The following is a 57671-nucleotide window of genomic DNA, read 5'->3' on the forward strand; positions in this document are numbered from 1 at the left end:
GTCCCTGGTCCGTCGGTCACGTCATGTTCGCCGGGCACCGTATGCAACTCGGTGATATTCAGGCCCGACATCAATTGGGCCGCGAGGTCGAACTCTTCAGGTTTGGAAAGATGCGTAATGTCGCCGGTGTGAATCGTCAGCGCCGGTTTGACCGGCATCGCGTTGACGAAGTCAATCGTCTGCCTGAGCGTGCCCGCGACATCCGGATTGGCTTCCTTGTTGAAGCCAATATGACTGTCGCTGATCTGCAGGAATAGGGGAACACCCGAAGCAGCTGACGAATCGTTCGCCGTTGCGGCGAGGGCTAATTCCACCGGCGTGAGAATACCGCCGGCCAGGACAAACACGGTGCCTACGCCACCGAAGGCGAGACATTTCAACGCGCCGCGGCGCGACGGATCGGACGGAAGATCTGACGACATAGTGCCCTCACGATTAGATTCAGAAGGTAGGCCGCCAGACTATCCGACGGGTCTCCCGACTGGATTCAATGCATAGACTGCCAGGTCGTCCGTTTTATTCCAGCCCGCCGCACATTTCGAATGTGGTCGTGGGGTCGGCGCAACCGGTTCGCGCCCTGATTGGCTGAAGGGGCCGCGCACCAGGATCGCATTGGCACGCGCGTCACGGCGACGTAATCAGAATCGGTGGCAAATACCGACCCGCCACCCGATGCTGGCGAGCCGACGGCGAACTGACTTTGCGGCCGGTCAAATGTGTTTTATTGAAGACGCGGGAATATTCAGCGACGAAACGGCGTCTACATTGCATATCGCACATCACGCTCAGGAATCTGCAGAGAAGAAGTTTGTCGCGGTCACCATTGCTCTGGTCATTCTCGCGTCACCGGGCGCGGCTGCTCAAGACATGACCCGCGCGGAGGTCAATTGATGAACTGATCGAGGCATAGCCGAACGGCCCGAACAACGTCACCGAAACCTCCTACCCAGACGTCAAACCGATCTTCACGGAGCAGGGAATCTGATATGAAAAACGTTTTCAGGAGAGCGAGCGTGCCGCGAACACTGATGGCATTGAGAGGACTCCTGCTAGCGGTAGCGTGTATCGCCGCGGGCAGCGTCGCGGCGCAAGGTCTCAGTCCATATGACGATATCAACGCGCCCGAGAACAGCACCCGGTTGATGCCGCAGGCTGCACGCGGGAGCGAGTATCCCACCCACGGTGATCGGCAGGCAGGAGAGCTGAATCTGAATCCGACGGATCCGCGTGCGCAACTCGCCAATGGTTTGCCGAACAATGCGCAGTCTGGTGGATACGGATCGCCACTGGCCGGCGTGAGGACCTATGTCGTGCCGCCATCGAAAAATTGAGGGTTAACACGACCCGGCCTGGTGCAGGATGCACTGCAGATAGCTAGCTGCATTGAATCGGGAGTCTGATCGTCACCGAATCCAGACATGTCACGTGGCTGATTCGAATCCGCGCTGGCGGGGCCATCAACGGCACGCTCACTGGATCCAGTGTTGGTCGTATCGCCTGCGCTCTTGTTACGCTGGTCGGGCACAGGGATGAAAGCGATGAAGAAGCATTCCGTTCATGCGATTGTCGCGCGGGCATTGTGGATTTCGGTGCTCGCGATGGTCGCTGCATGCACGCCGCTCCGGGTGGTCACGCATACCGTCAGCCAGTCTGAAACGCGAGTGCCGCCAGGTCAGTACGAACTTGATCCGCACCACTGGAGCATTACATTCGACGTCGATCACTTCAGGTATTCGCGCTTCACGATGCGCTTCGATCGCGCGACCGCAAAGCTCGACTGGGACGAAGGCGGGCTCGACAGGAGTTCAGTCGCGGCGACCATCGATGCCGCCAGCGCGGATACCAATGTGCCGCTCCTCGACAAGCTCGTCAAAGGCGCTGATATGTTCGATGTGGCGCGCTACCCGCAGATCCGGTTCGTCAGCACGCGTTTCGAACGCACAGGAGACGCACGCGGCACGTTGACCGGCGATCTGACGATCCGCGGCACCACTCAACCGGTCACGCTTGACGTGACGTTCAACGGCTTCGCACCCGATCCACTGACGAAAAAGGACACGCTCGGCTTCTCGGCGGAAGGCCATTTCAGCCGCGCGAGGTTTGGACTATCGACATGGTTCCCGGCCGTAGGCGACGACGTAAACGTGCGGATTCAGGCGGAATTCATCCGGCAACCCGCGGCGTCCGAGCGCGCTGCCGGCGTACCCGACGTGTCGTTCAAGAGAGGCACAAATGGTCTGGTCCGGGGTCAGCTTGCCGCTTTCGCCTGAGGGCACAACCGCGAACACGCAGAGCCATTCATCGCCCACGGTCTCAGGGCACCACTTTCGAGTTGCTCAATCGATATGTTTCGCCTTAAGGACACGAGCGGTAGAGACATGACATCGTGCGACGCAGCGACGCAACGGACGGGTAGGTAATCGGGGGCGTGGCTGGACCCGGCATTGAGGAGGTTTTCTATGGCGACAAAGAACAGAAAACGGCGGGTCGCGCAGAAGACGATCGCACTCGCGCTGCAAGGCGGCGGGATGCACGGAGCGTTCACCTGGGGCGTGCTCGACCGCCTGCTGGAAGACGGCCGGCTTTTGATTGAAGGCGTCAGCGCCACCAGTGCAGGTGCGATGAATGCCGCCGTGCTGGCCCACGGTCTACTAACGGGTGATTCCGAGGACGCGCGCCAGGCGCTGCACGACTTCTGGCGCGCCGTTGCACAATCGGCGGAAAGCTACGATCCCTTCGGCAAGATACCGTGGTTAAGAGGAACCCACACGTTCGGACTGGACCACTCGCCCATGTACCTACTGGCGGACATCGTTCTTCGCATCCTGTCACCGTACCAGTTCAATCCCCACAACATGAATCCGCTTCGCAGGATACTGGACCAACATGTCGATTTCGCCGCGCTGCGCAGACATTGCCCGATCCATCTATATCTATGCGCAACTAATGTTGAGACCGGCAAAATGCGAATCTTTTCTGGCCATGAACTGTGTATGGAGGCTGTGCTTGCTTCGGCCTGTCTCCCAACCCTGTTTCAGGCGGTAGAGATCAACGGCGAATATTACTGGGACGGAGGCTATGTCGGTAACCCGGCAATTTTCCCGCTGATCTATAACTGCGAAACACACGATGTAGTGATTGTCCACATCAATCCGATTGTGCGCCCCGGCGTACCAACCAGACCGGCCGATATCCTCAACCGCATGAACGAAGTGAGCTTCAATTCGTCACTGATGCGTGAGATGCGCGCAATCGCTTTCGTAACCGAGCTGATCCAGCAAGGCAAGGTTGAACCCGGCGGGATGAAGGAAATGTTCATCCACTCGATTCGGTCCGACCAGACAATGGCCGCACTCGGTGTGTCGAGCAAGTACAACGCCGACTGGAACTTTCTCTGCTCTTTGCGTGATAAGGGACGGACCGAGGCCAGGGTATGGCTCGAGGAGAACTATCACCACATCGGCCAGCGATCGAGCGTCGACATCAGCAGCGAATTCCTTTAGGGCCACGTTGAACAAGCCGCGCAATTTGAGCGCCTCCTCGGCATGTAGGCGTTCATCGGGCGCAGGTGCGCCAATGTCATCACCCGTCTGCATTCGCGACCGTCGGCGCTTCCATCGCGGGCGAAGTGCACAACGGACTTGAACGTCGAAGATTGCAGAAAGAATCGCTGAACTCCTAATGCAAGCACAACACCGACCGAGATCGCCGCTATTTGACCGTGAAGGTGTATTCGGCTTCCGTGCGATGCCCGTCGGCGGCGACCGCAACCCACGTGACTGTATACACACCAGGCGTGAGCGGGTTCAGCATCACCGACATGTGTTTCGGGTTCGATGAATCGACTATCGCCTTGCCAAGCGTCACGGACCTGCGCTGTGCATCCGTCACCGTGATCGCACTAAATTCCGCTTCGAGTCCGTCGTCGAAATCGATCGACACCTCCTTTGGCGAAACAGACATGCTAGCCCCAGGGGGCGGCACCTGACGCTTTGGATAGGCATGGGCGTTCGCCAGTTGTGCGATCGCGAGACTCAACGCGGCGACGACGCTGCGTGCAGTCGAGCCATTCAGGAAGGAGGTTTTCATAGACGTATCCTCAATCTTGATCAAGGTATGGATCGGGTCTGTGCCACGTCGTTACCGCCCATTAGCGCATTCCATTCCGCTAGACGGCACGCGCACCGCACATCGTTGCGCATTGCGGGGAACCCGAACGTCCAGGAGCCCGCGCCGATGATGTTAGTCGATGACGTCTCCCGAACACCTCGTGGGGATACCGACCACTCCATCAATGAGCTGGAAAACGGACAGTGACGCGCAAGCAACTGTCAGTTTCTGTCAGAAGGCTGTGCTTGAGCGGAAAGCGTCAGGTGCGCATGCAGCGCCCGCATCAGCTCGCTACGACGTCCCGGATAGCGCGCGCCTTCTTTCGCTTCGAGAATTCGGTCGGTCCGGAACGTGCGAAATGCTTCACGCAGTTCGCACCATGCGGCAAGCACGCGCGCGCTGTCCATGAAACCGATTTGCACCGGCCAGACCACTCGCCGCGAGGAACGCCCGGCCGCATCGGCATAGACGATTTCGAGCCGGCACTGTGCACGAATCGCCGCGCGCAAGCGGTCGAGTTCGACTACGTTATCAGGAAAGAACGGCGCCGGCGGTCCCGGCATTGCAAGCGGCGCGTCGAGCGTGGCGCCCGCGAGCGGCGGCAGCACCGCAATGATCTTCGCCAATGCTGCAGCGGAAGCGGATTTGAGCACGTCGTCGCCCCGCTGGTCGACGTAGCGCAGCCCAAGCAGGATCGCTTCCACTTCCTCGCGCGCGAACATCAGGGGCGGCAGGAAATGGCCCGGCTTGAGCACATAACCCACGCCCGCGCTGCCTTCGACGGGAGCGCCCTGCGCCGTCAGTTCAGCGATGTCGCGATAAATCGTTCGCTCGGACACCGCAAGTTCGACCGCAAGTTGCGCGGCCGTCACGGGGCGTCGCCTGGTGCGCAGTATCTCCATCAACCCCAGGAGCCGTCCCGAACGCGACATGCCTCGCACCCTTTCAGAAATGACTAAGCTACTGACGGATTGCTATCAGCTCCTGGCCATTGTAAACCGTCGCCGGCAGGAGATCCGGGCGCGGCAGGACTGCTTCTGACAGGAACTGACAGACCTGCGTCCGATCATTGGTTTCAGGACACCTTTGGAGAACGCGATGGAAGACATCACCCACGCACTACCCGACGTAATCACCGCTCACATTGCGGCACACAACCGACCGGACCCCAACGCATTCATCGAAACCTTCTCGAACGATCAAGCAACGGGATACTGTAACGCGTTTGTTTTCTCTCCCTTTCTGCCTATCCAGGTCGTCCACATAGACAATCTGTGCGCTGTCAGCAGTTGCCATTCATAGCCGGTTCAGGCGGACAAAAACTATTACCAGGTCAGCCTTACGGCACGACAACCAAGCCTTCAGAATGCGGTACATGTAGCGCACCATACCAGTCAATAACTCCCGGACCAAGGCGGTGCAGGCGAAAGCGGCTTGTGGTTCTTGATCAGCGCCTGCGGCACTCGACACGGAGGAGGTCATAGCAGGATCCAGGTATGAAGAATTCATCTTCCAGAAAAATTGAATCGTCCAACGCAGACAGGGCGCAGGGGGAAATATTGGAGGACTTTTTTTTCATTTTTTCGCTGCTATCGTGAATTTGGTGCGGGGCCGGTCGGACCGCAAAATAACCGGCTTTCATCGTACGAAAGCTGCGGGACGAAGGCAGGTGACGCCCATCTGAACCCGCTTGATCCAGACGATTTCGAACAACGGCTACTCAGCGTTCGAAAAATCGGGTGCGGGTGCAGGGACTCGGCATCGCGCTCGCCGTGTTGATGGAATCAGCATGCGGCTTGCCTGTCGGTTGATGCCGATTTCCATATCGATGCTGGCTCTCACATTGCACCGGACCAGCAGTGGGAAGAACACAGGGCTTGAGACATCAACCATCGGGCGCTAAGTGTCGCCTCAACAAGTGGGCCGTGGTGTCAAACCATCGGTGTACTAACGTCCTGAGCAGGAGTGCGATAACCATGTCGTGCAAGAGGTGTCCACGTGACCATGGCGCCCTCCCGTCCCAGACTCGTTGAGCTAGCCGCAGTGCTGACTTCGCTGTATCAACTGGCTTAGGCGCTCAGGCGCAAGCATCGGCAACGACTGCGGCCACAACGCTCTACCGCGCCAGACTACTCGTGCCCTCTTACATCCTGGCGTCTCATCTTACGTTGTGGCGTTCTCTTTGTTCGCCCCCCTTTGGCCAAAGGGGGCGGAGCCCCAACTAGACGGCCAGTTCAAGGTGCGTGGCGCAAGGCCGGCTGGCGGAGGCATGCTCGTGCGCTTAACTTCGCAGTCCATAATAAATAGACTCACATCTCGTTACAAGACTCCGTCTTGACCATGGGATCCACTTCACTCTATGCTTAATCGCAAGCAATTGGCCCGCCCGGCTGTCGGCAGCGAAGGTTACCTGCGAGGTTCGTCGACGGATAACAGGGTGGCATGCCGCTGACACCGTTAGTGCTTGCGGCGGTTCCTGTCTTTCTGAGAATGACGGAGGGCGTCAGATGTTGCAATCCTTCTTCTTCGATTCTGCCGCGAGCCAGTCGCACAGCCCCGCGTTATGGGTCGATCAGCGTCTTTACAGCTACGGCGAAATCGAAACCAGGGCGCGTCGCGTGTCTGCGGGACTGGCAGCGGTTGCACGGACCAGCGACGCGCGCCGATGTTTGCTGTTTGCGCATCGCAGCGTCGCCGCCTATGTTGGCGTGCTGGGAATTCTCGACGCCGGTATGGCCTATGTGCCGCTCAGCCCAAAGATGCCGGCTACGCGGATCGCCGCCATCATCGAGCAGTCCGGTGCGCCGTTGATGCTGATCGATCGGCGTTGTGCCGCGTCGCTCGATGAAGTGCTGTCCTTGCTCGACGAACGCCCGCAGATCTTCGTGCTCGACGAAGACGCGGATGATCCATATCTGCCCTCCGTTGCCGCCACTCTGTCGTCGTTGCCAGCCGCGCCGTATGTGCAACACCGGGGCACCGTGCACGACGTCGCTTACGTACTCTTTACCTCTGGCTCGACGGGCGCGCCGAAGGGCGTGCCGATCACGCATGCGAACGCCGATGCGTATGTGACGGGCCAATTGCAACTTGACGATAAAGCGCGCGATGCGCGCTATGTGCAGTTCTGCGAGCTGAGCTTCGATCCGTCCGTGCACGACATGTTTGTCTGCTGGGCGAACGGCGGCTGCCTGTACGTGCCTCACACCGTCGATCCTGTCTATAACGCGGACTTCATCAAGCGTCACGAGATTACACACTGGAACAGCGTGCCGTCCGTGGCCGGCTTCATGCAGCAAATGCGCAAGCTGACGCCGGGTGCCTTCCCAAGTGTTCGAATGTCGCTGTTCGGCGGCGAGCCGTTGCCTCGCTCGCTGGCGCTGGCGTGGATGCGCGCTGCGCCGAACAGCCGGGTCCTGCACATGTACGGGCCGACCGAAGCGACCATCGCCTGCACGTGCTTCGAGGTCACCGCCGGATTCCTCGACGATCCGCAGCACACGGTCATGCCGCTCGGCTGGGCGCTTCCTGGGGTGGAACTGATGATCGTGGATGCCGGGCTCGAACCGGTCGCCGCGCAGCAGACGGGCGAGTTGCTGATCGGTGGCCCGCAGCTTGCCGGCGGCTATCTGTCGCCTGACGAAGCCGGCAATAGCAGGTTCGTGGCGAAGACTTATCCGGGCCGGCGTGGGCAACGCTGGTATCGAAGCTGCGACGCCGCGCGCGCAACGACGCAACACGGAATCGTGTTTCAGGGACGTCTCGATACGCAGGTCAAGATTCGCGGCAACCGGGTCGAGCTGGAAGAAGTCGAACATGTCGTGCAAGCGTGCAGCCATGCTGCGCTGTGCGCGGTGATCCCGTGGCCGCTCGATGAAGTCGGGCGAGCCACCGGCCTCGTCGCCTTCGTGGCAAACGCCCGGGTTGAGATCGCGCTGGTTCTGCGGGCGTGCCGGCAACGCTTGCCGGTCTACGCGGTGCCGCAACGGATCGTTGCCATCGATGCGTTCCCGCTTAACGTGAACGGGAAAATCGACAGAATGGCTCTCGCCGGACAGTGCGCACGCGGCGAGGTTGCCGCCTGAGGTTTGTGCCAGATCCCAGCAAGGAATAGCCAGCCATCGCCGCGCATGAGTGCATTGATGTCATGCCTGAAAAAAACAGGCGTTATAGGGGAGCCAATGAAAGCCGATTTGCGCCGCATTCTTGCAGAAACCGCATGCCTCGACGTGCCGGTCGAAACCTTGAGCGATTTCGACAACCTTTACGCCGCTGGCTTGTCCTCGCTCGGCACGATTCGTGTGATGCTGGCCGTTGAAGACGCGCTGGGCATAGAGATACCGGGAGAGTTGATTACGTTTGACCTGTTTCGATGTATCGATTCGTTCGTGAGCGCGCTCGCACCGTTCGTACAGGACGAGTGGGTGACGCGGGGGTAGCCATGACAGGGAATCCTGCAATGAGGCCGGTCACCTTTGGTGGCTGTTACGGGTCGCTGCACCTGCCGGCACGCGGCGGGGCCACGACGGGCATGGTGCTGTGCAGCCCGTTCGGCTACGACGCGCTATGCGTGCACCGCGGCTGGCGCGACTTTGCAGAAGCACTGACGGTGGCGGGCGGTATTCCCGTTCTGCGCTTCGACTATCCGGGAGCCGGCGATTCGGACGGCAACGAGGAAGACCCGCAGCGCTTTCGCGCATGGATCGACAGCATCAAGGCTGCGGCGGAGTATCTGCGGGCTGCGACCGGCATAACACGCGTGATCCTGTGCGGCTTGCGTCTGGGGGCGACGTTGGCAGTCCTCGCGGCCGAAGAACTGGGCGACGTCGATAGCCTGGTTTTGATGGCGCCCGTCATCGCTGGCAAGCGTTATATTCGGGAGCTGGGCTTGCAGCATCAGAGCTGGCTCAAGACCCCAAACGGCCGCGAAGGAGCTCAAGCGGATGACGACGGTCGAGCCGTGGGCGCGTTCGGATTCCAGCTGTATGCCGACACGCTCGAGCAACTCGCTGCCGTCGACCTCGTACAGCGCGGGCGGCCCGCCGCGCCCCGTGTGCTGCTGCATGATAGCTGCGACAGCGTACCCATGAGCCAGTTGGTCGAGTGTTATCGTGGTCATGGTGTGAGCGCGGACGTGCAGATTTTTCCCGAGTACGACAAGTTCCTGGTCGACCCACGGTTCAGCGTGCCGCCTCGGCGAGCCTTCGACAGTGTGCTCGAGTGGCTCGGCTTTCAGTCCGGCACGCCGGCGACGCCGGCGGTGGAGATACTTGCACCGGCCGCCGATGCACGGATCGATTTTGCGGCAGGTCATGAGACACCTGTCGTGTTCGGAGGCGGGCGCTATGTCGGCGTATTCTGCCAGCCGCGCTGCGCGCAGGAGCACGCCCCCGCTGTGCTGCTCGTCAATACGGGCGGCGTTCATCGCGTCGGCGACGGACGGCTTGCCGTCCTGATGGCCCGACGGCTTGCGGGGCAAGGCATCGCCTCGTTACGCATGGACCTGGGCGGCCTCGGCGATAGTCTTCATCACGAAGATTCGCCGACGCTCGAAGCCGTGTACGCCCGTCATTCGGTCACCGACGCGACAGCGGGAGTGGAATGGCTGACGGCGGCCGGATACCCGGAGGTTGTCACGTTCGGCGTCTGCACGGGCGCATACGTCAGCATTCATACGGCGTTAGCGCATCCTCGCGTGGTGGGCTGCATGTCGGTCAACCTGCCGTTTTTCTTTTGGGGGGGCCCGCAAACGAAGCCGGGCGCTCACCATATCGAATCGAGTCGGGTGTACTGGCGTTCGATCCGCAACCCCGAAAAGTGGCTCCGGCTGCTGACCGGCCGGGCAAATGGGCGTGCGATCGCCGTGGAGCTGGGACGCCGCTGGTACGTGCGCCTGACTTCGCTCGCCAGCAGTCCGTTCGAAGGCAGGTTGGGCGTGAACACCTCGACGGGTGCTATCCGCCAACTCATCATGGACCTCGAGCGCAAGGGCGTGCAAACGTCGCTGGTGTACGGCTCGCTCGATGCGGGGCTGGATGAACTGGCGATCCGTTTTGGACCGAACGGTAGCGAACTTGGAAAGCTGACGAACGTTACGGCAAAGATACTGGAGAAAGTGGATCACTCGTTGTTCTCGCACACAGCGCGTGACGTCGTGATGGCTCATTTCGAGGAATTTTTGCACGAGAGGACGCTCGATGCCGAGCGCGCCGGCGTCTTGCGCGCCCCAGCTCTACACATGAGTTCGCTACACCGGATGTGGCTCCAAACCGGCCCGCGCAAAGCTGTCCGATGACGGCGCAGTTCCGCCCCTGCATCGAAGACGCGCAGCAACACGGACTACCGGACCGGACGCAAGAGGACGAAAGGGACTGAAATCTGCATTTTCATGCAACAAACAGCCCTTGGCTGCATGACTGAGGCGACAAGTATCTTGACACGCGCCGCCTGCACATCGTGCATTTTTTCTTCTCAATAAATCGACGGTTTAGATCATGGTGACCGATATTGAAGCGTGCGGATCTTTCCTCTCGATGTTTGATTCTGAAATTAAAAAGATAGAGCGGTCGGCATGCTTATCGACAGACATCGAATCCGTCCCAGACGAATTTACCAGAAAGGTATTTGAATCGGGTCTCGACTGGCTTGCGGGTTTTATCATGAGGCCTCATGCTGAACTGGGCCGTCGTGGGGCGGTTTGCCCTTTTACCAAGCCAGTTCATGACGAAGGATCATTGGTCTTTTGTACATGGGATGTAAAAGAACTGCCATTCGAAGTTTTCCTCTCGATATTAGAAAGGCTGCCCACGCTTTACCATCGGTTGTTTGCCTGCGCGCCTGGAAAATCGCGACTTTTTTCGGTATGCATATTCTTGAATGGTCTGAAAGAAGATCAATATTCGAAATATATAGACGAGGCGCATTCGATGTCGAAGCCCGTTTTTATGGAGGCAGGATTGATGATCGGTGAATTTCATCCTTTAAGCGTGACGAAAGGGGTTCATTCAAAATCATTCCGGCCGATGCGTAGTAGCCGGCCAGCTTTTGTTGTGCGAGCTATAACGCCTCATGATGTAATATTTATCGATAGAGACGATAGCCCAGCCGAAGTACGTCTTCGGGAACTATTGGACTATAAGTTATGGGTTGGAGAAGCTCTGCCCAAAGACGACATCCTGAGAATTGAGAAACGGATCGCGGAACTGAGATTGGCGATAGCAAGGCGAAGTTGATCACGGTAGCCGTACCAATATCAGGTCAGCCCAGCTGGAGGTCGTCATTCGACGTTGCCGGACAACCCGTTGAAAGCAGCCCATGCTCGCAAAGTGGAGGATGTCCACGCGGGAATAGTTGGGTCTGCGGTCGCGATCATGGGACTTGTCTCTTTTCCAGAAATTGCTCGACAAAGCTCAGGATTGCCTTGGACTGGTAACCCTTTGCCAGGCGGCAAAGGTGATCGCCGAAAGGGCGATAGCGCTCGTTAAGCCCGGTTACGTGTGCGGCGTGTTGCACGATGGCACGCATGTCGCCGAGTCGCGCCAGGTGATGTAGTGCTTCGATCTCCTCCGGCGGCGGCGCGATCAAGGTTTCGGAAGGAGCGGCGGCGGGTATGGCTGTTCGGCCCTGTTCGGTGGCTTGCGCCTCCCGAAGTTCGTCACTCCACTCGACATTCAGGACGGCCGCGACCTGTGACAACAGCCTGCTGAAGTCGATCGGTTTTGGCAGAAAGGCAGTTGCACCGGCCGCGAGGCTTTGCGCCGCATCGGTCCCCGCGGCGCCAGCGGAGACTGCGACGATAGGCAGATCGCGGAACTCCGGCATCTGGCGCAGGCGGCGCGTGGCTTCGAGCCCGTCCATCCCGGGCATGACGACATCCATCAGGACGAGCGCCGGTCGCAGGGATTTCGCTTTCTCCAAAGCTTCCAGTCCATCACTGGCCTGGGCAGTGTCGAATCCGAGCGGGCCAAGCATATCGACCGCCACGGCACGGTTTTCCGCCACGTCATCCACGACCAGGACGGTCTTGCGCGGACCCTTGTATCCGCTGATCGTCCGTTCGGGCGGAACAACAGGTACCTGAGGTACCACCACCTGGACATCGAGCTCGAACGAGAAGGCGCTGCCAGCTCCGCGGTGGCTCTCCACATGGATCTCGCCGCCCATCAGGCGCACAAGGTGCCGGCTGATGGCGAGGCCCAGCCCCGTGCCGCCAAGCCGGTGCGGGGCGTCGCTCACTTGCTCGAAAGGCCGGAAGATCGCCTCAAGCTGCGCCTCGTCTATGCCGATGCCGGTGTCCTGCACTTCGAAACGCAGCCGGCCGGGCTGCTGGAAACTGACGTGCAGGCTCACGCTCCCCTTCTCGGTAAACCTGATTGCATTGGAGAGCAGGTTGAGCAGCACCTGGCGCAGCCGTATTTCATCGATCCTTACGCCCGCCGGCAGATCGGGCGCCATCTCGCAAGCGAAGTCCAGGCCCTTTTCCGTTGCCTTCACCCGAATCGTCTCGGCGATGAAATAGATGAACCGGTCGAGCTGAATGTCCGAGAGGTTGAACTCCATCTTTCCAGCCTCGATTTTGGCCATATCCAGGATGTCGTTGATGAGTGTAAGCAGGTGTTCGCCGCTGCGCTGGATCACCGCGAGTCCGTCGATCTGTCGTTGATCGAGGCTTTTGTCGCGTCTGAGGATCTGCGCATAGCCCAGAATCCCATTCAACGGCGTGCGCAGCTCATGGCTCATGTGCGCAAGAAAGTCGCTCTTGGCCTGGTTGGCCGCCTCGGCGTGTTCCTTGGCGACAGCCAGTTCAGCCGTTCGCTCCAGGATCATGTCTTCGAGGTGCTCGCGATGGCGCCGCAGTTCCTCTTCGGCACGCTTGTGCTCCGTGATGTCGCGTGAGATCCCGAGCAGGAACTGCGGCTCGCCGCGCACGTCGACGATCGGGATCTTCATCGTGTGCACAAGGCGCGGTCCATGACGCGTCTGAACCGGCTCCTCCGGCACATCGACCATCTGTCGCGACTCCAGCACCGCACGGTCCTTCAGCGCAAAGAACTCGGCCTCCTGCGCCGGAAACAGCTCGTGGACAGACTTGCCGATGAGTTCCTCGCGCCGATAGCCGAGCAGTTGTTCGCCCGCCTTGTTAAAGCGCACGAAGCGCAGCGTCGCCGCATCCTTGACGAAAATCGTGTCCGGGATGTTCTCGATGATGCTGTCCAGGAAGAGTTCGCTTGCTCGCGCAGCCTCTTCGGCATGCTGGCGTTCGACGATCTCGGCCGCCTGGCCTGCAAGCGCCGTGCTGAGTTCGGCCGTGCGCTGGGTGACGCGCGCCTCGAGTTCGGCGTTAAGCTCCTTCACCGCATCCTCGGCCTGCCTGCGCTGACGCCGGTCTTCGAGGAACTGTTCCACGGCGCGCGCCATGTCGGCAATCTCGTCGCCGCCGTGCACGGGGACGCCGGCCTGCGCGCTGTCGACGTCACCGTGCCGAAGGGTGTGGCTGACCTGGCGCAGCCGTGCGACGACGTGGCGACCGAGGAATACGCGGGCGATCAGCCAGGCGAGCAGCAGGCTCACTGCGACTTCGCCAATGACCCAGCTACGGGTGCGGTCCGACTCTTCGGCAACATTGCGCACCGCTTCAAGGTAGTCGCGCGTGTAATAGTCCGATTGCTGACGTGCCGCGATGGCCAGGGCGTCAGCCTGGCGGCGCAGATCATCGTCGAGGCTCGCCAATGACACGCCGGGCCGCGGCGCAGAGTCCGACGCGGCTCCGGTGCCCAGCGCAGTTTCGCGCACCTGCGCCGCGATGTTGGCCGTATTGCGGAAGCGCTGGCTCGATCGATGCATCTCCAGCGCGTCGACACCGACGCCATCGCTCACAGTCCCGGAAGCCAGGCGGTCCACCAGGCGGTCGAAGGATGCCAGCTGCTCGATGACCTGCCGGTGCGTCTCGCGCACGGCGCCAACCGTATCGTCACTGGATAACTGCAAGGCAAGGCGTTCGATCTTCACCGTGTGCTGCGCCAGGTCCTGTGCATCCTGCAGGCGCGCCAGTCGCTCTTCGGCCAACTGGCCGATCGCGTGGGCCGAACCGGCCAACGAATAGATGGTCGTGGCCCCGACCGCGACCACCAGGGCGACCAGGCACGAAACCACGAGCGCGAACTGCGCGGTGAGCGACTGTGGAAGCGGAAGTTTCACGGGCGTTGCCAGATGCGGCGATAGATATCGCGATAGCCGTTGGCGGGATCGTAGAGCAGGTGATTGCCACCGTCCACGGCGATGTTATCCGCCGTCACGAGATGAACCGGAAATATATAACCCGTGACGCGTTCCCCGGCGAAGAGCCTGTTCATCTCGTCGACCAGCTGCCAGCCGTGCAGATTCAGGGGCTCGGCCACTGTGCCCGTCTGGAACGTGCCCGTCCGGATGCGTAGGAAGGCAGACTCGCTGCCGTCGCCGGCCGACAACATGACCATGGCGGTGTTCGGCATTCCGGCCTGGGTTAGTACCGGGGCGGCGTAGTCAAAGTAGATGTCGTTGATCGCCAGCGCATGCGTCCATCGTCTGCCATAACGCGCGAGCAAGGCGCGTGTCGTGCCCGGCATCAGTTCCTGGCTGCGCGAAATTGCTACGTCGCGCACTTCGAGCAAGGTGCAGCCGCTGCACGCGCGAACGACGGCAGCCATTGCATCCGCTTTGTCTTGCGCGATCCGGTAACTGCTGTCGGTGAAGATGACCACTCCCGCATGCCCGCCGGACTGCGCGATGGCCGCCAGCGCGGTAACGCGCGCGACCTCGAGCGGATCCGTCGACACGTTCATCGCCACGGGCGTGCCAGGCACCGGTCCCGCGTGTGCCGCGACATGCCAGCCGACGATCGGAATGTTCCGCGCGGCAAACTGCTGCAGTGCGGGCAGCAGGGCGCGTGCGTCGCCGCCGACGATGATCAGACCGTCCGGACGACTTGCCAGCGCATTCGCAAGCATCTTCAACCGCAGGTCCGGCATGCCACCGGAGTCGAATATCTTCACGTTCCAGCCTATGACGCTGACCGCCTCCAGCACACCGTCGACCACGCCGAGGATGCCGCCGTTGCGCAGATCCTCGGCGACGACGGCGATGCGTTTTCCAGATGCGGCGCGCGGCCCGTTTCGTGGTCCGTTCCAGGGTGGGGCGGGTTGCGCTGCGGCGTCGATGACACGCTTCGCTTCGGTCAGATAGTCCTGGGCGACCACTGAGGCCCCAGGCGCGGGATCGGTCAACGCGCCCTGCGCCGTGGCAATCGATGGCATACACGCGCATGCCCATGCCAGAAGCAAGCCCCTCATGCTGTTCCCCTGGGGCCTCCCCCACCGGGATCGATTGACCGCCATCGAAGACGTCCAGATATGCCGCGTACAGGGAAATCCTGCGAAAAGGATACTACATCGTCGCGATCAAGCCGGTTCAGATGGGTGTCGCCTGTATTCGTCTATCTGCTTTCCTGCGATGAAAGCCGGTTACTTTGCAGTCCGGCCGGCCCGCGGTAAATGCACGATAGCGACGAAAAAATGAACAAAGAGTCCTCCAATATTTCCCCCGCGTCCAGGCTGTGCTGGACGATCGCGCATCATCCCGACCCCGGAGGGCGAACACGGCGGTGAAGATCACTTCGCGATGCCCGAACTTCTCTGTCAGGTTCACTTGCGTGGACCGCTCCGGATTTTTGCTGATTTATTGAACATTATTTTTTTCTTTTTTTCGCCTACGTTGCTGCATGCGCAGACCACACGGGCTGCCGCCCTCTCCTCAGGATCGAGGCGAAGTCGTTGAGGTGAAGTCATGACGACACCCTTGAAGGTCTCCATCTGCCTGCCGACATGCAGTCCGTCACCAGCCTGGCGCTCGACAGTCAACTGGAGCCCGCACGCACGCTCGCGTTGCGACGTCTGGTGCCGATCGCCGTGTCCGTCTACTCGAAGAATCACGCGCCGCTGAAGGGATTGCGGGTCGCGCTCCAGCCTCTGTCCACCTGCAAATATGGCTTCAGCGCGCGGCTCTACTGTCACCTGCTGCTGATTTCCAGATCGATGTTTGGCCTCGTATGAGCCGGAGGTACTGAATTTCGACTGGAACAACGCCAGACCGGACCCGCCGGCGACGCAGCGCGAGCGTGAACGTTTCTGCAGGCAAGGCTCATCTGTACGCCGTTGGAGTGTTGCCTTTCGCGAATGACTGCCATCACTTGACGTTCAGGAGGTGTCTCAATGACCCGTGCGCTCTCCCGCTCCGGACTTGCCGGACTCGCCGCCGCCGTGACGCTCGCCGTTTCAGCTGCCCCAGGCGTCCACGCTCAAACGTCGCCAGCGAGCGCACCCGCAACCCTGCTGCCTCATCTTCATCCGGCTCCATCGTCGGGGCCGCGGGTACCGCCCGCGAGTGCATTCGACGGATCGCCCGTTAGCCAGCAGAATATGGGTAGCGGCGTCAGCCCGGGCAGCGCTTCTGACGGCTCCGGGCCGCCAGACGATCCTCCGTTGCTGGCGCCGGCGAATGTGACTGCCGCGACGCGAGCGGTGACACCCGGCGCAACCACTGCCGCGTCCTTCACCGCGACCGACTGGCCCACGTTCGGCATGAACGCCCAGCGGACCGGCAACAATCCTGTGGAGACAGTGCTTTCAACCTCCAACGTGGCGGGTCTGCGCACGCACTGGACGACCGATCTTGGTGGCCCCATCCTGACCCAGCCGACGCTGGCGGCAGGCGTGAATATCAACGGCGTGCTGACCGATGTCGTCTACGCGGCGACGCTCCAGGGGGACATGTTTGCGCTGAACGCATCTACCGGGGCACTCATCTGGCAACAACACGTCGCGCCCGTGCATACCACCTGCAGCGACTTCGCCGCATCGGGCGGCAACATCGGTTTCATCGGGACGCCCACCATCGACCGCACCAGGAACCAGTTGTACATCGTCAGCGGGGACGGCTTTCTGCACGCGTACAATCTGGCCACCGGCGCGGACCTGCCCGCGCTGCACGTGATGATCCCCGATCCAGCGAATGTGGCTCCGAAGACCTACGTCTACGGCAGCCCGACCCTCAGCGTCAGTACACGATACGGCACCTCTCTGTACCTCACGACGGCCAGCACCTGTGATACCACGCCGTACCACGGACAGGTCGTACGCGTATCAATCCCCGACGGAGCGATCCTGCAGCGCTGGTACCCGACCGGTGTAACCGGGCCAAATGGCGGTGGTATCTGGGGACCGGGAGGCGTATCGGTCGTGCGGGGCGGGTCAGCGGTCTACGCGCTGACCGGCAACGCATTCGCCACTCCAGAAAACGCTGCGTTCGCAGAACACGTCGTCAAGCTCACCAGCAGCCTGGCCGTGACCGCGTCAAACTCGCCGATGGCTCCCACGGTACAGGATGCGGACTTCGGTGCGACGGCACCGCTGTTCCAGCCTCGTGGCTGTCCGACCATGCTGGCAGCCTTCCAGAAAACCGGCAACCTGTTCATCTATAACGAGGCCACCATCCCGTCGGGGCCCCTGCAAACGCTGGATATCAGTCAGAGCAGGTCTACGGGAACCAACATCGGTCTGCCAGCGTATGATCCGGCGCTCAAACAGCTATACATCGCGGCTCCGTCCGATTCGCCCACCGGCTTCAACAAACACGGGCTCCTCGCTCTCGGCATCAGCAGCACCTGTTCCGTCGGTCTGGCCTGGCAGCAGCCGGTCGGCAAAAATTCGGCCATTGACAATCCGGCGATTTCCCCGGTCATCGCAAACGGCGTGGTGTATTACGGCGATGGCATCGCCAGCCAGGTGTTTGCCATTGACGCAAGAAGCGGCCAGATCCTGTGGAGCACGGATAGCCTTCCGGTTGGTGAGCGGCCCACTGGGGGCATCCTGACGTCGCCGACGGTCGTGAACGGACAGCTTTTCGTGGCGGGTATGGACCACAAGCTTCATGCCTTTGGCCTGTAGCCCGTCGCATGGGCCGGGGTCGTATGTGGAAGATCGGGTGTCATGTCGTCATGAAGAGGCGATACGGCGCCCCAGCCGGGCTTCAGTGAAGCTGGGCGACAGCGTTCAGCACGGAATACTTACGATTTCTGGCCGATTTATTGAGCATTATCTTTTTTGTTTTTTTCGTCTAGCTTATGCCATGCAGCGTGGCGCTCGCAGAGCGAACGAGTTGCCGCGCCCCTCCCCAAGCATCAAGGTGAAGCCATGACGACACCCTTCAAGGTCTCCATTTGCCTGCCGACATGCAATCGCCCGGAGTTGATCGTCAAGTGCATCGATTCGTGCCTCGCGCAGACGCACGCGAACATCGAGATTGTGATTGGCGACGATTCGAACGACAACCGGACACAGCGGCTGATGGCAGCGCAATACCAGCATGACCCGCGCATCCGCTACGCAAGAAACGAACCGCCGCTCGGCCAGGCGCGCAATGTCGCCAGCCTGTTCGCACGCGCGAGCGGCGACAAGATCCTGCTGATCCACGATGACGATTACCTGGTCGACGACGGCGTCGAGCGGCTGGTTTCGCTATGGGACCGACATCCGGATCTCGAGGTCGCATTCGCCGATCAATACGAGGTCGATCAGGCGGGCCACGTCGACCGTGCGGTCAGCGACCGGCTCAACGCCGATTTCCATCGAACGAAGAACACGGAAGGACGGCAGAAGCTGCCCGGCCAAACAGGCCTGATCCAGATGTTCCCGAACAACGGCTGGCTCGCGAATGCGGATCTCGTCAAACGGATCAGCTACAAGGAACTGTACGGCACGTGCTGCGACTTTGTGTTCGGCGTCGAGCTGTGTCTTGCGGCGCGGCAGGTTTACTACCTGAAGGAATACGTGTCGTACTGCCGCAAGACTGACGTATCGATCTCTGCGAGCACTCGCGGCTCAACGAGTGCCGCATCGGTGTCCGCCTATGCATTCGTCACCAGCCTGACACTCGACCCCCAGCTGGAGCCAGCCCGCACACTCGCGTTGCGACGGATCGTGCCAATTGTCGTCTCGGTCTATTCAAAGAATCGCGCGCCGCTGAAGGGCCTGGAGATCGCGCTCGGGCACCTGTTCGCGTACAACTACGGTTTCAGCGTGCGGCTCTACTATCACCTGTTGCTGATTTCCAGATCGATGTTCGGTCTCGTGTCGCGCTGAACTACTGCGGCCGGAAAAGCGCCGGACCAGATCCGCCAGCGAAAAAACGCCAACGGGTGTTCCGCGTATCGGAAGTTGCTGATAAGGGCACCTATCCGGCGCGTGGTGCGTTGGCGATGAATCGCATGTGACGTGCGCCATCGCTCGAACGCACATCGCCGCAGGGCCCTGACCGGCTGGCCCATGGCGGCCACCCCGGTGGGCCAGCCCCAATCCTGTTGCGCACGCGACGCCGTGCGGCGAATCCGCCCTGAGCGGCCTTGACTGGAGGAACACCTTGCGGCGTCTCTGGTTTGCCACACTTCTCTGCATATCGCTTCTCTGCGCATGCGCCAGCCTGCTGGTCCCAGCCGCACCCGCGTCGGGCGCGGAAACGGCGCTCAATGCGAAGACGTCGTGGATCGGCAACACGTTCGGTTTCGGTGACGGGACATGGACGCAGATCAACATCACCGCGCTTGCGCTCACGCCTGACGGCAAGGTGTACACGGACTCGCCATGGGACGAATGCGGTGCGGAAGCCAGTGTCTATCAGAACGGCAGGAGCCTTGGCTATGCGGACAGCACCCATGGATGGGGCAATGGCGGAGGCAATGCGGTTGCGGTCAACCGGAAGCTGGTGAAATAAGGCATCCTCGTCATATCGGCATTTGTTCCGCCCGGCATCCTTAGCGCGACAGAACCCGTCTTTGCGTCGAATGGAGGTGGCATCCATGGATATTTCAAGCGATAGACCCGTTGTGAGCATCATTATGGCGAACTTTAACGGGGCTCATTGGCTTCGCGAGGCAATTCGCTCTATTCAGATGCAAACTTTAAAAAACTGGGAGCTGATCATCGCCGACGACGCATCAACTGATGAAAGTCTGAATATTATTGGTGACGCTGTCGCCAGCGATCACCGTATTAAAGTGTTGCCTGCTGATAGAAATCAAGGCCCATCTGCCGCTCGAAATCGCGCGCTACAGCACGCTAGCGGATACTGGCTCACTATTATTGATAGCGACGACACGATTGAGCCATCGCGCCTCAACCTCCTTGTGGAGGCTGCGAATAGTTACTCGCTTGCCATTGTGGCGGATGACCTGATATCAATAGATGAAAGTCTGCCGGGTGTTCGCAGCACGTTGCTCGGATTAAATGCCATGAAATATATCGATACGGTCGAATTTGTTAAAAATGGCATAAAGCTCGGGTATCTAAAACCAATGATCCGTGCCGATTGCGTTGCTGAAATTCGCTATGATGAACGTCTCAGAGCTGGCGAGGATTTTGACTTTTTATTGCGGGCAATCTTTAGTGTGGGTCATATGGCGATATTCCCCGCGATGGGTTACAACTATCGCATTCATCGAGGCTCCGTTTCCAGATCAACTGAATCAGCCCGCCAAAAAATCGCAGATATGATTGAAGCGGATGTCCGGTTTTGCGAATCCCATAAGATTGGAAAAGCTTTACTTAACGCATGTAACCGGCGGCGGGAACTTCTAAAGACACGGATCCATTGGCTAGACCTGAAGGGCGAACTGCGGCAGCGACGATTCATTTCGGTGTTTTATAATTTAATTGCTCACCCGAGGGTTGTTTTCCCTGCAACATATTCGTTGTGGTGGCGTCTTGTTGGCATGCGCATCAAGCAGGCTGCCGGGCGATAAGACTCGCTTCTGTGGGCGGATACCCGATTGCAAGGGCTTTATAATTAGCGGGCTAATGGGTGTCGCATTAAGCCACTCCGGGTGATCAGGGAGTCCAACGATAAACAATGATGCTCGAGTCGTTGTAGTTGTCCTTCGTGATCATGTACTCACCGGTCGATCGAAGGTACGCCCGTACGCCGTACATCGAATCGACGTCATTGCCGACGTCCACCTTATTCGGATTGCTATTGATCAACGTCGTGTCCAGCCGGCCGGTGACGAGATTGAAGGCGTCGATGTCGGGTACAGTATGTACGTAGCCGACGAAGAGATAGTTGCCGACGGCCGCGATCGACTTGGGGTTGGCGCGGGTGAGGTTGATCACCGGGTCGGGTCTGGTGGTGTTGCCTGCGCTCCAGCCGTGATACACCTCGATCCTCGTTTGCATGGCCGTCCAGTCCCAGCTCCCGGCGATGCCCTGTGCGAGGATCATGGTGTCGCTCTCCGCCAGATAGATGATGCGTGTCAATGGTCGGATACTCTGCGGAATGGAGGTCGCAATTGCGGCTCCCCATGTCGGCTTGCCGCTGGCATCGAAGCCGGTCAGCGGGTAGTGGTAGATGTGGTTCGTCCGGTCCAGACCGGCCCACACGTCGCCCCTGCTGTCGATGCAGAATCCGCCTGTGATCTTCCGGTTCGTATTGAACGCCGTACCCGGAATCGAGCCGTCCGGGATGGCGATGTAGCCATGCGCCGCGTTGAAGTGGAAGAAGTAGAAAATATCCGGGTTCTGGCCGGAAGCCACCAGGATCCGGTTTCCACCGACGGCGACAAGTTGACCGAAGTGTTCGTCGCGCTGAATATCGTTGATGTTGATTCGTGGATCGGATGGGTAATCGATTGGATCAACGGTGTTCGCGACGAAGGTTCCTCCAGCGGTGCCAGTGTATATGTTGGTGCCGCCATAGAAGTAGGAACCGTCCGTAGCCGGGTCCGGAGCCGCGACCCCCTCGAAGTTGAGGGCCTGAAGCTTCCACTGCAGGTTGCCGGAGCTGTCGTACGCATGAATGTCAGTTTCGCCGTTGCGACCGAGGTCCCAGGCTCCGCCCCATGGGTTGTTCAGCACATACAGGTTGCCGGCGGAGTCTCTGCCGATGCCCACGACGCGGGTGAAGCGCTTGTCACCGACCTGGCCTTTGATTCCAGCCGTGGCGTCGAGATATCCGCCCTGAATGCCAAACGTGCCGACCAGAAATGGAATGCCCGAAATGTTGTAGATCTTGATGTTCATGTCGGGCCCCTCGTCCCCGACCATGAGCCGCCCGGTCGCCGCGTCGAAATACAGCGCGGACGGCCGGGAGTCAACGGACATCTGGATGGTGTTCAGGGGCGCACCGGCTGGACTGAATGCGACGACCGTGCCCGCGCTCTTCTGAGCCACCCAGATATTTCCTGCGGGGTCCAGGGCGAGCGCGCCGGGGCCCGATACGTTGATATCCCTTTGCCAGACACCGTCGGTGGTGAAGACCCGGACCCGATTTCCTGGAAAGTCGCTCGCATAAAGGAGTGAACCCGCCGTCGCGAGTCCGGTGATGACATCAGCCCGCCGCTCGGTCGTTGTCGCACTGACGGGGATGAGAAGATCGCGGGTTTGAGTGGTTCGGTCGTATCGGCCCACACTGCCACTGCCGAAAACCCTGCTAAATCCCAAAGCGGCGAAGATTGAAGTTGCATTACCCGTGATGGCGCCGCCCTGAAAGTCGTTGTGAAACATGGAACCTACGTTTTGGCCATTCCGGTATATCGCGACTCCGCCCGCGTTCTCGTCCCACGCGGAAGCCGTATAGATGGTTCCCTCGGGCGCTACCCACATGGAACGGGCGGCGTTACCCACATGGGCGGCGTTGGTCCCAAAGGTGTTCGCCACCCAGTCTGTGGTGTACTGCCCCTGACATTCTGGCGCAATCGTAGCGATCAGCACCGTGGCAACGAATGCGCCATAGATTCGTTTCTTGACCATGACGGATGCTCTCCTGGTTGTAGCGCCTCGGTAACATTGCCCGGCTGCTTGCCAGGCGAGGCTCGCGGAACGCGTGTGCCGATGCCCAGCGCGATCAGACGATGCTTGTGAAAGCCGGCGAGGCGAATCGGAGGGCGCTACGAGGTACGGCTGGTTCGGCACGGGGTCATACGCAGGCGGGCCGACTGTCGGCAGGCAGACGGAGACCTTGAAGGGACTCGTCATGATTTCGCCTCGATCCTGGGGAAAGGGCACGGCAGCCGGTTCGCTCAGCGAGCGCCACGCTGCATGCACGAAGGCAGGCGAAAAAGAGTAAAAAAATGATGCCCAATAAAATCGGCAAAAAACGCAGGCAGCCCTGGTAAGCGAGTCTGCCAGTGCCGTTTTCACGAAGCTGCCGTCGTGGGATCGATATGGGCACATCATGCGGGACTGCCTGCTTCGACCGCGTTTGTCACCCGGAGGCGTCTCCGGCCTTGCGAAGCGGATCGAGAAAATTGCAGCCCGTCCACGTCAACCCCTCGATGGATACGTTCACCTGAGACCGGGTGTCCACATGAGCGACAATGAATCCGGCCTCGCGCAGCGAGCATGACATGCAGTACGACCATGCTATAGATCATAGGCGTCGACAATCTTGAATTCCAGTTTTGGTGGAGCCTGGATCGAGGTGTTGGCCTCGACGTGCTCGAGGAATTTCCGGATCAGGGGAAGGTCACGTTGGCATTCGCGTTGCCTTTCCTTCGCAAGGGCACGCATAAGCACATATGACGGGTCGTGGGGCGACAAGTAGTGCGTGCCCGCACGCAAGACGGGCCCACTCGTCATTGCTCAACTCATCGAAGGACATGAGTTTCTCCACGCGGCCAGGCCGGGCCGGTCATCGGCATATCATGCGCCGGTCATGCGCGTTTGCCGTCCCATTCGCGTGGCGAGGATGGAACAAGGATTTCAGGTCATTAATCTGTCATCTTGACAGACCCTCTTTGCATCGGCGATACACTGTCGATATGTTGTCCTCCCAAAATGAGTGCAATACCCAGACGTTCAAGAGGTGTCTCCATGACCAGCGTGCCCTCCCGTCTCAAATTCGTTGGACCAGTCGCCGCGATGATGTTCGCCGTTTCAGCCGCCTCAATCGCTGAGGCGCAAAGCTCGGCAACGACTGCGCCCGCGGCCCTCCTTCCTCATAGTCACGCGGCCGCTTCCTCGGGACCGCAGGTGCTGCCCGCGAGTGCGTTCGATGGATCGCCCGTAAGCCAGCAGAATCTGGCAAGCGGCGTGGCTCCGGCCAGCGTCACCGACGGGATGGGGCCGCCGGAGGATGCCCCGTTGCTGGCTCCTGCGAACGTGAGCGCCGCGACACGCGCCCTGACGCCGGGCGCGGCACTCGCCTCCTCCTTCACCGCGACCGACTGGCCCACGTTCGGCATGAACGCCCAGCGGACCGGCAACAATCCCGTCGAGACCGTGCTGACGACATCCAATGTGGCGGGTCTGCGCACGCACTGGACGACCGATCTTGGTGGCCCCATCCTGACCCAGCCGACGCTGGCGGCAGGCGTGAATATCAACGGCGTGCTGACCGATGTCGTCTATGCGGCGACGCTCCAGGGGGACATGTTTGCGCTGAACGCATCTACCGGGGCACTCATCTGGCAACAACACGTCGCGCCCGTGCATACCACCTGCCACGACTTCGCCGCATCGGGCGGCAACATCGGTTTCATCGGGACGCCCACCATCGACCGGACCAGGAACCAGCTGTACATCGTCAGCGGGGACGGCTTTCTGCACGCGTACGACCTGGCCACCGGCGCGGACCTGCCTGCATTGCACGTGGCAATCCCTGACGCGGTGAATATTTCGAGGACGTTCGTCTACGGCAGTCCGACACTCAGCGGGACTTCGTTATACGCGGCGACGGCCAGCGCCTGTGACACCACGCCGTACCACGGACAGGTCGTGCGCGTCTCGATCCCCGACGGCGCGATCCTGCAACGCTGGTATCCGACCGGTGTCAGCGGACCGAACGGCGGCGGCATCTGGGGGCCGGGAGGCGTATCGGTGGTACGGGGTGGAACGGCTGTCTACGCGCTGACGGGCAACGCATTCTCCACTCCAGAAAACGTCGCGTTTGCAGAACACGTCGTCAAGCTCACCAGCAGCCTGGCCGTGACCGCGTCAAACTCGATCCCGGCGCCTGGTACGAACGATGCGGACTTCGGTGCGACGGCAACGCTGTTCCAGCCTCGTGGCTGCCCAAGCATGCTGGCAGCCTTCCAGAAGACCGGCAACCTGTTCATCTATAACCAGGCCACCATCCCGTCAGGGCCCCTGCAAACGTTGAATATCAGTCACGGTCCTAGTTCCATAGGACTGCCGGCGTATGACCCGGTGCTGAAACAGCTGTACATTGCCGTGCCGCGCGACTCGCCCACCGGCTTCGACAACCATGGCCTGGTCGCACTGGCTATCGGCAGCACCTGTTCCGTGAGCCTGGCCTGGCAGCAGCCGGTCGGCAAGAATGAGGGCGCCAGCAACCCGGCCATTTCTCCTGTCGTCGCAAACGGCGTGGTGTATTACGCCGATGGCGTCGCCAGCCAGGTGTTTGCCATGGACGCAAGAAGCGGCCAGATCCTGTGGAGCACGGATAGCCTTCCGGTTGGTGAGCGACCCACTGGTGGCGTCCTCACCTCGCCGACGGTCGTGAACGGGCAGCTTTTCGTGGCGGGCTTTGACCACAAGCTTCACGCCTTTGGCCTGTAGCCCGCATCCGCGGGGCGGCCGGGATTCGTCAATATCCGAAGCGGCCCTGTCAGCCTGGCGGCAGTGAGACGAAACGGTGACAAAGAGGTGCATCGTTCAGCAAGCAGTCGACGAATTTTGGGCCAGCTCGGTGAATTCGCACCACACAACGAATTGGGCTGTGAGTTGTTTGCAATAAAGCGAAGCGCGTAGCAAATGCCGCTTGAGCGCGAAGTGCTGTCGGATCGGTTCTGTCGTGGTAAGGAACTGAACTCTGGACGATTCGACGCGAAGTTGATAGGAATGCTTACATCGCAAGGTCGTAGAACTGCTCGGCGACTGAGCGCTCCGGTCCGGTGCTCGCCTGCATCTGCCCTTTCGCTATCATGTGCATGAATTTGTGTCGCGCGCGACGAAGAACAAGTCCCTCGCGACGATGCGAATCCTGTTCAGGCTGGCCGCCGATAAATGGGAATGGATCGCACACCTCGCGCCCGACCATCTGGCAGAACACGCCAACATGGCCACAATTTGGGCACAACCGGACGCAGGAAACGTGCAAACCCTTGCGGCATAGGGCTCTCGGAAAGCCTTATTTCGCCAGGGACATGCGAAACATGGCTGGGGTGGACCCCATATAATACTTGCTTGCTTAAGCTAAAGTCAGAATTGACTCTACTGCGAATCCATGACTGCACCGCTCGCTTCCGCGCCAGGTACGCCTGTTCCGGCCTCCGCCGCCCACCCTGCACCCGCGCCGTTTCCGCGTCCGGCGCCCGCTGAGTTCGACGCCGTGCTCACGCGCGGCGCGTTCATGCCGCTCACGCAGTTCGGTGTCATCGACGCCACCGGCGACGATGCCGCCACCTTCCTGCACAGCCAGCTCACCAACGACACCCAGCATCTCGATGCCGCGAATGCCCGACTGGCGGGCTACTGCTCGGCCAAGGGCCGGTTGCTCGCGTCGTTCCTGACATGGCGCACGGGCGAGACGATCCGCCTGCTGGTGTCGAAGGAGATCCAGCCCGCCGTGCAGAAGCGCCTGTCGATGTTCGTGCTGCGCGCGAAGGCGAAGCTCGTCGACGCGAGCGCCGATCTTGCCGTGGTCGGCCTTGCCGGCGATGTCCGGCCAGCGTTGTCGCATGTATTCGATGCGATTCCCGACGGCGTTCACGTCAAGGTGGACGGCCCGGCGGGCTCGCTCATCCATGTCCCCGATGCCGCCGGACGGCTGCGCTATCTGTGGATCGGGCCGAAGGCCGACGTCGAAGCGCGCCTGCCGTTGCTCGAAGGCAAGCTCGCGCGCGTCTCGCCGGCCGTGTGGGACTGGCTGGATATCCGCGCGGGCGAGCCGCGCATCACGCAGCCGGTCGTCGAGCAGTTCGTGCCGCAGATGATCAACTTCGACGTGCTCGGCGGCGTCAACTTCCGCAAGGGCTGCTATCCAGGCCAGGAAGTGGTGGCGCGCAGCCAGTATCGCGGCACGATCAAGCGGCGCACTTCGCTCGCGAACGTCGCGGGCGAGCTCGCGAATGTCGCCGCCGGCGCCGAGCTCTTCCATTCGGACGACCCGGGCCAGCCGTGCGGAATGGTCGTCAATGCGGCTTCGGCGCCTGAAGGCGGCGTCGATATGCTGGTCGAGATCAAGCTCGCGGCGCTCGAAGCCGGTTCGGTGCATCTGGGCGCCGCCGATGGCCCTGCGCTTACCTTCCTGCCGTTGCCCTACTCACTGCCAACCGAGGTCTGACGCGTTGGCCCAACCTCATCTTACGGCGACGCGTTCATGTGCCTGATCGTCTTCGACTGGCGACCGGACGCGTCGGGCGGCCCGCTCCTCACGGTTGCCGCCAATCGCGACGAGTTCTTTCGCCGCACCGCCCTACCGATGAACTGGTGGGCCGATGCGCCTGGCTTGCTGGCGGGGCGCGACCTCGTCGGTGGCGGGACGTGGCTCGGGATCACACGCGACGGCCGCTTTGCCGCGCTCACCAACTATCGCGCGCCGCACGAGATGCGGCCCGATGCGCCGACGCGCGGCACGCTCGTGAGTGCCTGGCTGTCCGGGGAGCGGACCGCGCCGCTCGACTATCTGCAGCAGGTCGCGCGAACCGGCGATATCTATAACGGCTTCAACCTGCTGGTCGGCGACCTGCCGCGGTGCGAACTCGGCTGGTACTGCAACCGCTCGGAGGCCGCGCCGGTCTTGCTCGAGGCTGGCACGCACGGCATTTCGAACGCGGTGCTCGATACGCGCTGGCCAAAGCTGGTCAGAAAGCGCGCCGAACTCGCCGCGTTGCTCGCGGAAAATTCAACGCCGCCGCTCTCACGCCTGATCGACATGATGCGCGACCCCCGTCTCGCTCGCGACGACGAACTGCCTTCCACCGGCATTCCGCTCGAACGCGAACGGGTGTTGTCGGCAGCATTCATCGAAACGCCCGAGTACGGCACGCGCGGAACCACCGCGCTGCAGGTGGCGGCCGAAAGCGAAACGCTGAAAGTGAACGTCTCCGAGCGCAGCGACGATAACGGTTCGCACCGGATCGCGCGGCCGGGACACTACGAGCGCGCTTACGCGTTCGACATCGCGTGCGACAACGAGCACTGACGCCTGCCTGACATCCCGCGTTGTTTCGCTCAGTCGATACCGAACGCTGCGCGCAGCGCCGCGGCCGCGTCGGCATGCGCCTCAGCCACCTCGGGCACGAAACCGCCCATCTTGAAGAACTCGTGGATCATGCCCGCATAGCGTTGCAGTGTGACGACATTCCCCGCCGCGCGCAGTTTGTCGGCATAGGCGGCACCCTCATCGCTGAGCGGATCGTACTCGGCCGTTGCGATCCACGCGGGTGCGAGGCCAGCAAAGGCCGGCGCGCCGCGTGTCCCATCCAGCGGGGCGAAGCGCCAGTCGTTGCGATCGTCCGCGTCGCGGACGTATTGCCCGAAGAACCACTGGATCGTGTCGCCCGACAGCAGGAAGCCATCGGACAGCCGCGCATGGGAATCGGTCTGCTGATGAGCGGTCGCGCCGGGATAGATCAACAGTTGCAACGCGAGCGGAATGCCGGCGTCGCGCGCAAGCACGGCGCACACCGTGGCGAGCGTGCCGCCCGCGCTGTCGCCGCCGATCGCAATGCGCGCCTGATCCACGCCGTAGAGCGCGGCATTTGCGGATAGCCACGCGAGTGCGTCGAACGCGTCGTTCACTGCGGTCGGAAATTTGTGCTCTGGCGCGAGCCGGTAGTCAACCGACAGCACCGCGCACTGCGCGTCGCGCGCGAACATGCGGCACAGCGCATCGTGCGTATCCACGCTGCCGACCGTGAATCCGCCACCATGGAAATACACGAGTGCCGGTGCAGGCTCAGCCCAGCCCGGCTCGACAGGGTAATAAAGGCGCGCGCGGATCGTCGCGCCGTCGCGCGTCGGCAATGCGAGGTCTTCGACCGAAAACATCGGCGCGCTCGCGATCTCGAGAATCGGTGCGCTTTTCTCGTACGACGCGCGCGCCTGTTGCGGTGTGAGTTCGTGATAGGCGGGACGCTTCGCTTTCGCGATCATCTCGAGCACCTGCTCGATCTTCGGATTCAACGGCATCGGACATGAGCGCGGCGCGCTCGCGCCGCCTGAAAGGGATGAGCGCCGTATGATGCCATGAAGCCCCTCTTTGCCGCCCTCTTTGCCACCCTCTTCGCTGACACCCTCATCCGGCGTTCTTGACTTCCGGCTTGAGCGACAGCGGATCAGTCGGATTGCGCTGCTGTTCGATATCTTCGTGCCGCAGCCGTACCGTCTCCAGAATGCCGGGATGCGTGATGATGTAGAACCGGCCCGACTCAATGGCCTCGAACGTCATTCTGGCGACATCCGCCGCGCTCAGCTTGCCCGACTGCACCGCACGATGCAGCTGCTTGCCGGCAGTCAGTTGCGAGCGCGTGGGGGCGGCTTCGTTGCGCAGCGCGTCGGGACGCACGCGCTCTGCATTGGCGATGCCGGTCGGCACGAAAGCCGGACACAGCAACGAGCAGCCCACCGGAGCGCCGGCGTTTTTCAGGTCGTGATAGAGCGTCTCCGTGAGCGAAACCACAGCGTGCTTCGACGCGTTGTAAATCCCCATCGAAGGGGGCGACAGCAGCCCCGCGACCGACGCGGTATTGACGATATGCGCAGGCTCGTTCTGGCGCAGCATGATCGGCGTAAAGACGCGCACGCCGTGCGCGACGCCCATCACGTTGACATTGAAGACCCAGGCCCAGTCGTTCGCGCTGCTTTCCCACAGGAAGCCGCCCGCGCCGACGCCTGCGTTATTGAACAGCAGATGGACCTTGCCGAAAGCGTCGAGGGCTGCGAGCGCCAGCGCTTCGACCTGTGACGCGTCGGAGACGTCAGTGGGCACGCCGATCGCGTCGGCGCCCGTAGCGCTCAGCGCATCGACGGTTTGTGCCAGCGCTTTCGCATCGACATCCGCAAGCACCAGCTTCATGCCGAGCGCCGCGCCCTTCTCCGCAAACGCGCGGCCGAAACCGCTCGCCGCGCCGGTGATGACGGCCACGCGGCCATTGAATTCGAGCATCGTGCCTCCTTGTATTTTTCGCGGGCGCCGGTTGCATTCGCGGCGCCCGCGGGGCGGGTGTGTGCCGGGTGAGCTTCGCGAGCCTTTCTACCGCAGCGTCGTGCCCGCGTGCCCGATGTGCGGGACTTCAGACCAGCTTGACGAGCTGCTTGCCGAAGTTCTTGCCCTTCAGCATGCCGAGGAACGCCTCAGGCGCGTTTTCGAGCCCCTGCGCGATGGTCTCGCGATACTGCAGCTTCTTCTGTGCGACGAGCGTGCCAAGTTGCTTCAGCGCTTCGGGCCACACCTCCATATGCTCGCTGATGATGAAGCCCTGCACCAGAAGCCGCTGCGTCAGCATCAGACCAGGATGCCTGAGCGGCACCGGCGCGCTGTCGTACCCCGAGATCATTCCGCACAGCGCGATCCGCCCGAACGCGTTCATTAGCGAAAGCGTTGCATCGAGCACTTCGCCGCCTACGTTCTCGAAGTAGCCGTCCACGCCGTCCGGCGTAGCGGCCTTCAGATCCTGGTACAGGTTGCCCGCCTTGTAATCGACGCACGCATCAAAGCCGAGCGTCTCGACCACATAGCGGCACTTTTCCTCGCCGCCTGCGATGCCGACCGCACGGCAGCCCGCGAGCTTCGCCAGTTGCCCGACGACACTGCCCACCGCACCGCTCGCCGCGCTGACCACGACGGTCTCTCCCGCCTTCGGCGTGATGATCCGGTTCAGGCCATACCATGCCGTCACACCCGTCATGCCGACCGGTCCAAGATACGCGGATAGCGGCACGTGCGTCGTATCGAGCTTCTGGATACCGCTGCCATCGGACGTGCCGTATTCCTGCCAGCCGAACAGACCGACGACCTTGTCGCCAACGGCAAACTTCGGATTCTTCGACTCCACCACTTCACCGACCGTGCCGCCGATCATCACCTCGTTGAGCGGCTGCGGCTGCGCATACGATTTGCTCTCGTTCATGCGCCCACGCATGTACGGATCGAGCGACAGATAGTGATTCCGCACGCGCACCTGGCCATCTGCCAGCGGCGGCAGCGGCGTTTCGACGAGCTTGAAGTTGTCGGTCGACGCGGCGCCCTGCGGACGGGACACGAGCAGGATCTGGCGATTGATTTGAGTCATGGGAGTTACCTCTGCGGTTTGCGCGCCGGGTCGATCGAGATCGATCCGGCGCGGGGAACGTGGAACGCACACGGCGGGAACACTGGCCTGTGAGCGGGCTCAACCGTCGCTTGGACCGGGTGTCGCGGACGGATCGCTACGCAGCCGCTGCTGCTTCACGTCGCGGCCCACCGCGAGACGCCGCATATATTTGAACGTGCCGAGCGCTTTCGCCACGAAGTGGCCTTCGGTGTCGCGGATTTCGCCTTCGCAATAGGCCATCGTGGTCGAGCGATGCAACACGCGGCCCGTCGCGCGCAGTTCGCCGCGCCCGGGCTGCATGAAGTTGACCTTCATCTCGACAGTGACGACACCCACGCCATCGCCCGCGACGCTGCGCGCAGCCATCGCGAGGGCGACGTCCGCGAGAGTCATCGTCACGCCGCCGTGCGCGACGTCCCAGGTGTTCAGCAGTTGCGGCTGCAGCGGCAACACGACTTCGCTGACGCCATCGGCGGCCGACACGAGTTTCGCGCCGATGTGATCGATGAACGGGCTTTCCACCATCCGCGTCGCGCGTTCGTTCGCGTGAGCGGCTGCGGGTTTCTGTGCGTCAGTCATCGTCGCGCGTCAAACTTCGTAATCGACGCACTGGCGGGCTTCACGCACCGCACCAGCGAATGTCTTGAGCGCTTCGTGCGTCGGGTGGACCTGATAGGCGTCGAGGGCGGCCTTGTCGGCGAAATCGGAGACGAGCACGACGTCGTACGTCGATTCGAGGCCGGGCCTGGCGAGGCCCACTTCCAGATGCAGGATGCCCGGCACGATGTTGCGGCAGCCTTCGAGTTTTTCTTTTAGTTTCAGGGCGTTTTGTTCGCGGCTTGCGCCTTCGGCTGAGTCCTTCAATTTCCACATGACAATGTGTCGAATCATAATGTTCGTAGCGCTTCGCGCCAGTCCGTCAAATAGGTTGAAATGCTGGCCCAGCCTGCCTTTCCGACTTCCATAACGTTCGTAGCCGTTCGCCGGAAAACGCCTCCACCCCGGAAAAAAGCGGGTATGAAAGAGGGTATCGTCCGGAACATCTCCGGGCCGATACCCACTTTTTACCATGGCACTTACCGGGATCAGGATCAGGCAGGCCAGAGCAACATCCTAGCCTATCAAACTTACCGCCTCCAAGGATCTTTATATTGAGGTAAAGCCGAACGGCTCGAAGCTGTGGCGATACCGCTACCGTATCGCAGGGACGCCGAGGATCGCACCGCGAACTTCCATCCACAACCCTACGTAGCGATCAGCTGCTGGCGATTTCGTGCCTGGACAGCAATTCGATCGCCCGGCACAGCGCCGAGTGGTCGAGCTGGCTCATGCCGTTCGCGGCGCACGCGTTCATCAGCTCCTGCGCAGATGCGGTATGAGGCAAGGAAACGCCAAGCGCCTTCGCGCCCTGCAACGCAAGGTTGAGGTCCTTCTGGTGCAGCTCGATGCGAAAGCCCGGATTAAACGTGCGCTTGACCATCCGCTCGCCATGCACTTCGAGAATTCGCGACGCCGCGAAGCCACCCATCAGAGCCTGCCGCACCCTGGTCGGATCAGCGCCCGCCTTTGAGGCGAACAGCAATGCCTCCGCGACGGCCTGAATGTTCAATGCAACGATAATCTGATTGGCCACTTTGGTGGTCTGGCCATCGCCGTTGCCGCCCACCAGCGTGATGTTTTTACCCATCAGTTCAAAGAGAGGCTTGACCTTGTCGAACGCCGCCTGCGGGCCGCCGACCATGATCGTCAGGGACGCGGCCTTCGCCCCCACCTCGCCACCCGATACGGGTGCATCGAGGTACTGGCTCCCAAGCGCATTGATTCGCCTGGCGAATTCCTTCGTCGCAATCGGTGAAATCGAGCTCATGTCGACCACGATCCTGTTCGCGCCGAGCCCTTTCGCCACCCCGTCTTCGCCGAACAGCACGGCGTCAACGTGCGGCGTGTCGGGCACCATCACGATCACGATCTCGCTCTCGCGCGCGACTGCCTCACCGGAGCGGCAGACCTTGCCGCCAGCCGACACGAGTGCGTCGGGCACCGGATTGCGGTCGTGCAGGAACAGCTGGTGACCGCCTCTTTGCAGATTGGCAGCCATCGGAGCGCCCATGATGCCAAGGCCGATGAATCCTACTTTTGCCATAACTTCCTCTTCCGAATAATCAGGTTTCTCAACAGACTGGCACGCGCCAGTTCACGAAAGCACCTCGGGGTTGACGCAGTTCTGTGGCCGTTCTCCCTTGAGCACGCCGAGCACGTTCCCGGCTGCAATGTTGCCCATCGCAATTCGCGTTTCGATGGTCGCCGAGGCAATGTGCGGGACGATGACGACATTCTCGAGTTCCAGGAGCCCTTTCTCGAGCTGCGGTTCTTCCTCGAATACATCGAGCCCCGCGCCCCAGATCACCTTTTCACGCAACGCAGTGACGAGCGCGCGCTCGTCGACGAGCGGCCCGCGCGCGGCATTGATCAGGACTGCGGTACGTTTCATCAGCGCGAATTCCCGTGCGCCGAGATAGTGCCGGGTCTCCGGCAGCAGGGGCAGATGCAGCGACAGGAAATCCGCTTCGCGCAGCAGGGTTTCCTTGTCGACGAAGATTGCCCCCAGCTCATCCTCGAGCGCGCGATTCGGTTGCGCGTCGGTGTAGATGACTTTCATGTCGAACGCCTTCGCCTTGCGGGCGAATTTCGCGCCGATCCGCCCGAGACCGGCCACGCCAAGCGTCTTGTGTTCGACATCCTGGCCGATGAAGGCCATCGGCGCCCAGCCCTCCCAGCGGCCCGCGCGCACATAGCGCTCCGCTTCGGAGATGCGGCGCGCGGTGGCGAGCAGCAACGCCCATGCGTGTGTCGCCGTTGCGTCGTCAAGCACACCTGGCGTATTGGTCAGCACGACCTTGCGCGCGGTGGCAGCCGCCACATCGAAGTTGTTGAAGCCGACCGCGTAGTTCGCAAAGATCCGGCATTGCGGCCCGGCAGCGTCGAGCACGGCGGCGTCGACCGTGTCGGTGAGCAGCGTGATAACCGCATCGCGGCCACGCACGGCCTTGAGCAGTTCCTCACGCGTGAGTGCGCGGTCGTGCGGGTTGACTTCGACGTTGTGGGCAGCTCGCAGCGCATCGATCGTCTGCTGGGGGATCATTCGGGTGACGTAGATATTGGAGGGAGCCATCAATCTTTCTCTAACTGGGATGTGGAAAAAAATGGTTTAGACAGCAAGGCGCAGCAGTTCGGCGGCCACCTGTTCGGCTAGCGCCTGGTCGTCTGCCGGGGCGAGCCCGCTCACACCCACAGCGCCGAGCGGGCGGCCGTGCACATCGGCAAGCAGCGCGCCGCCGGGCAGCGCGGTGAGCAGCGGGTCGCAGAAGAAACCGATCGGCACGTTCTCGGACCGTAGCCGTTCAAGGAAAGCGACGGTGCTCACTCCCATCCGGCTGCAGGTGTACGCCTTCTGCTGCGCAATCTGGATGCTGCGCACCGGCGCGCCATCCATGCGCGAGAAGGCGATCAGAAACCCGAAGGCGTCGCACACCGACACGCACACCGGCTTGCCGTACGCGTCGCGGGCAAGCGCGCCTGCTGCGGCGACCAGCTTCCCGGCAAGCTCTAGAGACAGACTCTGCATCCCCTCCTCCCTTTTCCTTTCTGGACTCAGCCCTGGTTGACGGCGTCCGGCGATGTGTCGAGTTCGACTTTCCCATCCTCGCTGACGTGCGTAGCGCCCGGTACGACGCTCGAGCGCTTCTGCGCACGCTTGTAAGCCCACGCGGTCAGCATCGGCGTGAGCACCGCCGTCACGATCACCGCAGCTGCGACCTGGATCGTCGCTGCCGGCGCGATCGCCGCATAGCTGTGGTCGGCAAGCGCAATGGCCTGCGGCGTGCCGGCCGCGTTGCCAGCCGTGCTCGATGCAGCGGCACCCGCGATGCCGGTGCCGCCGAGCAGGCGGTCGGCGAGAATGCATACGAAGCCGGTGATGACGAACACGGCGATGCCAAGGATGATGCCCGGCATGCCCGCCGTGAAGACTGATTTGAGGTTGATGCCCTGCCCCAGCGTAAAGGCCATGAACGGCACGATCAGCGGTTCGTGCCTGGTGAAGAAGTCGCGCAGTTCGGAGTCGAGGTTGCCAAGAACTGCTCCGGCGAAGATGGGTGCAATGACCGACAGCATCGTCAGCCACGGAATGTTCGCGAGGCCCGCACCGACCAGCACCAGCATTGTCACGAAGGGGCCGGTCTCGATGCTTTGTGCCACGTACGTGCCAGAGTCCTCCTTATTGCCGAAAGTGCTCGTCAGCGCGAGAAACATCCCGCCGTTGGTGTCGTTCATCGCAGCGAGAATCGCCAGTGTCGACAAGCCGATGAGATTGCCGTGGAACACGTGAGCGACGGCGAGTGCGATCACGATCGCGGTGCCGACCTTGGCGAACAGGATACCGAAGCCGCGCTTGAGCATGGTCGGCGCGGCGCGCAGCGTCATCTTGGTTCCGACCGTGAACAGATACATGGCGAGCACCGTTGGGTAGCCGACATTGGTCAGCGCCTGCGTGAACCCGCCGATCTTCAGCGCATTCGGAATGAAAGTATTGATCGCCATTCCGATGAACAGCGGCACGACCATCAGGCCGCCTGGCACTTTATTGATAGTTTGAAAAATGCGCATGATGCATTTGTCTCCTTGGGTACTGAGTGAGCCCCTGGCGACACCGTCGATGCCGCCTCTCCTGGTGTTGCTCCGTCGTGTCCTCCGCGCTGGCGGGGCCGCAACCCGGAACTGGCTGCGAAAAGAGTCATGCGTATCGATTCGGCGCAACGTCACGTCGATCCACATCTGCATTTTGCATGCAAAATACTCTAGCAGACTATCCGGTATTAGCAAGCGAGAATTTTCGCTGCTGTTACCGTGTTTACCCTGGAAATTGACCTACTTTTTGCGTCATTTTTCGATCAGAATCAATGACAATGGTGCTTTGCATGTGATATATCTATCAGACCGGCGAGATATCCTGGCGTGTATTCGTTTCGCGGTGAACCTGTCGGCAGTGGCGGGAATTCGATCAACATGGCGCCCAACTTGCGACAGGAGCCGCCAATAGAAGATCTGGCAGCCCGTGCCGCATGCCCGCCCTCGTTGGGCTTCGCTACCCGCGCCCGACGAACGGCATCTTGCTGGCCATGATGGTCATGAACTGCACGTTCGCATCGAGCGGCAACCCGGCCATGTAAAGGACCGCACCGGCGACGTGCTCGACATCCATCAGCGGCTCCACAGCAATCTCACCGTTGGCCTGCATCACGCCCTTTGCCATGCGCGCGGCTAATTCGGTAAGAGCGTTACCGATGTCGATCTGTCCGCAGGCGATGTCGTACTTTCGCCCATCGAGCGATGTCGACCTGGTCAGGCCGCTGATGGCATGCTTGGTGGCCGTATAGGCGATGCTGTTCGGACGCGGCGCGTGTGCCGAGATCGAGCCGTTGTTGATGATGCGCCCGCCGCGCGGCACCTGCGTTTTCATCAGTGCGACGGCAGCCCGCGTGCAGAGGAACGCACCTGTCAGATTCGTGTCCACGACGGCGCGCCAATCGTCCAGACTGAGTTCGTCGACCAGCGCATCGAGGGGGGCTTTCCTGCGTCCAGCGAGCACCACGCGGTAGCCATGCTGAAACAGCTTGCGAGCGGTTGCACGGCCGATGCCGCTACCCGCGCCGGTGATCAATGCGATCTTGCCGGGTTCTGCATTCATGCGACAAGCCTCCACGTATCAATGCGATGCACATACGATCAACCTGCGCAATCCAGTGATCGCAGGTCGATCGCAATGGCGAAAAGCGGGTTGGGAAAACCCCTGTCATCCGGCGTTCTTTGCGAGTCAGTCCACCGGCCATTCGGTGCTTGACTGTGTGGCCGCCCCACAGCCGCACCCCGCTCCATGTTGATGCGTGTAGACCGCACGTTCGTCGACCCGATGTTCGGCGCGCGCCGTCGACGGCAACAAGGCCAGCGCAGGCATGGTCAGCATGCGCTGCGCGATAGTCTTGCACCGGGGGCAAGCACAGGCCGCGTCGCGGTCAGCGACACGACGCACGACAACGAACGGACCACAGGTTTCGCAACGATAGGCATAAGTCGGCATTCCTCTTCTTTCCTCTATCTCCTCTGCAAGTACCGCTTGTCGACCTTGCAGATATAAGTGAATTTCGGGTTCACCATCTGGGTACAGCGCGCTTCCGCGATCTGGCCGAGCAGCATGTATGCTTCGGCACCCGGGATGCCGTACCCCTCTTCCAGCCAATAGACCATTTCCTCGAACGCGATGCGCAGGGCATCGTCGAGTGGCCGCGCGCAGCCGACGGTACAGATGTGCGTCGGTGTCTCGATGCGTGGCCAGGTCATGCGACTCGGCGCGCGGACGAGGTCAACCTTGAGCTTCAGGTGGCCACGAATTTCGATCGCCCCCATGCCGTTGCATTCGGCGTCGCCCTGCAACGCGTGCACGTCGCCGAAATACAGGTACGCGCCTTCATGGAACACCGGAAACATGATGCGATTGCCGTTCGTGACTTCCTGAATGTCCAGGTTGCCACCGTGGGTACCGTTATCGACGGTGAGCGTGCCGCCTGCCACGGGCGCAACGCCGATCACGCCGATCATCGGCTTCGCTTCCAGCTTGAGCGAGTCGCTCCAGTGAACGATGCCGTCTTTTACGACGACATTGCGGTTCTGGATGCCGAATTCCTTCTTTCGGACCCAATCCGGAAAAATCCCGATGCCCGGCCACAGCGCCGTATAGCCCAGGCCGTGGACGCCGACTTCGATGACGTCGATCACGACCATATCGCCGGGCTTCGCGCCGCGCAGGCGCACTGGCCCCGTGGCCGGGTTGACAAAGGGCAGCGTGATTTTCGACTGATCCAGTTTTTCGTCGAGATGCGTGATCAGGTGACCACCGATGTTCAGTTCCGTCTCGACCTCGAAGATCTCTCCGGGCACGACTTCGGCGACGAAGCTGTCGGACGCCGCAAGCGCGTACTTCAGTTCCTGCTTGCGGATAATCTGGTGAGTGACAGATGTGATGCTCATGGCTTACGACGTGCTCCTTAGGGTGTTGCCAGGTGCCACCCGCCCGCGACTGCGCGGCGAATGAAATGGATCAGTTAAAGTTGTGCCACGGCATGAGGAGGCGCTCGAGCCTGCCGACGAGAAACGACAGGAAGAGCGCGAGCGCGATGGTGACAACCACGCCGGCAAATACTTTGGGAATGATGTAAAGGCTGCCGGCCTTGAAGATCGCATGGCCGAGACCGTCGGACGACGACATGAATTCACCCAGAATCGCGCCGATCAGCGCAAAGCCGACTGTGAGCTTGAGGCCCGCAAAGATATCGCGCAGCGACGCGGGGACCACCAGCTTGCAGAAGATCTGGCGCCTGGCGGCGCCGAGCGTACGCATCAGGTTGATCTGATCGTCATCGACGCCGGTCGCCCCCTTGTAGGCGATCACGAGTGCCACCACCACGACCGACAGCGTCGACATCGCGAGCTTCGACGCGAGCCCGGTACCAAACCAGATGATCACGATCGGTGCCAGTGCAACAATCGGAATCGAACCCAGCGCAACGATGAATGGCTGCATCACCTTCGAGACGAAGCGTGAGTACCATAGCGACAGGCCCAGTACGGTGCCGATAACATTGCCGATCAGAAAGCCGAGCAGCGTTTCCATGCCGGTCACACTGGCATCCTGCAGCAGACTGCCGTCCTGTTGCATTTTCACCAGCATGCCCCAGATCTCGCTGGGCGAGCCGAACAGGAAGGCGAGCGCCTGGCTCGACGTCGCGAATTGCCACAGCGCGAGCAGCGCGACCAGCAACGCAAGCTGGCAGGCGAGCACGGCGAGTCTGCCGCGCCAGCGGCGCAGCAGACTCCGTCGTTTGCTGGGCGCCGGTGCCTGCACCGGCGCCTGGGAACAGGTTTCTTCAAGCATAGTGATGTCCTTTTCAGCGCGCGCCCATGCGCACGTCTAGCTGAGACCAGATTTCGCGAACGTGGGCGGTGAAGCCGGGAGCATCGCGGGCGGCCATCATGTCGCTGCGGTCGCCCGACAGGTCGATCTCGTGGATCTCCTTGATGCGCGACGGTCGGTGGGTGAGGACGATCACACGGTCCGACAGCGAGACCGCCTCCTCGACGTCGTGTGTGATCAGCAACACGGAGCGTCCTTCGCTCCTGACGAGTCTGGCCATGTCGCTTTCCAGCACCACTTTGGTCTGGAAGTCGAGCGCGGCGAACGGCTCGTCGAGCAGGATCACGTCGGGGTCGGTTACAAGCGTGCGCGCAAGTGCGACACGCTGGCGCATGCCGCCCGACAAAGCGGACGGGTAATAGTCGTAATACGGCGCGAGCCCGACCTTGCCGAGCATCGCATGCGCCTTTTTCTCGCTCTGCGCGCGGGGCATCCCGGACAGTTCGAGGCCGAGCGTGACGTTTGCCAACGCGGTGCGCCATTGCATCAGCATGTCTTTCTGCAGCATGTAGCCGATGCCCTTGGGCACATCCTTCAGCGGTTCGCCGTGCCACATCACCGCCCCGCGCGTCGGCTGCGTAAGCCCGCTCAACAGGTTCAGCAGCGTTGTCTTGCCACAACCGGACGGGCCCACCAGGCTGACGATTTCCCCCGCACCAAGACTGAAGGAAATGTCACCGATGACCTGGTTCAGCTCGCCGTCATCCTCGCCATACGATTTGCCGACCCTGTGCGCCGCGAGCGGAGCGCCCTCGGTCGGGGCCGTCCGCAGCGCTTGCGCCGCAGGCCTTTGCGCGGCCGCCGTGCTCATTTGGCCTCCGCCACCGCCACGCCAGCGCCCGCCGTGACAGTCTTGACCGCCTTGGCGGCAAAGCTGCTGTCAACAATATCGTTAAAGGACAGCGATCCCCTTACGTTGCCAAGGTACTTCTGCATCGTGATCAGCTTATCCCACTGCTTCTGGTCAACAGGAATCGTCTGGGCCGGAATCCTGTACTGCAACTCCATGTCGATTGCACGGTCCACCACATCCGCCGGCAGGTCCGGGAACTCTGCGCGCGCGACCTCCTTCGCATACGCGGGTTTCGCATAAGTGAGACGGGCCGCCTCCTCCAGAGCGTTGACCAGCGCCTGCACAACCTCAGGATGCGCCTTGGCATACTCAGGCAGCACCATGATCCCGGTATTGCAGAACGGTCCCATATAGCTCGAGAAGTCGAACACCACCTTCGCCCCTTGCGCGATAGCGGCCGCCACGTTCGGCTGTTGGGCGAACGCGACGTCGGCGCGGCCCGCGAGCATTGCGCCGATTTCCGTGCCTGGGGCCACCTCGAGTATCTTCGTGTCGGTCCCGACTTTCAGACCATTGTCCTGCAGCAGCTTCTTCGTGACGCTGTACTCCGTGTTCGGATCTGGTGACGTGACCAGCGTCAGCCCCTTGAAGCGCCTGGGATCGGTAATCGGCGCCACCGTCTTCGATACGCCAAAATAATGGGCACGCTGCACTAGCGTACCCACCACGATACCCGGGCCGCCACGCTCACGTGACATCTCAACCATGGTCGGATCCCCGACGGCGAACTGCGCAGTCTTACCGAGTACCGCGGCGAAGGCCTGCGTGTCGCCGCCCGCCGCCGTCAAATGCAACGTCAGGCCGTACTTTTCGAAAATCTTTGCGTGCTGCGCCACATAGAGGTCGATATACCCGAGGTTATGAACAGCCTCGGAAAATTCGATGGGTTGTAGCGGCGCGGCACCGGCTGGATGGGTGAACCCAAAAGCACAGGCAGCGAGCATGCTGGCGAGGACACGCGCATGCTTGCGAAGTCGGATCGTGGACATCGTCGGGACTTTCATCTAAAGAAGCTCCAGTTAGCTTGCACGGCAAAAACGTGGGTAGAGTCGGTTCAACCGGGTTCCGGTAGACAATCGTTCCGAAGCAAAGCTGACCAGGGCAGAGAACCGTCGAGCTGATTAAAAGGCAAAAAAATGAACGCCTCAAATCGTATAAATCGGTGCCCGCCATCGATTTATTCGATACCCCGAAGAGCCAATGGGGTGAACCGGTCAACGTGGCCGCGATGCGTCGGTGTTTCCGTCTGCGCTCCGCTCCCCCGCCCATTTCTGGTTCCGTCGAACGTCATTCGTGTGCAATGACGCCCTATATTGGTGCCGCTACGCACTACTACGGATGGCTTACCGATGATTTCATGCTGCTTGACACAATCAAGTGGCGGGGCGCTACCGTTAGTCCGTTACAGCGTCCTCGGGCGCAACGTTGAGTTTGGTACGTTCTTTGCTGTTTGTTCTTTGCTGTTTGTTATTTGCTGTCCCACATCGAAAATCACCTTGATTGTTGTTGTTACAACTTGATCGCAGAGTCTTAACGCATGACGATTGCACTGGCTAAGGGGAAAAGCCAAATAGAGGCGCCAGCAACGTTGAACGTCCATGAAAAGACCGTTGCCACGGCGCGCCGCGCCATTACCGTCGAGTCGCTAGTACACGACAGTCTGGAACGAATCCCGGCTCATGAGACCCAACAGTGCGCGAGGCCGCTGCCTGATCCTGCGCAGCCGCCGGCACAAGCATGCGAACTCGAGACAGAGGGCCTGCAATACGGCCTCGAGCGCGCCGGCAATCTGGAGCCCGAATGAAAGCCATGCTCGCTGACAACATGCCCAGTCCCGCGGCAGCGTCCCGGATGAACATTTCGATTCGACAGATTCGTTACTTCATCGCCGTGTCCGAGACCGGATCGATCACGCGCGCAGCGTTCGCGACGCATGTGACCCAATCGGCCGTCACCGATGCGATCAAGGGTCTCGAACAGCAGCTTGGCATCGCGTTGCTGGAACGCCTCCCCACCGGTGTAAGCCTTACGGACGAAGGCCACCGCTTTTTGAAAAGCGCCCGCCAGATCATGGCGACGCTCGACGACATTCCCCGCTCGATCAATCGCGGCCGCGCCAGCGTCTCGGGCCGACTGCGCCTCGGCGTATCGCCGATGGCTGCGGGGTGCGGGCTGGCAGGTGTGCTGCCCTGCTTCATGCGGATGTACAGCGCCGTAGAAGTCTCGGTGCTGGAGGATCAGCGTTCGGAACTCGAGAGCAAGCTGCTGAGCGGCGGTCTCGACGTTGCCATGCTGGCCGTATCAAACCTGGAGGCCACCGACGCACTCGCGCATCGGGTGTTCGCAAGATCGAAAAACCGTCTGTGGCTGCATGCCGGGCACCCCCTGCTCGAGGCGAAATCGGTACATTTGCGCGACGTCGCCGACGGACCGCTGGTCGCCTTGAGAAGCGAGGAGCTTGGCCGGTCGGTCTCGCGCGCCTGGATGGAAGCCGGCCTTACGCCGAAAATCCTGTTTGAAACCGCTTCAGTCGAGGCGGCGCGCAGCCTCGTCGCGTCGCGCGCGGCGATGGCGATCGCATGCGATGCAATGTATCGCCCATGGTCGCTGGAGGGCGGACGGATCGAGGTGCGCGATCTCGCTGATCGGTGCAGTACGACGGATCTCGGCGTTGCATGGCGCAGCGGCATGGACTTGCCGCCAGCGGTCCGCTGCTTCCTCAAGGTCTGCGACAACGTCGCGGCAGAGGCTCTGTCGCAATAAGGGTAGCGGGGTGATGCGCATGATTGCCAAAGGGCCGGCAAGAGGCGCAGGCACGGGAAGTAGCGGGCGACGGGCAACGCGCGACTGCACGGAAGGTTCGCCGCCAGAGCCCGCCCGTGCAATTCTCCACAACCAGGGACTACGCGCGCTTCAACAGCCCGGTATCCACCGGCAACGCACGAATCCTCTTGCCGGTCGCATTGAAGATCGCGTTACAGATCGCGGCCGACGTGGGCGGCACCCCTGGCTCGCCGACGCCACCCGGCGGCGCTTCGCTCGGCACGACATAGACGTGCGTTTCCGGTACTGAGTCGATGCGGGCAACCCGGTAATCGGTGAAGTTCGATTGCTCCGGCGCCCCATTCCGGAAACTGAGTTCACTGTATAGCGTATTGCCGAGCGCCATGACCACCGCGCCTTCGAACTGTGCGACGACCCGGTCGGGATTGACCACGCGCCCGCAGTCGACCGCGAGATCGACACGCGTCACGCGCACTGAGCCGTCGTCCGCCACCTCGACCTGGGCCACAGCGGCAACATAACTCAGAAAGCTGCGATGGACGGCGATGCCGCGTCCGTGCCGCGCCGGCAAAGCGGTCGACCAGCTGGAGCGCACCGCGGCCGCCCGGATCACTGCGGCGTAACGTGCCGTATCGATCGGATACTCTTCCATCGACGCGCCATAGTTCGGGTAATCGACCCCAAGCGCCTGCAGATCGACGTGACGCGGCGCCCCCAGCAGCGTCAGCAGGTGCTGCACGGGGTCCTGCCTCGCCGCCGCCGCGAGTTCGTCGACGAACGACCCAACGGCAAATCCGTGCGGGATGTTGTACACGGAGCGATACCAGCCGATGCGCGTGTGCGCCGTCGCGGCGCCGTTCTCGCACTGGATGTTGGCGATGTCCCAGGGTATGTCGGTCACGCCCTGCCCGAGCTCACCAGCTGAACCGTAGACCACTTTCGGGGTGAAGGTCGAGCCGATCGACGGGAACACGGTCCGGTGTAACCACGCGATGGTTTTGCCTTGTGCATCGAGGGCGCCTTCCATGTGCTGCGCACAGATTGCGTGGTAATAGTCGCTTCGCAGATCGTCTTCGCGCGTCCATGTGAGCTTGACCGGTGCGCGGACCTCGCGCGACAGGAACGCCGCCTCCGCCACATAGTCGGGCTTGGACTTCCGACCGAATCCGCCGCCCAGCAACGTGACGTTGATGGTCACTGCCGACTCCGGCAGACCGAGCACCTGCGCGACGGTCGAGCGTGCCTGCTGCGGGTTTTGTGTCGCGGTCCATATCTCGACCGTGCCGTTCGCCCAGGACGCAGTGGCCGCCAACGGCTCCATCGCGGCGTGCGCCAGGTGCGGCACGAAGTAATCTGCGGCAATCCGCTGCGTAGCGCTCTGCAGCGCAGCGCCCGTGTCGCCGTTGCTGCGAACCACTTTGCCGCGTCGCCTCGCGGTATCTTCGAGCGTCTGGCGGTACGCCGCACTGTCGTACGACCCGTTAGCGCCCGCATCCCATTCGAGCTTCAGCTTTTTCCGCCCTTGCACAGCGGCCCACGTGTTCGTCGCGACCACCGCGACGCCGCCGAGCGGTCGAAAGCCGGCGGGCAAAGACGCGAGAGGAATGCGGACGATCTGCAGCACACCGGGCACTTTCATCGCGTCAGCGGCGTCGACGCTTTTGAGGGTCGCGCCATAAACCGGAGGATGCTCGATCGAGGCGTATGTCATGCCGGGGAGCACGACATCGATGCCATACGTCGCGCGGCCACGAACGATGTCATCGAGATCGACGATCGGCAGCGACTTGCCGATGTAGCGCCAGCTGTCTTCATCCTTCAGGCGCAGCGTGTCGCGACCCGGCACCGGCTGCCGCGAGGCGGCCTCGGCCAGTGCGCCATATGGCAGGCGCCGCTTGCTGGCCGTGTGCACGACATGACCCGGCTCGGTATGGCAGGTGCCGGGTGCAACCCGCCACCGGGCCGCAGCGGCCGCAATCAGCATCTGCCGCGCGCTACCTCCTGCTTCGCGCAGGGGCTGGAAAAATTGACGAATGCTGCGCGAACCATCGGTATTCTGATCGCCGTACCTGGCGTCGCCTTGCGCCTGCACCACCTTGACCGTCTGCCAGTCGGCGTCAAGCTCGTCAGCGAGGATCATCGCAAGGCTGGTGCGAATGCCAGTGCCCATCTCGGAGCGATGCGCGACCAGAATGATCTCTCCAGAGGGCGAGACCGATACGTAAACGTTCGGTGCAAAGACACCGCGCGCATTAGCCGCTTGTGGCAAACCACTCGCCGCAAATGCCATATTGACGCCGCCGACCCGCATGCCTAGCACCACGCCACCGGCCAACGTGCCCTGCAGGATCCGGCGCCGGCTCAGATTGACGATTTCGCTCATCACGCTGTCTCCGCTGCGGCTTTGATCGCCGCCTTGATGCGCTGATAGGTGCCGCAACGGCAGACATTGCCGGACATCGCTTCGACAATCTGCTCGTCGGTCGGCTTCGGCGTCTGCTTTAGCAGCGATGCCGCCTGCATGATCTGACCCGGCTGACAGTAGCCGCACTGCGGTACATTGGCGGCCTTCCACGCGCGTTGTACCGGATGGTCGCCGTTCCTGCTGAGCCCTTCAATGGTGGTCACGGCCTTGCCGTGCGCGTCCGCCAACGCTGTCACGCATGACCGCACGGCGACACCGTCCAGGTGCACCGTGCACGCCCCGCATGCACCCACACCGCAACCGAACTTGGTGCCGTGCAAACCTAGAAGATCGCGGAGCGCCCACAACAGCGGCATGTTCGCGTCCGCGTCGACGGTGTGGTGAACGCCATTCACTATCAATTCCATTTGCTGACTCCCTGGCGTTGACGGGCTCGCGACACTCAACGGCCGCGCGCCGTAACGGTCTGTCTCAGGTCCCACGTTTTATGCTCTGGACTGGTACGCGTTACACCATCCGTTGCCACTCACCTGCTTTGCGCCGAATAACGCACATTGAGCGCTCGCATCGCTCGGCTTGCCCTGGTAGAACTGACAATTTCCGCAGCGCTGCTTTTCATTGAAGCGCGGATATTTCGCCCGGTCGACGTGCGTCGCGTCGGCTGTGTATCCCAGCGCCTGCGCCGAAGGATCGGTTTCGTCGAGTAGCATGGGCGCCGCGAGCACCGGGCGGCTAACCACCGCGACAGCAGCGATGCCCGCGATATGCATGATGAAAGATCGTCGAGTGGTTCGCATGTTCGATCTCCCCTGTGCTACGCAACCCGAACGCGTTGCGGTGGCGCCATGAATTCGGGTCCGACGGGATCCTTGACGTACTGCCCGACGATCGAATCGATCTGCGCGAACGCGTTCGCATCGAGGCGCCAGCCGAAGACGTCTTCGACGCCATCCAGTTGCGCAGGACGACGCGCGCCCCACAGCGCGATCGTCGGTCCGCGATCCAGCACCCAGCGCACCGCGAGCGCGAGCACGGATTTACCGAAGGTTTTTCGGGCAAACACATCGAGCGCCTTGACCGCTGCGACGTATTGCTCGCGGCGCGGCATCAGGAACTTGGGGTCGTGCAGACGCAGATCGTCACCGCCGAACCTCGTATTGACATCGACGCGACCAGCGAGCAGTCCGCGGCACAACGCGCCGTACGCGAGCGCCACCAGTCCGTGCTGCCTGACATACGGCAGCACGTCGCCGTCGATGTCGCGTTCAAACAGGTTGTAAGGCGGCTGTGCGGTCGACAGCGGAGCAACCCGTCGAAACACGTCCATCTCCTGAGTCGAGAAGTTGCTGACGCCCAGGGCCAGAACCTTTCCCTCCTTGCGCAGATCATTCAGCACTGCGGCGGTCTCCTCGATCGGCACCAACGAGTCGGGCCAGTGCACCTGATACAGATCGATGTAATCGATTCGCAAGCGCCGAAGCGTATCCTCGACTTCTTGACGAATGCGTGCCGGCGTCGAGTTGCGAAATACTTTGCCGTCGCGCCATTCAAGTGCGACCTTGGTCGCGATGACCGCCTTGTGGCGATAGCCATCCGCAAGCGCTTTGCCGACAATCTCCTCCGATGCGCCGAACCCGTACACGGGCGCCGTGTCGATCAGGTTGATGCCGCTGTCAAGTGCCCGTCGGATCACCGCGATCGATTCCTTTTCATCGGTGCCGCCCCACATCCATCCGCCGATCGCCCATGTACCGAGGCCGATGCGCGAAACAGGCGTCGACAAACCTTCAATTGCGAGTGTTTCAATAGTCATGCGATGCTCGTTGATTGACCAACCGCGCCCATGTCGGATGCGGTCCGAGGAACTATGGCGTGCCGCCTGAGCGAGCACGCGAGACGATTATTTCAGCCGCATCTGGCGATCACAAGAAGGCACTTGACGGTTTCATACTTTCCCCATGGAAACAAATTGCTACGACGGGCCTTGCGCCGAAGACAGTGCGCAGAAAAAAACCGACGACCTTGCGCGCAACATCATTGAGCAGATCGCCGATAAGTGGACCATCCTGGTGATCGATGCGCTTGGGACGCACGGCGAGATGCGTTTTTCTCGACTGCGCGAGCACATCGATGGCGTCAGCCAGAAGATGCTCACCAAGACGCTGCGCCAGCTCGAACGCGATGGGCTGATTTCGCGCTACGTGCATCCGGTGATACCGCCGCGGGTCGACTATCGACTAACGCCGCTCGGACGCAGCCTTCTGGACAAGATCTGCGGAATCTGGGATTGGGTTGAGACTCACATGACCGAAATGGAAATCGCACGGCAACAGTTCGACCGGAGAGAGAAGCGGACCAACACGTTGCGCTCGCCCGACAGTGCGGCTCTTTAGACGCCAAGGTTGCAGCTGCAGCCAGGCAACCCGGCGTATCGCCACCGGGAGTTCAGCGACGCGCAGGGGGCTCATCGAGTCGCAGTACGCCCGATCTTTACCTCGTACAACGTGCGCTCAGTAAAGCAGTCAGCACTGGCTGGTCTGGGCCCATCTCCCACTTGCCGAGACCGTTTGTCCAGTCGGAACTGCGCACGGGCACACTAAAAGCATTGCTCGGCAACTTCGACATCGAAGGCGCCGAGCGCACCGTGTGGATGCTCATTCCGGAAGTGCGGTACATGCATACCTTTTCATCTGGAGGGTGATCAGTCCCCCGCGGACCCATCGGACGTCCGCGACGCGCTAGCCGACGCAGAAGCAGTCTGGGCGCTCTCCTGATGCCGGAGCGCATAGACTTCCCGGTTGCGCGCGATAGTCTGTGCACTCGGCGGATAGTCGTTCTTTGGCGCAGGCACCAACCCGTCCGCTTCAGCCTCAACGAGCTGGGCGCGCACTTCGGCTCGCGTGAGACCGGATGTCGACGTTTGCGCAAACGCATTGGCACCGAATGGCAGACTGAGTGCTGCAAGCGCGATGGCGGTAAGCAGTTTCATGATGTGTCTCCAGAGAAACGTGGTGAAAGGCTCGTACTACGGTTCCCATTGTTGTAGACGTGCCTTTACCCGACTCTTACCCCCGGATTACGCTTTTGTTATCTTGACAACCACCCCGCACCGCGCGCTTGCGGTGATTCCTCTGACAGTCAGCTCGCTTTGCTTAGAAAACCGAACCTTGAACAATAAATGACAAAAATGATTCAGGCGGTGCGCTTGCGCCGTGTCGACGGCAACGTCCATTCACCGCCCTCTTCGACGTGTTCCGTAAGCTTGTCGATGCAACGATAAAGCACTTGCTTTTCCTCCGCCGACAGAACGGACATGAGCTGCTGGTCGAACGTCTTGCCGATCCGATCGGCCTTCCTCACAATTGCCTTGCCCTTGCTGGTCAAGTTCAGGTTAATGATGCGTGCATCCGTCGTGCCGGTGGAGCGCGTCAGCAAGCCGCGTCTGGCTAGCGTAGTGACCAGCTTCGAAACCAGCGTCTTTTCAAGGTAGGTGAGTTCGATCAGAGGACTGAGGGAAATGCCCGGCTGCATGTCGACGAAGCGCAACACGCGCAGGTCGCGCAGGGTCACACCGCACTCCGCTTCGTAGATGTCCGACGCCACGCTCTTGGCCAACGCGCTTAGTACATCGAGGCGGAAGTTCAAATGCTCCAGTCTTGGATACGGCGCCTTCGACATGCTGTTCTCCCCTTCAGCCCACGCTGATTCGCTTGCAAATTGCAACAATTGAATTTTATGCGATTTTCAGCACGAAATGTGCCATCACATGGCAACTCCCGTCCAGGCAAACACGTCAGGCACTTGCCGCTGCGCTCGGCGCACTCGTCTCCGGAATCGGCACCCGAAGTCGAACACCCACACACCGATATGGCCTCCTGAGTATTCCGCCAATATGTTTCGGCGCCACACATTCGCATTTCGCCCGGAAGCGGGGCTCTGCCGATTTCGTGGTGCGCGACGCACCTTCCTGGCGCACTGCTGCCCACTTCCTGAACATCGCATCGTGCTCACGACGACTGAAAAGTAGCGATTCTCCGTCGCGTACGGGGGTGCCGCACGATGGCACGCTTCGTGCAAATTGAACTCGCGTGTATATTTCAATTGTTGTAATTTGCATCTAAATCTTGTTCGACACCACTCCGTAAGCCCTGACGGTCGCCATGGATACGCAGATCGCACCCGGTGACCTGAAGCAGCAGCCGAAATACGACACCTTCATCGCGCTGAACGTCATTCATCAAACACTTGCCGACAAATGAGCCTTCCTTTCCCCTCCCCTAACATCCGCGAAATCCGTGACGCGATTCGCGCGGGAACGCGCACCGTCGAGCAGACTGTCGGACAGGCATTCGATGCCGCGCAACGGCTGCAGCCCGCGTTGCGAGCGTTTATCCATCTGCCGGCATCGCCGATCGTCAATCGTGCCAGTTCCGAGGCGCCGCTTGCGGGCGTGCCCGTCGGCGTGAAGGACCTGATCGATACGGCCGATATGCCCACCGCGTACGGATCGCCGGCCTACGAAGGGCGCCGACCCGACAAGGACGCATGGATAGTCGCGCGTTTGCGCGCAGCCGGTGCCACGATACTCGGCAAAACGGTCACCACTGAGTTCGCATGGCGTCACCCCGGCGCTACGACCAACCCATGGAATCACGATCACACGCCCGGCGGCTCGTCGAGCGGCTCGGCTGCTGCGGTAGCGGCAGGCATCGTGCCGCTCGCGCTCGGTACGCAGACGTTTGGCTCCGTCATCCGTCCCGCCGCGTATTGCGGTGTGGTCGGGGTGAAGCCGAGTTACGGCACGATTGCCCGGACTGGCGTGTTGCCGTTGTCCGGGTCGCTCGATCACCTCGGTATCTTCACCACCAATGTCGCAGATGCAGTTCATGTGCTGGGAATTGTGGCGGGCACCGATGCGGACGATCCACATACCACGCATGTGAGTCGCCAGGGGCATGGCCACGGCGATGCGGCGAGGCGGCCGCCACGCATCGGCGTGTTGCGCGAGCAGATCGGCGGCCCGATCGACGAAGCGCAACAACAAGTGCTGGATCAACTCGCCGAACGTCTGCGGGCGGATGGCGCAGAAATCGTCGACGCCGATCTGCCTGTCGAACTGGTTGACGCTGCGCAGCATGCATCGATCCTGCTCGCGGTTGAAGCGGCGCTGACGCATGGCGAACTGGTAGACCGTTCGCCGGCGCTTGTCAGCGCGCCGATGACGGCTCTGGTCGCGCAAGGACGAACGCTTCCTGCGACCGGGTATGCGAATGCGAAGGCATTGCAGGTGCTCATGGCGCGTCGCTTCGATCGGTGGCTCACCGAAGCGGCAACACTGGACGCGCTGCTGGTTGCGCCTGCATCAGGCGAGGCGCCCCGCGGCCTCGACTATACGGGCGATGCAGCGTTCTGCACGCCCTGGACCTTCCTCGGCGTGCCGGCGATCACATTGCCGGTTGGCTTTGGTCCGGGGGGGCTGCCGCTTGGCGTGCAGCTGGTGGGTGCGAGTCAGCGCGATGCCGCGTTGCTATCGCTTGCCGCGTGGGTGGAAGAGAGAGCCGGCTGGAGCACCGCAGTTGCTTCCCGCTGATGCAGGCCCCGCTGTGTATGGGAAGTATCACGTAATCACGCGAACCCACAGCGTTTGAGCGTATAGCAATTGATCGATTGAGAGAGGAAACATGTCGGCAGAATTTCGAAATCCGGCGCGCGGCATCCGCGGAATGGCGGTCGCACCGCACGCGCTCGCTTCGCAGAGCGCACTCGCGATCCTGCGCGAAGGAGGCAACGCCGTCGAGGCGATGATTGCCGCCGCGGCAACCATCGCGGTAGCGTATCCGCACATGAACAGCATTGGTGGGGACGGCTTCTGGCTGATCTCCGCGCCAGGCGGCGATCCGGTCGGCATCGAGGCGTGCGGAGCGGCGGCATCGGAGGCTTCCATCGACGCCTATCGCGCGCTGGGGCTCCAATCCATCCCGTTTCGTGGACCGTTGGCGGCGAACACCGTCGCCGGCACGGTGTCGGGTTGGGCGCTCGCACATCGCTGGTCGACAGACACGCTCGACGGCAGGCTCCCGGTCGCCCGACTGCTGGAAGACGCGATCGCCTACGCACGCGGCGGCATTCCGGTCACGCGCAGCCAGTCCGAATGCGTCGCGCTGAAGCGGCGTGAACTCGAACCCGTCGCCGGGTTCGCCGAGACGTTTCTCGTGGGCGACAAAATACCGGGCGTGCCGGCTATCGGTGAGCGCTTTGTCCAGCCGCGCCTCGCCGCGACGCTCGAGCGTCTTGCCCACGCGGGTCTCGACGACTTCTACCAGGGCGACCTCGCACGCAGCATCGCCGCCGACCTGCGTGCGCTCGAGAGTCCCTTGTCGCTGGCAGACCTCGAACAGCATCGCGCACGGCTGCGCACGCCGCTGGCACTCGCGCATTCGCTGGGCACGATCTACAACATGCCGCCGCCGACGCAAGGGCTTGTATCGCTGCTGATTCTCGGCGTGCTTGACCGTGTGCTCCGCGACGATATGGATCCGCTCGGGCCCGAGTATGTCCACGCATGCGTGGAGGCAACCAAGCTCGCGTTCGCCGTACGCGACAAACACATCACCGACCCGGATCACATGGAGATCGACCCACAGGCGCTGCTTGCGCCGCGTGTGCTCGACGCGATGGCCGAGCGGCTTTCGATGTCTTCGGCAGCCCCGTGGGGTCGCGGTCCCGGACCGGCCGACACCGTGTGGCTCGGCGTGACCGACGCCGCCGGCGTGGCCGTCAGCTATATCCAGAGCATCTATCACGAGTTCGGCAGCGGGATCGTGCTTCCGGAATCGGGAATCAACTGGCAAAACCGCGGCTGCAGCTTCTCACTCGATCCCTCTGCGCGCAATCCGCTGATGCCGGGTCGACGACCTTTTCACACGCTGAACCCGGCTCTCGCGCGCTTCGCCGATGGACGCACGATGGTGTACGGAAACATGGGCGGCGACGGCCAGCCGCAATCGCAAAGCGCCGTGTTTTCGCGCATCGCGCACTTCGGCTGGAATCCGCAAGCCGCTATCGATGCGCCTCGCTGGCTGCTGGGCCGGACCTGGGGGCAAACCAGCGAAACACTCAAGCTGGAGGCGCGGTTTCCCGACGACACGATCGATACGCTGCGTCGTCTCGGCCATGACGTCGAGGTGATGCGGTCGTATGACGAAGCAATGGGCCACGCGGGGGCGATCGTCCGGCACGGCAACGGATGTCTGGAGGCAGGCTACGACCCGCGCAGCGATGGGGCCGCGGCTGGCTGGTAGCGAGTGTGTCAGACAGCGGGCAGTCGCCCCGCGCGCACCCTGTTGAATAGACGACACCGCCAGCGTTCGCGCCGGCGGAAGGGACGGCGCACGTTCGTCCATTTGTCGATACGTCAATCCGAAGCGGAGAAACATGATGAACACCCCCACGCGATCCTTGAATGCCGTCGCCTCTCCCACCGCGCGAACAGCGGCGCATACCCGCTGGATCCAGCTCGGTCTCGGCCTTGTTTGCATGATGACGATTTCAAGTCCGCAATATGTATGGACTCTGATGACAAAGCCGCTCATGGCAAAGCTCGGCGTCGCGCTGCCGGAGCTGCAGGTGACGTTCTCGCTGCTGGTGCTGCTGCAGGCATTCTCTTCACCGTTCCAGGGGTCGCTGACCGATCGCTTCGGACCGCGCAGGCTGGTCTCGATCGGTACGGTGCTGACAGGCCTGAGCTGGGTGCTGGCTTCGTATGCGCACACTACGTCGATGCTGTACCTCGCATATGGCGGCATCGGCGGCCTCGGTACCGGCATCGTCTACGTCGGCGTGGTGGGGCTTGTGGTCCGCTGGTTTCCTGATCAACGCGGCTTCGCCGCAGGCGCGGTGGCAGCGGGCTATGGTATGGGCGCGATCGTCACGACCTTTCCGGTCTCGGCATCGCTTGCGGCTCACGGCGTCGAATTGACGTTGCGGCTCTTCGGCATCGTCTTTGCCGCAGTCGGCTTCGTCGCATCGCAGGGCCTGCGCGCGGCGCCGGCGCCTGTGAGCGTCGGTGCCGCAGTATCCGTGACAATGGCCGCGACGCGCGACTACCGCCCATCCGCGATGCTCAGGACACCGCTGTTCTGGTTGATGTTCGCGATGATGACGATGATGTCCACCTCAGGCCTGATGGTCACGTCGCAGATGGCCAGCTTTGCCGCCGACTTCGGGCTCAGCAACATGCTGGTGTTCGGGCTCGCCGCGCTGCCTCTGGCACTGACGATCGACCGCTTCACGAACGGTCTCACCCGTCCGCTGTTTGGCTGGATATCGGATCGTCTGGGGCGCGAAAACACGATGTGTTTTGCCTTCGCGCTGGAAGGCGTGGCCATGACGCTCTGGCTGCTGACGCGCGATAACGCGGTCCTGTTTGTGCTGCTGTCCGGCGTGGTGTTTTTCGGCTGGGGCGAAATCTTTTCGCTGTTCCCTTCAACCCTGACCGACACGTTCGGTGCCCGTCATGCCACCGCGAACTACGGCTGGCTCTACCTCTCGTTCGGGGTCGGCTCGATCTTCGGCGGCCCGCTGGCCGCGCTGCTGCATCAGCAAACGGGTAGCTGGGTGCCGGTGTTCGGTTGCGCCATTGCGCTCGATCTGACCACCGCCGCGCTGGCAATGCTCGTATTGAAGCCGAGGCGCGCGCGTTTTATCGACGCGTGTCGATAGAGCGACTGTCCAGACTGCACCGCGGCCCTGCGCTGCAAGGCCAGCGTGCGCGTACGGTCTAGCTGCTGCGAGGACGGGCAGTCGTACCACGCACGATCAGATCGGTCGGCACGATGTTCTGCGAACTCACCGGCCGTCCTTCGATCCGTGCAAGCAGATACTCGGCGCTGCGCGCGCCGATTTCATCGGCTGCGAGCCGCATGGTCGTCAGTGGCGGGGTCGTGAAGCTGGAAAATTCGATGTCGTTGATGCCCGCGATCGATAGCTCGCCCGGCACGTCGATGCCCGCCTCGCGCGCCTCCGCCAACGCGCCTATCGCAAGCAGATCGGTGCCGCAGATCACGGCCGTCGGACGCTCGGGGCCCTGCATGAGCGCCTTCATCGCCATCTGGCCTTCGATGATCCTGTGCGGCATCTCGATCAGATGCTCGTGGCGCAATTGCAGGCCGCGCGACTGCAGTGCCGCGCGCACGCCGATAATGCGATCGGCGGCACGATCGCTGTGCTGCGTCATCTGTGTAATCATGCCGAAGCGCACGTGCCCGAGATCGAGCAGATACTCGGCGAGTCGCCGGCCCACCGCGACATTGTCGAACCCGACATAGGGATGATCGTGATCGACGGTCCAGCCGTTGACGAGCGGAATCTGCTCCTTTTCGATCAGTTCATAGAGCGCGGGCGAGTGGTTGCGGCCCACGAGCATGAGCCCGGCAATGCCGTCCGCGATCAGCGCGCGCACCTGCTTCAGTTCGTCCTCCTGGTCGTAGTACGAACAGCCAAGCAGCAACGTATAGCCGGCTTCCCCGATGCGCTTTTGCAGCGCGAACACGCCAATCGCGAAGTTCTGGTTTTCCAGCGACGGGATCACCGCGCCGATCGTCTTCGAGCGCTGGGACGCCAGCGCGCGTGCCGCGGCGTGCGGCGTGTAGCCAAGTGCCTGCGCGATCTCCCGCACGCGGTTCTGCAGTTCGGCCGCTACCGTCGCGTTGCCATTCAACACGCGCGAAACGGTCGCGGTGGATACGCCCGCCGCGCGTGCCACGTCCAACACGGAAATTGCATTCGATTTGCGACGCGGCGCTCTTTTCTTTGTTTCTGTGGTCAACTTGCAGCCTGCCCGGTGTCGAGGCGCACGATCGCGCCTTCCCTGTGCCGCATACTATAACGCGGAGCATTGAGGAATGGCGACCGCCGGGTGCGCACCCGCTCCTAGTCGATCCGCTCCGTGTCCCCGTCGAACTCCACGAGACAGCCGAAGCCGCCGTGAAAGAGCGCCTCGCGCGGGTCTTCTGTCTGCCCTGTCGCCACAATCTGCGCGGCATATCGTTCGGCGTCGTCCTCCGGCACATAGCCGAGCCACCGCGCATTCGCATTGTCCCAGCGGTTGCGCGCATTGCCCGACTCGCCATAGACGGTCACGAAGTGGTAGTCGGGGTGATCGATGCAGCGCTTCGTCAACTGCACCATGTCGCGATGGCTGATCCACGTGAAGAGGTGCCGCGGCGCCGTCGGCCTGTCGTCGGGCCGAAAGGAGCCGATCCGCATGCATGCGACCGACATGCCGTGCTTGTCCGCGTACATCCGTCCGAGCGCTTCGCCGAACACCTTCGATACGCCATAGCGGCTGTCCGGCCGCGGCGCGACGGCAGCGTCGATCATCCTGTCGCGTCGATGAAATCCCACCGCGTGATTGGAACTCGCGAACACCACGCGTTTGACGCCGGCTTGCCGCGCGGCTTCGAAAACGTTGTAGCAGCCTTCGATGTTCATGTCGCGGATCTTTTCCCATCGGTCTTCGTCGGGGATACCGGCGAGATGCACGACCACGTCGACACCCTCCATCACCGGCAACAGAGCCGCGAGCCGCGTAATGTCGGCCGTGACGACTTCTTCACCCTCGCCTGCCTCGGCTTGTGGAGCGATGTCTGCGAGTCGCAACCGGTACTGGCCGCGCAAGCCGGCGCGCAATACCCTGCCGATATGGCCGGCTGCGCCGGTGACCAAAACCCGTTTCATTCGATGTCTCCATTCGATGTCGGTGATCCATACGCCGCGGCCGCCGCCGAGCGCTGGTGGTACGCGTCGAGATAGGCGTCGCGCGACGGCACGAGATGCTCGCGGCACAGTGCGACCAGACGGTCGCGGTCGCCACGTCGCAAAGCGTCGATCATCTGATGATGTTCGGCGCGCGCTTTCTCCAGGTACTGCGGGAATACGATCGATACGGAACGGATCGCGTGGGTGCGCCGTTCGTATTCGTGAATCGCGTCGACGAGCACCTGGTTGCCCGACAACGCGAAAAACGCGCGATGAAACGCCATGTTGACGCGGAACACGCGGCGCAGATCGCCTGCAAGCGCACAGGCGTCGTGTTGGGCCTGAATCCGTTCGAGTTCATCCAGCTTTGCGGCATCGACTGGAAAGACGATCCCCTTCGCCGCATCGGTTTCCAGCAGTTCCCGCAACGCGTACAACTCCGTGACTTCGCGCGCGGTGAACGACTTCACCAGCGCGCCGAAGTGTCTGCGGCGTTCAACCAGACCGCGCCGCTCCACTTCCGCCAGCACCTGGCGCGCAACGTGGCGCTTCAGGTTGAAGCGCTCGCAGAGGTCGTCTTCGACCAGCCGTTCGCGCGGATGCAGCAAGCCGAGCACGATCTGCTCTTCGAGCTGATCCGCCACAAGCCGCATCGTTTCGTCGGTGTTGCGGTCGCGCGTCACCGGGGCCGCCGCCTTCGAGCGTTGTTTGGGAGCCGCGCGGCCAGCCGGCTCCACCCCGCCCTTTACTGCGCCCCCCGCGCTCGTGTTCGCAGCGCGTTTTTTGGTGACAGCGTTGCTCATACCGAAAGGTCCACGAAAATATAGAAACGGCAGAGCGTAGCGCGAAATGCGCGCCTCGCGCACTGCCTTTGCATCAGGGTTGGTTCCCGGGCACGATGGCGACGGTTCTGGCTGCCTTCAGGAAGTCGAAGTCGCAGCCTTCGTCGGCCTGCGTGATCGTCGTCAGAAAGAGCTTTCGATAACCCCGTGCGTCCGGCTCGGCTTCGCGCGGCGGTAATGCTGCGAGACGCGCGGCGATTTCGTCGTCGCTTACGAGCAGTTCGATCGACCGCTTCGCGACACTCAGGCGAATCCGGTCGCCCGTGCGTACGATCGCGAGCGGCCCGCCGATCGCCGCTTCCGGCGTCACGTGCAGCACAACGGTGCCCGCCGCCGTCCCGCTCATCCGGCCATCGGAGATGCGCACCATGTCCTTCACGCCTTGCCGTCCGAGCTTGCGCGGAATTGGTATGTAGCCCGCCTCGGGCATGCCGGGCGCACCGACCGGACCGATCTGCTTGAGCACCAGCACGTCGTGCGCCTCGACATCCAGCTCCGGATCATCGATGCGCCGCGCGAGGTCTTCGGCATTCTCGAACACGACGGCGCGACCAACGTGTTCCATCAATTGAGGA

General features: G+C 61.8%; 52 protein-coding genes and 2 pseudogenes (1 of these 54 running past the window's edge). 22 read left to right on the forward strand and 32 right to left on the reverse strand.

Annotated elements, in window-relative coordinates:
* A partial coding sequence (locus P3T23_RS24085; protein WP_429318636.1) for a metallophosphoesterase family protein occupies positions 1–422 on the reverse strand: 422 nt, incomplete at its 3' end.
* 292 nt (positions 423–714) lie between these two features.
* On the opposite strand from P3T23_RS24085, the gene P3T23_RS24090 reads away from it, so the two are divergent.
* From P3T23_RS24090 to P3T23_RS24105, 4 genes are all read left to right on the forward strand, one after another.
* Entirely contained in the window at positions 715–891 is a 177-nt protein-coding gene (locus tag P3T23_RS24090; protein WP_429318637.1) for a hypothetical protein, read from the forward strand.
* A 137-nt stretch (positions 892–1028) separates the two neighbouring features.
* Positions 1029–1331 carry a hypothetical protein gene (locus tag P3T23_RS24095; protein ID WP_429318814.1) on the forward strand — a complete coding sequence of 101 codons (303 nt, stop codon included), beginning with the start codon at positions 1029–1031 and terminating at the stop codon, positions 1329–1331.
* Between the two features lie 207 nt (positions 1332–1538).
* On the forward strand, positions 1539–2270 hold the full coding sequence (locus P3T23_RS24100) for a YceI family protein (protein WP_429318638.1): 732 nt from the start codon (positions 1539–1541) through the stop codon (positions 2268–2270).
* 189 nt (positions 2271–2459) lie between these two features.
* Positions 2460–3503 (forward strand): patatin-like phospholipase family protein, encoded by a 1044-nt coding sequence (locus P3T23_RS24105; protein WP_429318639.1) that lies wholly within the window; start codon positions 2460–2462, stop codon positions 3501–3503.
* 208 nt (positions 3504–3711) lie between these two features.
* Here the strand turns inward: P3T23_RS24105 and P3T23_RS24110 are convergent, their stop codons facing one another.
* Positions 3712–4089: a copper resistance CopC family protein gene (locus tag P3T23_RS24110; protein ID WP_429318640.1), complete on the reverse strand. Its 378-nt coding sequence runs from the start codon at positions 4087–4089 to the stop codon at positions 3712–3714.
* A gap of 242 nt (positions 4090–4331) precedes the next feature.
* Entirely contained in the window at positions 4332–5042 is a 711-nt protein-coding gene (locus P3T23_RS24115) for a helix-turn-helix transcriptional regulator (RefSeq protein WP_429318641.1), read from the reverse strand.
* A gap of 1575 nt (positions 5043–6617) precedes the next feature.
* Between P3T23_RS24115 and P3T23_RS24120 the strand changes: the two genes are divergently transcribed.
* The 4 genes from P3T23_RS24120 (at position 6618) to P3T23_RS24135 (ending at position 11342) form a co-directional block, all read left to right on the forward strand.
* Complete coding sequence (locus P3T23_RS24120) at positions 6618–8195, forward strand: amino acid adenylation domain-containing protein (protein ID WP_429318642.1); 1578 nt, start codon at positions 6618–6620, stop codon at positions 8193–8195.
* 96 nt (positions 8196–8291) lie between these two features.
* On the forward strand, positions 8292–8549 hold the full coding sequence (locus tag P3T23_RS24125; RefSeq protein ID WP_429318643.1) for an acyl carrier protein: 258 nt from the start codon (positions 8292–8294) through the stop codon (positions 8547–8549).
* 20 nt (positions 8550–8569) lie between these two features.
* The gene (locus P3T23_RS24130; protein WP_429318644.1) at positions 8570–10405 is read left to right on the forward strand and encodes an alpha/beta fold hydrolase; all 1836 of its coding nucleotides are present in this window, start codon (positions 8570–8572) and stop codon (positions 10403–10405) included.
* A 199-nt stretch (positions 10406–10604) separates the two neighbouring features.
* The gene (locus P3T23_RS24135; protein ID WP_429318645.1) at positions 10605–11342 is read left to right on the forward strand and encodes a DUF6875 domain-containing protein; all 738 of its coding nucleotides are present in this window, start codon (positions 10605–10607) and stop codon (positions 11340–11342) included.
* A gap of 136 nt (positions 11343–11478) precedes the next feature.
* Here P3T23_RS24135 and P3T23_RS24140 read toward each other — a convergent pair whose 3' ends face one another.
* On the reverse strand, positions 11479–14307 hold the full coding sequence (locus P3T23_RS24140) for an ATP-binding protein (protein WP_429318646.1): 2829 nt from the start codon (positions 14305–14307) through the stop codon (positions 11479–11481).
* On the reverse strand, positions 14304–15437 hold the full coding sequence (locus tag P3T23_RS24145; protein WP_429318647.1) for a substrate-binding domain-containing protein: 1134 nt from the start codon (positions 15435–15437) through the stop codon (positions 14304–14306). The genes P3T23_RS24140 and P3T23_RS24145 overlap by 4 nt, the downstream gene beginning before the upstream one ends.
* Before the next feature lie 531 nt (positions 15438–15968).
* Between P3T23_RS24145 and P3T23_RS24150 the strand changes: the two genes are divergently transcribed.
* The 5 genes and pseudogenes from P3T23_RS24150 (at position 15969) to P3T23_RS24170 (ending at position 20938) form a co-directional block, all read left to right on the forward strand.
* The gene (locus P3T23_RS24150) at positions 15969–16196 is read left to right on the forward strand and encodes a hypothetical protein (RefSeq protein WP_429318648.1); all 228 of its coding nucleotides are present in this window, start codon (positions 15969–15971) and stop codon (positions 16194–16196) included.
* Between the two features lie 159 nt (positions 16197–16355).
* Positions 16356–18089, forward strand: a complete 1734-nt coding sequence (locus P3T23_RS24155) for a PQQ-binding-like beta-propeller repeat protein (RefSeq protein WP_429318649.1) — start codon at positions 16356–16358, stop codon at positions 18087–18089.
* Between the two features lie 246 nt (positions 18090–18335).
* A complete protein-coding gene (locus tag P3T23_RS24160) occupies positions 18336–19283 on the forward strand; it encodes a glycosyltransferase family 2 protein (protein WP_429318650.1) in 948 nt (315 codons plus the stop codon).
* A 277-nt stretch (positions 19284–19560) separates the two neighbouring features.
* Positions 19561–19899, forward strand: a pseudogene (locus P3T23_RS24165) (hypothetical protein); the annotation flags it as partial.
* Between the two features lie 97 nt (positions 19900–19996).
* Complete coding sequence (locus P3T23_RS24170; RefSeq protein ID WP_429318651.1) at positions 19997–20938, forward strand: glycosyltransferase family 2 protein; 942 nt, start codon at positions 19997–19999, stop codon at positions 20936–20938.
* An 85-nt stretch (positions 20939–21023) separates the two neighbouring features.
* On the opposite strand, the gene P3T23_RS24175 is transcribed toward P3T23_RS24170, so the two are convergent.
* Positions 21024–22940, reverse strand: a complete 1917-nt coding sequence (locus P3T23_RS24175; RefSeq protein WP_429318652.1) for an SMP-30/gluconolactonase/LRE family protein — start codon at positions 22938–22940, stop codon at positions 21024–21026.
* A 1062-nt stretch (positions 22941–24002) separates the two neighbouring features.
* Here P3T23_RS24175 and P3T23_RS24180 point away from each other — a divergent pair.
* Positions 24003–25709, forward strand: a complete 1707-nt coding sequence (locus tag P3T23_RS24180) for a PQQ-binding-like beta-propeller repeat protein (protein WP_429318653.1) — start codon at positions 24003–24005, stop codon at positions 25707–25709.
* Between the two features lie 96 nt (positions 25710–25805).
* On the opposite strand, the pseudogene P3T23_RS24185 reads toward P3T23_RS24180, so the two are convergent.
* A pseudogene (locus tag P3T23_RS24185) lies at positions 25806–25955 on the reverse strand (IS6 family transposase); the annotation flags it as partial.
* Between the two features lie 421 nt (positions 25956–26376).
* Here P3T23_RS24185 and P3T23_RS24190 point away from each other — a divergent pair.
* Positions 26377–27435: a YgfZ/GcvT domain-containing protein gene (locus P3T23_RS24190; protein WP_429318654.1), complete on the forward strand. Its 1059-nt coding sequence runs from the start codon at positions 26377–26379 to the stop codon at positions 27433–27435.
* Between the two features lie 36 nt (positions 27436–27471).
* A complete protein-coding gene (locus P3T23_RS24195) occupies positions 27472–28296 on the forward strand; it encodes an NRDE family protein (RefSeq protein WP_429318655.1) in 825 nt (274 codons plus the stop codon).
* Between the two features lie 29 nt (positions 28297–28325).
* On the opposite strand, the gene P3T23_RS24200 is transcribed toward P3T23_RS24195, so the two are convergent.
* The 15 genes from P3T23_RS24200 to P3T23_RS24270 all read right to left on the reverse strand — a co-directional run bounded on the left by P3T23_RS24200 (position 28326) and on the right by P3T23_RS24270 (position 41291).
* Positions 28326–29285 carry an alpha/beta hydrolase gene (locus P3T23_RS24200; RefSeq protein WP_429318656.1) on the reverse strand — a complete coding sequence of 320 codons (960 nt, stop codon included), beginning with the start codon at positions 29283–29285 and terminating at the stop codon, positions 28326–28328.
* 106 nt (positions 29286–29391) lie between these two features.
* Positions 29392–30261, reverse strand: coding sequence for an SDR family oxidoreductase (locus P3T23_RS24205; RefSeq protein WP_429318657.1), 870 nt, complete (start codon positions 30259–30261; stop codon positions 29392–29394).
* A gap of 127 nt (positions 30262–30388) precedes the next feature.
* On the reverse strand, positions 30389–31387 hold the full coding sequence (locus tag P3T23_RS24210; RefSeq protein WP_429318658.1) for an NADP-dependent oxidoreductase: 999 nt from the start codon (positions 31385–31387) through the stop codon (positions 30389–30391).
* Positions 31388–31486: 99 nt separating this feature from the next.
* A complete protein-coding gene (locus P3T23_RS24215; RefSeq protein ID WP_429318815.1) occupies positions 31487–31933 on the reverse strand; it encodes a PaaI family thioesterase in 447 nt (148 codons plus the stop codon).
* Between the two features lie 63 nt (positions 31934–31996).
* On the reverse strand, positions 31997–32299 hold the full coding sequence (locus tag P3T23_RS24220) for a Dabb family protein (protein ID WP_429318659.1): 303 nt from the start codon (positions 32297–32299) through the stop codon (positions 31997–31999).
* Positions 32300–32663: 364 nt separating this feature from the next.
* The gene (gene glxR, locus P3T23_RS24225; protein WP_429318660.1) at positions 32664–33551 is read right to left on the reverse strand and encodes a 2-hydroxy-3-oxopropionate reductase; all 888 of its coding nucleotides are present in this window, start codon (positions 33549–33551) and stop codon (positions 32664–32666) included.
* 51 nt (positions 33552–33602) lie between these two features.
* Positions 33603–34580: a 2-hydroxyacid dehydrogenase gene (locus tag P3T23_RS24230; protein WP_429318661.1), complete on the reverse strand. Its 978-nt coding sequence runs from the start codon at positions 34578–34580 to the stop codon at positions 33603–33605.
* 36 nt (positions 34581–34616) lie between these two features.
* Positions 34617–35033, reverse strand: coding sequence for a GlcG/HbpS family heme-binding protein (locus P3T23_RS24235; protein WP_429318662.1), 417 nt, complete (start codon positions 35031–35033; stop codon positions 34617–34619).
* A 26-nt stretch (positions 35034–35059) separates the two neighbouring features.
* Positions 35060–36073 carry a 2-keto-3-deoxygluconate permease gene (locus P3T23_RS24240; RefSeq protein ID WP_429318663.1) on the reverse strand — a complete coding sequence of 338 codons (1014 nt, stop codon included), beginning with the start codon at positions 36071–36073 and terminating at the stop codon, positions 35060–35062.
* Between the two features lie 478 nt (positions 36074–36551).
* Complete coding sequence (locus P3T23_RS24245; protein ID WP_429318664.1) at positions 36552–37154, reverse strand: SDR family oxidoreductase; 603 nt, start codon at positions 37152–37154, stop codon at positions 36552–36554.
* Positions 37155–37280: 126 nt separating this feature from the next.
* Positions 37281–37544, reverse strand: coding sequence for an FmdB family zinc ribbon protein (locus tag P3T23_RS24250; protein WP_429318665.1), 264 nt, complete (start codon positions 37542–37544; stop codon positions 37281–37283).
* 14 nt (positions 37545–37558) lie between these two features.
* Positions 37559–38491 carry an acetamidase/formamidase family protein gene (locus P3T23_RS24255; RefSeq protein ID WP_429318666.1) on the reverse strand — a complete coding sequence of 311 codons (933 nt, stop codon included), beginning with the start codon at positions 38489–38491 and terminating at the stop codon, positions 37559–37561.
* Positions 38492–38561: 70 nt separating this feature from the next.
* Positions 38562–39395, reverse strand: coding sequence for an ABC transporter permease (locus P3T23_RS24260; protein WP_429318667.1), 834 nt, complete (start codon positions 39393–39395; stop codon positions 38562–38564).
* 13 nt (positions 39396–39408) lie between these two features.
* On the reverse strand, positions 39409–40245 hold the full coding sequence (locus tag P3T23_RS24265) for an ABC transporter ATP-binding protein (RefSeq protein WP_429318668.1): 837 nt from the start codon (positions 40243–40245) through the stop codon (positions 39409–39411).
* The gene (locus P3T23_RS24270; RefSeq protein ID WP_429318669.1) at positions 40242–41291 is read right to left on the reverse strand and encodes an ABC transporter substrate-binding protein; all 1050 of its coding nucleotides are present in this window, start codon (positions 41289–41291) and stop codon (positions 40242–40244) included. The genes P3T23_RS24265 and P3T23_RS24270 overlap by 4 nt, the downstream gene beginning before the upstream one ends.
* A gap of 533 nt (positions 41292–41824) precedes the next feature.
* On the opposite strand from P3T23_RS24270, the gene P3T23_RS24275 reads away from it, so the two are divergent.
* Complete coding sequence (locus P3T23_RS24275) at positions 41825–42091, forward strand: hypothetical protein (protein WP_429318670.1); 267 nt, start codon at positions 41825–41827, stop codon at positions 42089–42091.
* Entirely contained in the window at positions 42088–43050 is a 963-nt protein-coding gene (locus tag P3T23_RS24280) for a LysR family transcriptional regulator (RefSeq protein ID WP_429318671.1), read from the forward strand. Before P3T23_RS24275 ends, P3T23_RS24280 begins: the two co-directional genes overlap by 4 nt.
* 139 nt (positions 43051–43189) lie before the next feature.
* On the opposite strand, the gene P3T23_RS24285 is transcribed toward P3T23_RS24280, so the two are convergent.
* The 4 genes from P3T23_RS24285 to P3T23_RS24300 form a co-directional block, all read right to left on the reverse strand.
* The gene (locus P3T23_RS24285; protein WP_429318672.1) at positions 43190–45454 is read right to left on the reverse strand and encodes a molybdopterin cofactor-binding domain-containing protein; all 2265 of its coding nucleotides are present in this window, start codon (positions 45452–45454) and stop codon (positions 43190–43192) included.
* Positions 45454–45903 (reverse strand): (2Fe-2S)-binding protein, encoded by a 450-nt coding sequence (locus P3T23_RS24290; RefSeq protein ID WP_429318673.1) that lies wholly within the window; start codon positions 45901–45903, stop codon positions 45454–45456. The genes P3T23_RS24285 and P3T23_RS24290 overlap by 1 nt, the downstream gene beginning before the upstream one ends.
* A 78-nt stretch (positions 45904–45981) precedes the next feature.
* The gene (locus tag P3T23_RS24295) at positions 45982–46293 is read right to left on the reverse strand and encodes a high-potential iron-sulfur protein (RefSeq protein WP_429318674.1); all 312 of its coding nucleotides are present in this window, start codon (positions 46291–46293) and stop codon (positions 45982–45984) included.
* 17 nt (positions 46294–46310) lie between these two features.
* The gene (locus P3T23_RS24300) at positions 46311–47309 is read right to left on the reverse strand and encodes an aldo/keto reductase (RefSeq protein ID WP_429318675.1); all 999 of its coding nucleotides are present in this window, start codon (positions 47307–47309) and stop codon (positions 46311–46313) included.
* 145 nt (positions 47310–47454) lie between these two features.
* Between P3T23_RS24300 and P3T23_RS24305 the strand changes: the two genes are divergently transcribed.
* Positions 47455–47889, forward strand: coding sequence for a winged helix-turn-helix transcriptional regulator (locus P3T23_RS24305; protein WP_429318676.1), 435 nt, complete (start codon positions 47455–47457; stop codon positions 47887–47889).
* 308 nt (positions 47890–48197) lie between these two features.
* Here P3T23_RS24305 and P3T23_RS24310 read toward each other — a convergent pair whose 3' ends face one another.
* Positions 48198–48485, reverse strand: coding sequence for a DUF4148 domain-containing protein (locus P3T23_RS24310; RefSeq protein ID WP_429318677.1), 288 nt, complete (start codon positions 48483–48485; stop codon positions 48198–48200).
* 203 nt (positions 48486–48688) lie between these two features.
* Positions 48689–49174, reverse strand: coding sequence for a MarR family winged helix-turn-helix transcriptional regulator (locus P3T23_RS24315; protein ID WP_429318678.1), 486 nt, complete (start codon positions 49172–49174; stop codon positions 48689–48691).
* 577 nt (positions 49175–49751) lie between these two features.
* Here P3T23_RS24315 and P3T23_RS24320 point away from each other — a divergent pair.
* The 3 genes from P3T23_RS24320 to oxlT all read left to right on the forward strand — a co-directional run bounded on the left by P3T23_RS24320 (position 49752) and on the right by oxlT (position 54217).
* Positions 49752–51086: an amidase gene (locus P3T23_RS24320; RefSeq protein WP_429318679.1), complete on the forward strand. Its 1335-nt coding sequence runs from the start codon at positions 49752–49754 to the stop codon at positions 51084–51086.
* A gap of 91 nt (positions 51087–51177) precedes the next feature.
* The gene (locus tag P3T23_RS24325) at positions 51178–52797 is read left to right on the forward strand and encodes a gamma-glutamyltransferase family protein (protein ID WP_429318680.1); all 1620 of its coding nucleotides are present in this window, start codon (positions 51178–51180) and stop codon (positions 52795–52797) included.
* A 136-nt stretch (positions 52798–52933) separates the two neighbouring features.
* Positions 52934–54217 (forward strand): oxalate/formate MFS antiporter, encoded by a 1284-nt coding sequence (gene oxlT / locus P3T23_RS24330; protein WP_429318681.1) that lies wholly within the window; start codon positions 52934–52936, stop codon positions 54215–54217.
* Between the two features lie 58 nt (positions 54218–54275).
* Here oxlT and P3T23_RS24335 read toward each other — a convergent pair whose 3' ends face one another.
* From P3T23_RS24335 to P3T23_RS24350, 4 genes are all read right to left on the reverse strand, one after another.
* The gene (locus P3T23_RS24335) at positions 54276–55268 is read right to left on the reverse strand and encodes a LacI family DNA-binding transcriptional regulator (RefSeq protein ID WP_429318682.1); all 993 of its coding nucleotides are present in this window, start codon (positions 55266–55268) and stop codon (positions 54276–54278) included.
* Positions 55269–55426: 158 nt separating this feature from the next.
* A complete protein-coding gene (locus P3T23_RS24340) occupies positions 55427–56233 on the reverse strand; it encodes an NAD-dependent epimerase/dehydratase family protein (protein ID WP_429318683.1) in 807 nt (268 codons plus the stop codon).
* A complete protein-coding gene (locus P3T23_RS24345) occupies positions 56230–56907 on the reverse strand; it encodes a GntR family transcriptional regulator (protein ID WP_429318816.1) in 678 nt (225 codons plus the stop codon). Before P3T23_RS24345 ends, P3T23_RS24340 begins: the two co-directional genes overlap by 4 nt.
* Positions 56908–57130: 223 nt before the next feature.
* Positions 57131–57671: the 3' portion of an IlvD/Edd family dehydratase gene (locus P3T23_RS24350; protein ID WP_429318684.1), read on the reverse strand. 1208 nt of this gene lie beyond the right edge of the window; only the last 541 of its 1749 coding nucleotides appear in the window; its start codon lies off the right edge, out of view; its stop codon occupies positions 57131–57133.

The sequence above is a fragment of the Paraburkholderia sp. GAS448 genome, assembly GCF_050435685.1.
Taxonomy (GTDB): domain Bacteria; phylum Pseudomonadota; class Gammaproteobacteria; order Burkholderiales; family Burkholderiaceae; genus Paraburkholderia.

Bases quoted from the DNA above. Each gene is read 5' to 3' on its own strand.
- P3T23_RS24210 (WP_429318658.1), bottom strand. From the start codon at position 31,387: ATGACTCAAATCAATCGCCAGATCCTGCTCGTGTCCCGTCCGCAGGGC.
- P3T23_RS24230 (WP_429318661.1), bottom strand. From the start codon at position 34,580: ATGGCTCCCTCCAATATCTACGTCACCCGAATGATCCCCCAGCAGACG.
- P3T23_RS24115 (WP_429318641.1), bottom strand. From the start codon at position 5,042: ATGTCGCGTTCGGGACGGCTCCTGGGGTTGATGGAGATACTGCGCACC.
- P3T23_RS24145 (WP_429318647.1), bottom strand. From the start codon at position 15,437: ATGAGGGGCTTGCTTCTGGCATGGGCATGCGCGTGTATGCCATCGATT.
- P3T23_RS24250 (WP_429318665.1), bottom strand. From the start codon at position 37,544: ATGCCGACTTATGCCTATCGTTGCGAAACCTGTGGTCCGTTCGTTGTC.
- P3T23_RS24325 (WP_429318680.1), top strand. From the start codon at position 51,178: ATGTCGGCAGAATTTCGAAATCCGGCGCGCGGCATCCGCGGAATGGCG.
- P3T23_RS24130 (WP_429318644.1), top strand. From the start codon at position 8,570: ATGAGGCCGGTCACCTTTGGTGGCTGTTACGGGTCGCTGCACCTGCCG.
- P3T23_RS24110 (WP_429318640.1), bottom strand. From the start codon at position 4,089: ATGAAAACCTCCTTCCTGAATGGCTCGACTGCACGCAGCGTCGTCGCC.
- P3T23_RS24300 (WP_429318675.1), bottom strand. From the start codon at position 47,309: ATGACTATTGAAACACTCGCAATTGAAGGTTTGTCGACGCCTGTTTCG.
- P3T23_RS24205 (WP_429318657.1), bottom strand. From the start codon at position 30,261: ATGCTCGAATTCAATGGCCGCGTGGCCGTCATCACCGGCGCGGCGAGC.
- P3T23_RS24200 (WP_429318656.1), bottom strand. From the start codon at position 29,285: ATGCCGTTGAATCCGAAGATCGAGCAGGTGCTCGAGATGATCGCGAAA.
- P3T23_RS24290 (WP_429318673.1), bottom strand. From the start codon at position 45,903: ATGGAATTGATAGTGAATGGCGTTCACCACACCGTCGACGCGGACGCG.
- P3T23_RS24315 (WP_429318678.1), bottom strand. From the start codon at position 49,174: ATGTCGAAGGCGCCGTATCCAAGACTGGAGCATTTGAACTTCCGCCTC.
- P3T23_RS24155 (WP_429318649.1), top strand. From the start codon at position 16,356: ATGACCCGTGCGCTCTCCCGCTCCGGACTTGCCGGACTCGCCGCCGCC.
- P3T23_RS24160 (WP_429318650.1), top strand. From the start codon at position 18,336: ATGACGACACCCTTCAAGGTCTCCATTTGCCTGCCGACATGCAATCGC.
- P3T23_RS24100 (WP_429318638.1), top strand. From the start codon at position 1,539: ATGAAGAAGCATTCCGTTCATGCGATTGTCGCGCGGGCATTGTGGATT.
- P3T23_RS24280 (WP_429318671.1), top strand. From the start codon at position 42,088: ATGAAAGCCATGCTCGCTGACAACATGCCCAGTCCCGCGGCAGCGTCC.
- P3T23_RS24125 (WP_429318643.1), top strand. From the start codon at position 8,292: ATGAAAGCCGATTTGCGCCGCATTCTTGCAGAAACCGCATGCCTCGAC.
- P3T23_RS24235 (WP_429318662.1), bottom strand. From the start codon at position 35,033: ATGCAGAGTCTGTCTCTAGAGCTTGCCGGGAAGCTGGTCGCCGCAGCA.
- P3T23_RS24270 (WP_429318669.1), bottom strand. From the start codon at position 41,291: ATGAAAGTCCCGACGATGTCCACGATCCGACTTCGCAAGCATGCGCGT.
- oxlT (WP_429318681.1), top strand. From the start codon at position 52,934: ATGAACACCCCCACGCGATCCTTGAATGCCGTCGCCTCTCCCACCGCG.
- P3T23_RS24240 (WP_429318663.1), bottom strand. From the start codon at position 36,073: ATGCGCATTTTTCAAACTATCAATAAAGTGCCAGGCGGCCTGATGGTC.
- P3T23_RS24305 (WP_429318676.1), top strand. From the start codon at position 47,455: ATGGAAACAAATTGCTACGACGGGCCTTGCGCCGAAGACAGTGCGCAG.
- P3T23_RS24135 (WP_429318645.1), top strand. From the start codon at position 10,605: ATGGTGACCGATATTGAAGCGTGCGGATCTTTCCTCTCGATGTTTGAT.
- P3T23_RS24090 (WP_429318637.1), top strand. From the start codon at position 715: ATGTGTTTTATTGAAGACGCGGGAATATTCAGCGACGAAACGGCGTCT.
- P3T23_RS24190 (WP_429318654.1), top strand. From the start codon at position 26,377: ATGACTGCACCGCTCGCTTCCGCGCCAGGTACGCCTGTTCCGGCCTCC.
- P3T23_RS24245 (WP_429318664.1), bottom strand. From the start codon at position 37,154: ATGAATGCAGAACCCGGCAAGATCGCATTGATCACCGGCGCGGGTAGC.
- P3T23_RS24195 (WP_429318655.1), top strand. From the start codon at position 27,472: ATGTGCCTGATCGTCTTCGACTGGCGACCGGACGCGTCGGGCGGCCCG.
- P3T23_RS24285 (WP_429318672.1), bottom strand. From the start codon at position 45,454: ATGAGCGAAATCGTCAATCTGAGCCGGCGCCGGATCCTGCAGGGCACG.
- P3T23_RS24170 (WP_429318651.1), top strand. From the start codon at position 19,997: ATGGATATTTCAAGCGATAGACCCGTTGTGAGCATCATTATGGCGAAC.
- P3T23_RS24150 (WP_429318648.1), top strand. From the start codon at position 15,969: ATGCAGTCCGTCACCAGCCTGGCGCTCGACAGTCAACTGGAGCCCGCA.
- P3T23_RS24180 (WP_429318653.1), top strand. From the start codon at position 24,003: ATGACCAGCGTGCCCTCCCGTCTCAAATTCGTTGGACCAGTCGCCGCG.
- glxR (WP_429318660.1), bottom strand. From the start codon at position 33,551: ATGGCAAAAGTAGGATTCATCGGCCTTGGCATCATGGGCGCTCCGATG.
- P3T23_RS24260 (WP_429318667.1), bottom strand. From the start codon at position 39,395: ATGCTTGAAGAAACCTGTTCCCAGGCGCCGGTGCAGGCACCGGCGCCC.
- P3T23_RS24340 (WP_429318683.1), bottom strand. From the start codon at position 56,233: ATGAAACGGGTTTTGGTCACCGGCGCAGCCGGCCATATCGGCAGGGTA.
- P3T23_RS24095 (WP_429318814.1), top strand. From the start codon at position 1,029: ATGGCATTGAGAGGACTCCTGCTAGCGGTAGCGTGTATCGCCGCGGGC.
- P3T23_RS24295 (WP_429318674.1), bottom strand. From the start codon at position 46,293: ATGCGAACCACTCGACGATCTTTCATCATGCATATCGCGGGCATCGCT.
- P3T23_RS24275 (WP_429318670.1), top strand. From the start codon at position 41,825: ATGACGATTGCACTGGCTAAGGGGAAAAGCCAAATAGAGGCGCCAGCA.
- P3T23_RS24320 (WP_429318679.1), top strand. From the start codon at position 49,752: ATGAGCCTTCCTTTCCCCTCCCCTAACATCCGCGAAATCCGTGACGCG.
- P3T23_RS24265 (WP_429318668.1), bottom strand. From the start codon at position 40,245: ATGAGCACGGCGGCCGCGCAAAGGCCTGCGGCGCAAGCGCTGCGGACG.
- P3T23_RS24105 (WP_429318639.1), top strand. From the start codon at position 2,460: ATGGCGACAAAGAACAGAAAACGGCGGGTCGCGCAGAAGACGATCGCA.
- P3T23_RS24345 (WP_429318816.1), bottom strand. From the start codon at position 56,907: ATGCGGCTTGTGGCGGATCAGCTCGAAGAGCAGATCGTGCTCGGCTTG.
- P3T23_RS24175 (WP_429318652.1), bottom strand. From the start codon at position 22,940: ATGGTCAAGAAACGAATCTATGGCGCATTCGTTGCCACGGTGCTGATC.
- P3T23_RS24255 (WP_429318666.1), bottom strand. From the start codon at position 38,491: ATGAGCATCACATCTGTCACTCACCAGATTATCCGCAAGCAGGAACTG.
- P3T23_RS24120 (WP_429318642.1), top strand. From the start codon at position 6,618: ATGTTGCAATCCTTCTTCTTCGATTCTGCCGCGAGCCAGTCGCACAGC.
- P3T23_RS24310 (WP_429318677.1), bottom strand. From the start codon at position 48,485: ATGAAACTGCTTACCGCCATCGCGCTTGCAGCACTCAGTCTGCCATTC.
- P3T23_RS24215 (WP_429318815.1), bottom strand. From the start codon at position 31,933: ATGGTGGAAAGCCCGTTCATCGATCACATCGGCGCGAAACTCGTGTCG.
- P3T23_RS24220 (WP_429318659.1), bottom strand. From the start codon at position 32,299: ATGATTCGACACATTGTCATGTGGAAATTGAAGGACTCAGCCGAAGGC.